A 56132-nucleotide genomic window follows, 5' to 3' on the forward strand; every position below is an offset into this window, starting at 1 on the left:
ATGAGCGGCGAGGATCGTTACCGCATGCGGGATGTCCAGCGGATGTTGGGTGTTTCGAGAACCGTCATCACCAGGCTCGTCTCGGGCGGCCTCGTCCAGCCGACGCGCGGCCACGGAAGGGAGACGCTGTTTTCATTTCGCGACGTCGTCATGTTGCGCACCGCCCATTCGTTGAGAAAGGCCGGCATTCCGCCGCGGAAGATCGCGCGGGCGCTGGAGAACCTACGCGCGACGTGGTCACCCGACAAAGACCTGACGGCGATCCGAATAACTGCCGTCGGCGCCGACGTTGCCGTACACGACCGCAACGGGCCGTGGGACGCCCATACTGGGCAGTTGCTGCTGAATTTTGAGCCGACACCCGTCTGCGACGGTCCGGGCAATATCAGAGAGATTCAAAAGCGCCGCGCGCCAGGCGAATTCGCGGCCGCGGCAGCAAGGGAAGCCGCGGGTGATTCGGACGGTGCTGAAGCCGGTTACCGGCGCGCAATTGAGTCGGACAACGCCTATCTGGACGCCTACCTGAGCCTTGGCTGCCTCCTGTCGGAGGAGGGCCGATACGACGAGGCTATCGGCGTGTGGCGCAAGGCCCTCCTAGAAGCGCCGGACCACCACCTTCTTCACTTCAATCTCGGCGTCGCTCTGGAAGACTCCGGCAGACTCGAACAGGCGCTCATCGCCTACCGACGCTGCATCGAATTGAAGCAAGACTTTGCGGACGCCCACTTCAACGCGGCGCGCATCCATGAGGTACTGGGCCAGCAGACACATGCAATCCGCCATTACAACGCCTACCGAACTTTGAACCGTGACAGCTGACGCTAGGAAACAGCCAGCCCAGGTCCGGCACCCGTCGGTCGAAGGTCACCAATCTTCGACGGGAAGCCCCTCGGTGAGGCACGAGTACAGAATGGCTCCGGCGCTTCTTCCCTATTGAGTGAAGGCGTGCCCGCAACGCTTATTGAGGCACTTATAGTTATTGAGGACACCTTTGTCGATTTGCTCGCCAAGCTTGTTGCCTACCGCTGCTCCGCCGCTTGCCCCAGCGAGCACTCCGAGGACGGTGCCTGCGATGCCCCCGACTGTGGCTCCAATTACAGCGCCGACTCGCCCCCCAGCGATCGCACCTATCGCCGCACCAGCAGTAGCCCCACCAAATCCGCCGTTTGTCGCTCCGATATATCCCGCTACCCCGCCGGCGGTCCCGCCAACCGCAGTGCCTACCTTGGTTCCGTAATTGCGGGTCTCTACTTGCTCACTGCCGCATTTTGGGCATTTGCGTGCCATACCACCTCCTATCTCTTGTGTCGGTCGCTTTCCTAGAACGGCTAGTCGTCAATTGCGCGGAGTTCGGCTGAAGGCCAGACCGACTTCCGACTGCCTTTTTGGGCCAGTCTTTCAAGACCCTCAATCGCTCGCGTCCTGTGAGGACTTTGGCGTGTTTGGGCTCCATGCTTTCGCATCTCGTAGTACGCTCGAAAATTGAGTCTGTTACGAGAGAGGAAGCGTCGGGCGCTTTTGTCCAGTGTAACCCGCGCGAAGCCTCGGAAGAATCCATGCGGCCATTTCCGGTTCCTCGGGTGGGACGTGACATCCATCAACCGCGAAGTACGGACACTCGAAAAAATGCCCCGTTCAGTGAACGAGGCGGTAAGGATCAGATGTATGTGCGCACAGCATCGACAATCCCGCGAGCGAGCTCGCTCGGGGACTTTACAATCGAGAAAGCGTTGCCGAAGCCCGTACGCGCAAGGATTTGGCGGGTTTCAGCAATACCTCGGACATCCTGCCCGATGAAGATTGTCACGACTTGGATATCCTCGCTTCGTGCGAAGCGATAAGCGGTTTCGACGACGACGCTATCGCGGGCTGCGCCATCACTTACACAGATCAACAGCTTCTTCTCCTGATCTTGCTCCATCAAGCGAGCAAGTGCGACCGTCATGGCTGAACCCGTAAGTGTGTCTTTCCCCGTCAACCGAACGGCCTTCTGACTTTTCCGTACGTCGGCCCAATGATCCTCGAAGTGCTTGACGATCGTATAAGAGCTTGAGTATTCGATAACCTCGAAGGGAACCTCAAAGGACGAAAGGATATTGGCAAGCGCATACGCCACGCCTCCCGCCGCCTGGTTTCGCTTCACGTCGAAGACTTGCAGCGGCGCACCGTTTTGTCGGTCACCGTCTCCGTCGTAGTTGCCATTGCCACTTTGGCCGGCCGAGCCATCAGTTATTTGTTGCTCGCCATCGTCACCAGGCATCGCGCGATTGCCCCCTGATGTGTCATCGCCAACCTGGCTCATCATCACGCGCTCCAACATTCCCATCGAAAACCCCATACTCGGGCTCATGTCGAGAAGAAGCGCAACGGCGGTATTAACGTCTTCGACCTGACGCTTGCGCCGAAAGATCCGGGCGTCGCCGACACGCAATCGATAAGCCTTCGCCGCGTCAATCGCCGTTCCGTTGAAGCCGAGACGAGTACGGCGATCCGCCTTCGCCTCGAGAAGCAGCTCGAGCTCACCACCGACACTGTTGCCGACCCGAGTTGCCAGCTTTCCCCACGACGGTGGTATCGCGCGCTCTCCAGGTCGCTCCTCCGCCACCATGCCTTTTCCGGTATACGCTCGCTCGCGCTTTTGGCGCGAGTCGATATGCCGCGCGACGATGTCGGACAGATCCGTCTCTGGAAGCTCTACCTCCGCCGACTGAGTTGCACGCTTCGCGGCTACCCGCTGTGCGTCGGTCGCTTCTTCGCGTGCACGATATCCATCTGCGCTCGTGCCATCCGTCTCCGTGGTCGAGCCTTCCGCCGGTTGCCCGATGGCTTGTTGTTGACCGCGACTCGGTTCGCTACGCTGTGCCTCGCTGTCCTGCGGATGCCTGCCCCCTGCGCGGGACTGTGCGGGTTTGTCTTGCTCCGAATCCGCCTCCGGCTTCTTTGGCGGCCCTGAATTACCGTCGCCCTGCGCTCCCCTCCGACCTGGCTGCGTATCGGCCCCATCCTTGGGCGATTGCTGTCGTTTCTCGCGCGGCGCCTCAGACGACGCCTCTAGAAGCTGGTACACCGCCTCGGCGAGATCGATAGAACTTTTGGTGCTCGTAAGCGAAGGCGCCGTTAACGCTAACGCCCAGATGTCGTTCCATACCGGGCCAAATGTCGAGGCGCACACCGGCCAGTAGGCCTCAGCGATGGGCCCGAGGTGGTCTCCTTGTTTGGCCAGCAGCCGCGAACGACACAAGGTCAGCAACCCATTACACAGCAACCGTCCAGGATTGCTAGCGTCCGAGAGAGCCGATTCGACGGAGCCGAAAAATCCCCATCTCACCAAGACCTCCACCAGCCGTCCAAGGTTCGCAGGAATACCAGGCCAGTCCCTCCCAGCACGCGTCTCGACCCTGATGTCTTCGAAGATGTTCTCAAGTCGACTTACGATCGCAACCTTCGATCGTCTGATTTTGAAATTGGTGTGACGACCATGGCCTGCTGCTTCGTGGTCAATCGCGCCGTCCATCACCACCGACATGTCATCATCGGCCGCCAGGGTCCACTGGGCCGGATACCACAGCGTGTGGCCATTCGTCCGCGCCGTCGTCGCGTGCGGGTCGACGACCAGCTCGAGGTTGTAGCGGCCCGCGAGAATTCGCGCCACCAACAATTGATTGTGGTAGCGTGCAACACCGTCATTGCGAGACATACGGTCACCTCCCAAAAGAAAAAGTCTGTGACGGGAGATGACACATCGAATGTTGAATGATCAGCCACCGAGCTTGAATGGGTTCTTGGGTGCGGGTGCATTCGACTCCATACGAGGCCCATTCGCCGGCTTCGAGCTCGGGGATTGAGGCGGCCGCTGCGCCCCACCCAACAAAAATGCACCCTTCGGTACAGGCGGTGCCGCAGACGACAGTGTCGCTGCGACCGCCCCCGACCCGTCGGCCCGCGTCGGCGAATTCGCAGTCGATTTCGGGCGTGCCTTCGACGACTTCGGGAGAGCGGCGGACGCAGACGTCTTGCCCTTTGCACCGCGCTTGGTGACCACCGCCGGGGGCAATTGCGCCGGCGTCGGCACTCGAGACGCCCCTGCCCCACTCTTGATGTCGTCGATCATGCGGTCCAAAAGGTCCTGGCCCAGCTGCATCACCTCCTGCTTGGTCATTTCCCCTCTCGCAACTGCTGCGAGGTTGTCTTCGAGCCACGCGGTCAAGTCCGGCTTCGCCAAATGGGGCGGGAGGACCTGGTGGTAGGCCATTGCCTTGGGTGTCGGGACATACTCAAGGGTCTTCCCTCGCGGCACTGTGTCCATGAACTTCTGTCGGACTATCTCCTTCATCGCATCAGAACGCGTTGCGTCGGTTCCCAGGCCGGTTTCCTTCAAGCGCTTTTTGATCTCCGCATCGGTCACGAAGAGATGAATCTTCTCCATCGCTTCGAGCAACGTCGCGCCCGTGAATCGCGCGGGAGGACTGGTCTTGTCTATGTCAAACCAGACATCACCAACGGCAACTGAATCCCCCAGGTTGACGGTAGGCAGCGAAACGTCCGCATCTGTGTCTTCACCTTGGGCTGTTCCCAGCGCCGCGGAATTTGGATAGAGCACGCGCCATCCGATGTCCACTGTTCGCTTGCCATGGGCGACAAAACGTTCGCCTGCCACGTCCAGTGCAATCGTCATAGCGTCGTACACGTAGTCAGGCTCGAATTGCGCAAGCCAACGTCGCACGATCTCTCTGTAGACCAAGCGCTCACGGTCCGGCAGTGACGCTTCGTCCACTCGCGCTGTAGTCGGGATAATCGCAAAGTGCTCTCCCAGCTTTCCGTCGTCGAAGGCACGTGACTTTCGTTTCGTATCGATCACGCCAGGAAAATCGAATCGGCTACCGAAGTTCTGCCGAACAGCCTCCACGATTGCACCGGCCCGCGCCCACTCGGATAGCGGCGCGTACTGGCACGGTCCGGTACGCGGGTAGGTTGTCAGCTTGTACTTGTTGTAGAGCTCCTGAGCTGCGTCCAGTGTTTCATCGGGTGAGAAACCGATTCGGTTCATTACCTTCTGCAACTCACCAAGCGAGAACAGCAGAGGCGGCGGCTTCCGTTCACCCTTGCGCACATCGACCTGTGACACGGTCGCTTCCTGGCCCGTGCACTTCGCGACAATTCTTTCGGCAAACGTCCGATCCACTAACCGGCCTTTTTCGTCGAAGGCCGGGGGAACGGCGTTAGAAGGGCGCTCCCATGGGGCCTCGAAGGTCGAGCCCCCCATTGAAAATCGCGCCCTGATCGGATAGAACTCTACCGGGATGAATCGCTGAATCGCGAGTTCGCGTTCAACCACCAATGCAATGATGACAGACTTGACCCGCCCGACAACCAGCACCCCCTGATGCCCTTTGCTTTGCCAAAGCTTGGTGTAGCCGCGGGTTCCATTCAGGCCAATCATCCAATCGATTTCCTCGCGCGCCTCGGCGGCCTGAGATAGCGGGAACCATACTCGGTTGTCCTTCATGGACTTAAACGCCTCGCGAATCCCTTCTGGCGTTTGTGCATGCAACCACAATCGATCGACCCGACCGGTATAGCCAAATCGGTCGAGAATCTCGTCAACGATCAGTTGCCCTTCTCTTCCCGGATCCCCGACGTGAATCACCCGGCCGGCGTGCTGCAAGAGCTTCTTTAGTATCGCCAACTGCCTCTCGGATGACTGAGTGCTCCCCTTCCTATCCTTGCTGGGAACCTTCTGGAATTTCGGGACGATGAAAGGAAGCGCCTGGATCTCCCATCGCTTGTATCCGGGATCATAGAACTCGGGTTCTGCGAGTGTGACCAAGTGGCCAGACGCCCAGCTGACCTTCATATCGGCGGTCACGACGTGACCGTCCGCTTCTGTATATGACCCTGCGAGCGCCTTCGCTACGTCCAGTGCGAGATTGCGCTTTTCGCCGATGAGAAGAGTTTCTGTCGGTTTCATTTCTGCATTCTGGATGACGTCGAGATAATCGCCCTCAGTTGTACCACGGCGGGCGGGTAGTCAGAAACGCGACCACCGCGGCATCCAAACTCCGCCCGTCCCTAACCCCAAGAGCATATCGGCGCGCCATGACAGCGCACGATTGGAGGCAACATGCTGCGTGAGTTCCGCATTGACATTCGTGCGAACAACGATCCTTCCGTGACTTTCGCCGTCTCCCGGACCGAAAGAAAACAGTCCGACTTGATCGGTAAGGCAACGCTCGGAAACGTTCAGATCGACGTCACCGGCGTCTACGCGCTCGCCCAGCAGTCCCAGCGAAGCTACTTGCGCCTCTGCTTTGTCCAGGTAGACGGCGCGAAGCGAGCGGTGTCCTACGGGAAGCTGTTCCAGAACGATCGAAAGGTCGAGGGATCCCGGCAACCGGACTTCACCGGAGAGATCACTGTCGATCTCGCAACCAAGGACAGTCTACGAATCGCTGGATGGCAGCGGTTTGACAAACCCGGTGACGAAAGTACCGCTTACATCGCGATTTCAGTGGAAGAGAAGCGCGCTCAGTCGCCTGCCTCCGCCTCATCGCCTGCATGACGTTTCAACGTCCGGCTGCCCCAGGATGGCACCCGTCGCGCCACGAATTGGTGCCGGACCGTTCCGGTGCTGCATTCCAGTTTTCCGTGTGCATATCCCTTCGCTATGTCAACGGTCCTAATTCCGGGACCACACTTCCTCAGGAGAAACATCATGGCAATCACGAAAGGCAACGCTGGTGCTCGCTCGGCCTACTTCGAATACAGCTCGACTCCGGGTCTGTTGATCCAGTCGAACGAAGCGAATCGCGCGCTGCTCATCGAAGCCCGTCAGCTGGTGGGCGAAGACAACTGGAAGAAGGGCTTCGACGGCTTCGGCCCGAAGAGCAATGCGACGAAGGTCCGCAAGTTCCTCGCGGAAAACGACGTGCCGACGAAGCTGTCGCTGTCGGGTGAGCTGGTTTCGGTCTACTACTCCGAACGTGATCACCAGACCGGAAAGCACCAGGACGTTCGCTTCAAGATCGTCGACAAGGAAGCGGGCGAATCGTACCTCGTCACGCTGCCGATCGAGAGCACCGCTGGGCAAGCCCTGATTCGCAAGTTCGCGAACGACAGCGTCGTCCCGGGCGTCGTGATCAGTGCGTTCTCGGTCTTCCCGACGGGCCCGCGCAAGGTCGACGACCGCGAGTACTTCGATCACGCCGTGCAACTCAAGGGCGCGACCGAAGAGATCAAGCAGGCCGAAGGTCTGTTCGAAGCGGCGATCGAAGCGGCAAGCGCTCAGGTCGAAGTGCTGAAAAACGCGCGTGTCACCGACAAGGAAATCATCAACAAGGCTCGCCGGGGCACGATGCGCGACTTCTACGTCGACATCCTTCGGACGAAGATCGAGCCGCGCTTCGCGGACGATTCGAAGGAACAGCACGACGATACGCCCACCGGCAAGCCCGTGACGGAACCGGCCGGCGGTGATGACGGTGATCCGTTCTAACCGCTCGTTCGATTTGACAGCTTCGGCTATCTGACCTCACAAACCCTGTGTCAGCCTCGGCTGCCAGGGTTTTTTCTTTTCGGGTATTTCGGGTATCACCGGCCGTTCGTGCAAGGGCGTATCCCGCATGCGAGAGCCAATAGTGGATCTCGTCCAGCCCGACTGCTAACGGTTCGAGCGGTAGGCCTCAGCCCACTCGGCCACCGTACCGCGCAATTCAGCGGCCTCCCGCGTGTAGCCGTTCAACTCCAACCATTGAGCGTGGCCGTTCGCGTTGGCGATCGCGTCGGCGAGCGCCCTCATCACCCGCTCAGCAGGGGGCCGGCTTTCGCCGTGCCGCGCTCGGTGAAGTAGTTCTGCGGTCTTCAATCGCGCAAGTATCAACGAGTTGCGAGTGACGGTCACGATCCGCTCCCAAGGGACAACAATCGAATCGCCCGGCCAAACAACAAAAGGCGACTCGATTGATAGCGCTACTACTGAATGGAAACTCGCGAAACCGCCTTCGTCATTGCCTCTGACAGCACGTCGGCGATCTTTGACGTGAGTCCCGTACCGACCGACGGATTCCCGGGACCATAGCTCCGCGCCTCGAGGTCTGGGGTGACCTGCTGCAATTCCGCTTGCACGGTCTCGATTGTCCCAATTTCGTCAACGAGGCCGATCCGCTTCGCCGAGGCGCCGTCCCACACCTCGCCCGTGTCGTACTTCATGCCGGCAACAAGCTTTGTTCCGCGTTCCGCTTTAAGGTCGTGCAAGAACTGCTGAGCCAGGGTGTTGACGAGCGTCTGTGCCTTCTCGTCCGCCAATTGCGAGCTGGGGACAAAGGGATTCAACATCGCTTTCAGGTCGCCCGATGCGTATACGCGTTGGCGCACGTCGACCTTGGAGAGGGCTCCGGAGAAGTCCCAAGAATCGATCACCGCGCCGATCGATCCGACGAGCGAATACCGGCCGGCCACGATTTTGTCGGCATGCATTGCGATCAGATACGCGGCTGACGCACCAAGCGAATTCACTACGGCGATCACCTGCTTCGGGTGCTCCTTCTTGAGAATCCCCAGCGCCTGATTGATTCGCTCGGCTTCGATCGGGGACCCGCCGGGCGAGTCGATCATGAGGGCGATCGCCTTCACGTGGGTATTTCCGAAGGCCCTTCGCAGGGCCGGCACGACCGAGTCGGCGCGCGCCAGGCCCTCGCCAACATTTCCCGAGAGCGACACGATTGCGAGTTGCGGCCCACTTGAAAAGAGTGGTCCTGTTGGCACCCTGGAACTCAGTGCGAAATGCGCATAGAACGCCCAGATCGACGGAAACAGAAAGATGATCGCGAGCCTGGAAAGCCGGAATGCACGGTCGCGTTGACGATCGCGGAACATGAGGCGTGTCACCTGGAGCTGGATCTGTTCCGGGCTCGCCGTGGCGGGATCCAGCCCTTCGGGGTCTCGTTGCTTTCTGCCGAATCGGAAGGTCATCTTCAGTCGCTCGCGGTGGTGTTGGAAATGGAGAAGAAGCACGCATGCAGTCGGTTGGCGGCCGCATGCCCCTTCCCTGCGGCTGCATCACGTTGTGCCTGCATACGTTCGTAGCTGAAGAGCGAGATATTGGGACGGGGCAGTTTGCGTTTGGCGTACCGGTAGTAGACGATGCCCGCGCGTTCCCGCCGCTTAAGCCAGCCATATTCGGCAAGCTTGCAAAGGGCGACTCGCACTCGGAGGAGATGAACCTCCCCGGCTGGCCACGCGACGTCCGGGTCCGATGCGCGCAATTGCTTTGCGACCGCGTCACCGGACATTTCGCCGGTCGCGACGATGAGCATGATGATTCGGTGAGAGATGGTCTGCTTCCGCGCCATGATTGGACGCCCGCTTATCAGTGTGGGGGCATCTTAGCTTCGACGTCCGATAACGCAGAAACGAATTATTGAGTAATGTCCTTCGTTCGCATGGCCTGTTCCGACAAGGGATCCGCAGGCGTCACCTCAGATCGCCTTGCAAGGCAAAGCGACGAGCCATCAATCCGTGGTGCCGACGGCATTTCTGCGTTCGCGGTAACCAGAGCAATAATTCACCGACCGATTCATTCCCGCGGCAATGGGTCGGGTCATGGCCCCGCGCATGCGCCGCGCCCGTGGCCCTTCCATCCTTCGGCCCTTACCTATCGGAATCGATTTCGTACGCCATGAACCATCGCCGTCGCCACATCCTTCTCGGAATTAGCGCTCTCACTGCGGGGACTCGTCTTGCCAACGCCGGTCTGCTGGACCCGTTTATGAGTGGCGGGCAAAAGGATGCCTATGCCCTCTACCGCGCCGCGGAGAATGGTTCTCAGGAAGCGTTCGACAAGCTGCTTCTCAACTCTCGTCAAGGTGATAACTGGTCATCGATGCAATTTGGCTATCTGTATCACGTCGGCCGGGCACCAGGAACGAGTCCGCGCATTTCGCCCGGTTATCCGCCGGGAGGCAGCATTCCGACGGCCATCAAGGCATACAAAATTGCCAGCGGTCAGATGACCCCAGAGGGCAATATCACCGGCAATGTCTTCTCGGCTTACAACCTCGGCCTCATCTACCTCTGGGGGCAAGACGGCGGGACGCCGAAGGCTCAGGAGGCAGTCCGTTGGTTTAGGGCATGTTCTCGCGACAACTCCGACAGGCCATTCCTTCCATCAGTGATGCATTTGGCTGCGATCTATGAGCAGGGTTTCGGCGGCGTCCCGGAAGATCAGAGAGAAGCAGTGCATTGGTACAGCCGAGCGGCCTCAATGAGCGAGCCCACGGCATTGCTGAAGTGGGGTATCGCGCTGATCGAGGGAAAGGGAGCCGAGCGGAACTACTTCGAGGGAACAATTCACCTGCAGCGCGCCGCGGAGTTGTGGGATCGTGATGCGATGTACTACCTCGCGTCAATGTATGCGAAGGGGAATGATTACCAGGAGCAGAATCTTTTTCAGGCCGCACAGTGGCTCTGGATCGCTGCAACGGGCGCGCCGCGTTATCGACCAGCTGCCGATGCTTTGATCGCGCGTTTTTCCAAGCCCGAGCAGGAACGGATCAAGCAAGTGAGCCGTTTGTGGATCACCGGACATATGCGGATCCCCCCACGCATCGAGTACAACGCGCCCCTGAACGCGGATGTTCCGACGATTGCCCCCTGACCCGAGACCGAGGCAGACGGCTTGTCCACTGTGACGACGGATAACCCTGTGGAAAAGCCACCGAATCCGTCAGCGAATCAAAGGCTTGTCGCGGTTGCTTAAGGCACAGGCAACGCTGCCCGTGTTGTGACCTCGGTGATGCGAGCGGCGCCTCGGCTACTTCTCCGCGGCTCGAGGCCGGGACCGACCACAACAATTTTGAATTGAAATACATCGGAGTCTTTACAAGGTGCGTTAAACGCACCTATCATTGGTCGCATGAGCTCGCGCCGGTTGAGGCGCGCGTGGCGAAAGCTGCGGGGGACCAACCGCATCAGTTCCGCCAATCTGCTCGCCGTACGGCCATCGCGCTTTCACGCATGCGTGAAAACGCGAAGTGCGTCGCGATCGATGTTGGGATCGCCGAGCACGATGGCCGCGACAACACTCGACGACGAAGGCTTCGAAATGAAAGCAATTGAACAGGCATCTCAAAAGGGTCGCGCCACCCCGAGCACGGCGCGGACGCGGCGCGGCAACGTGCTTGGAGCAGCTGAGGGGGTACGTCAAAGTGGTGGTCGGGGCTCGAGCGCCGGCGACGACGTCCGTCGGGTCCCACCTCTTTCGGACGGGACCATGAAGGTTGTCGCCGTGACGAGCCCCAAAGGCGGTGTCGCGAAGACAACCACGGCGATGCACGTGGCCCACTACGCTGCGGATAAGGGCCTGCGTACGCTGCTGATCGACGGCGATGAAGGGGATTTGTCAATCGTGTTTCAGCACGACGATCCTGCGCGGTACCTGACCACCCGGGACATGTTCCTCGGAAATCCGGAGGGGCTACCTTTGCGCTCGGTCCGCCCCAACCTTTCGCTCGTCGAGGCTGGCGAGGATCTCGCGGATCTTCACGACCTGCCGGGCGACCTGCTTGCCGCGATGGAGGAGGAGTTCCACAAACTGGACTCCGAGGTCTCGGTGCCGCGCCTGCGTCAACTGTTCTCGCAGATTCAGGAGCGATTCGTCTTACCGTTCGAGAGCACGCTGCAATCGGTCGCGTCGCAGTTTGATCTCTGCGTGATCGACACGCCCCCTTATCTCGCGAGGCGGTCACTGGCAATTCTGTGCGCGTCGGACGGCGTGGTGACCCCCACCAATATCAGCGCATTCACGTTCAGCAGAATCGAGAAGCTGGAGAAGGCGCTTGATTTCATCGCGCGCGACTTCAACCCGCGACTCAAGCATCTGGGCTTCATCATGGCGAAGATCAACAGCCATTCGCGCAACGAAGTCGAAGGCGTCGATGTGATGCGATCGGCATACGGCAACCGTGTCTTCCCCGGGATGATCCTGGATCGTGCCTGTGTTTCGACCTCCCTCGCCCTGGGAAAGCCGGTGTGGCACAGCAGCAAGGCCGGGGCTCAGCGTGCAGCTGCTGCGGAGATGCGGGACGCGTGCCGCACGACGCTGTTGCGGCTTGGGTTCGACATTCCGGCTTAACGGAGCGAAAAGATGAAAAGCGTATTCACCACCGGAATCAAGAAGCTGTCCCAGGTCAGCCAGAGCATTCAGGACGCGAAGGCTGGGGTACACGCGGTCCTCATTGAGACGGGACGCATTCGTTGCGCACCACAGATCCGGTCTTCCGCGAACCCAGGGTTCCAGCCGGAGCGAATCAACGAACTCGCGAAGAGCATTGAAGATCACGAGCAGCAGCAGGCGTGTATCGTGCGGCCGGATCCGGAGCGAATCGCCGAGTATTTGATGGTAGCGGGTGAGCGTCGATACCGCGCTTGCGAGCTGCTCGGCCGAGCTGTACTCGTCGTAATCCGCGACCTGACGGACGAGGAGGCGCGTGCAATCCAGATCGCGGAGAACTTCGAACGCGAAGATCTGAGCGCTGCGGAGACCGCAGCTGCACTAAGAGAGGACTATGATCGGCTCGGCACCTACGAAAAGGTTGCGAATCTTTGGGGCAAGGCAACGAACTGGGTCTATGAGCGGATCACGTTTCACGACGCGATCAACACCGAGGGCGTTGCTCGAGAGGCAATCGCCGCCGGCGTGACTGCCGATGTGTCGACGGTCGTCGACCTCCACAAATTGGAGAAACAGGATCCCGCGGCAGCCGCGGCGCTTGTTGAGACCGCGAAGGCGAGTCCTGGGATGAACTTGCGCTCCGCGGCACGCAAAACCTTGCGCGAGGTGAAGTCAGCGAAGCGGGATGCTGGAAGCGGCTCGTCGCGCTCCGCTCAAGCGACTCCGCAAAGCACGGGGGGTGAGTCAGTGGCCGAGGCCAGCGCTCACTCTGGCGAACCGAGCGCTGGTAGTAACGCGCACGACGGCCCCGTGGCCGACGAGCTCACGTCGCACGGGAAGTCCGCTGAGCACGCCGTGCACCGACTCAATGTCGGCGCCACCGAACCTGTCGGTTCGGCGATGATGCCCGACGCGCCGTGGGTACCAGCGCCGGCCGCGTCCGAATCAGCCACCGGTTGCCACGACCGTAGAGGGGTCATCGAGATCTACGTGCCCGATAACCCGGCCGACGCCAACTTGCGTGAGTTCGCAGGCGAGTTGGTCTGTCGTGTCGTGCGTCAGCCCGACGCTGCAGGATCAACGGGGGACACTAGGTGGGAACTCGCCGGAGATCAGTCCGAGACTCTGGTCTCGCGCCTGGCGACGCTCGGCTTCAAAGCACTGGTAGGCGATTGATGAACGAGATGTGCTGGGTTGGGGTATGTAGTGCGCGTTGTGTTTTACATCTGCCCTGGGCCCAACACGTATGACCTGCTCGTCGCGACGCACTGCGAATTGAACGGGCGCGGCGAAACGCAGGTTTGCTCCGTGTTCGATCACACGCATCGCTTCAAGTACCGCGCGTCGCGCGGCGCCTGCGCCCCCGCCTACCCGAAAAGAAAAACCCCATGCTCTGAGCGTCCAGTAGCGATGGGGTGTGAGATCAGGCGAGACAAACAGCGCCTCAACGCTTGAGCAGGTGGGGATGGTTCTCCTGCAGCCAGTCTTCGACGTCTTGAGCGACGCGCTTTGCCCACGTGAGTGCTTCGGAAGCCTGCTGTTCGGTCGCTTCACCGCCGTCGTACTTCTGATTGCGGTTGAGCCGAACCTCCTGCAACTCGAGATGATCCCTGTTGGCATACCCCAACGTTGCGGCCAGTGCCTCAATCGCGATGCGATGATGGCCATCACTCGAGTCCACTCGATGGCCTTGTGCATTGAGTACCGCAGCGGCTGCGAAGAACATCGCGTCATAGGCCGAATTGAGCCGCGTCAGCGCTGTGTTACCCACCCTCTCCGCATCCTCCAATTGCGACACCATGTTTCTCAACCACCCGTGGATACGGGCTTTCGCGACAGGTGCGGGCTTAAGCTGCCCGGTGGCCGCTAACTCGGCTACTGTTTTTGAGCTCATCGTAATCTCCGAATAACATGACCACTGGGTTGTTGAAAACTTCGTTGATATAAGGGTCGTCACTTTCGACGAGTTCGTTGAAACGGCTGACAGTCATATCCTGAATGTCGAGTTCCTTACCGAACTCATCGATCGCACCGCGCAGCTCCGCCTTCATGCGCCCGGTGATCCCGTCGCCGATGAGCATGAGATCGATGTCACTGTCGGGCCGGGCCGTACCACGCGCCGTCGACCCGAAGATCAAGGCGTACTTCAGATCTTCAGCATGAGCTTGGACGACCTTCTGGATTGCGGGAACTGCGCCAGCAAGCTTCTGGAAAAGCCCGCGCAACTCCAGGAAATAGGGTGCATCCTGATTCGCGCTGTAGAAGGGCGAACTCCCCCGCTGCACCTTCTTCAGAATCCCGGCCGCGGTGAGCTCGGAGAGCTCACGGGCAAGATTTCCACGATGAACGTGAAGCTCGCGCGCCAGGCCGCTCGCGTGATACTCGGAGCCGGGCGACAGAAACAATCGCGCCAGCAGTTTCCGGCGCAGCGTTGCCGGAAAAAGCGCAGTGAGCGCTAGGTTGTCGTCGATTCCCATGGTGGGCTCCATCTCAGGGTGTAGTCGAATTAACTGTACCATATTTGAGTCACCTTGATCCGAAAACTAGACTGCTTGATCCGAATTTTAGTCAGGCAGGACGTTAGGTAACGTATCGCCTAAGTTCAGTGTGTTCGGAGATGTCGATGTCCGACCGGAAGGGAATATCCAGCGCGCCGGCCATTCCCTGTTGCGGGGAGACGCGCCAGGAGGGGCCGCGTGCAGGGCATATGGCCCGTACGCAGGCAGGTGGTGACGACGGCTGAGACGGCCCTGCGGATCAAGTGACGACCAGGGCAGGCGTTGATGGTGCCGGAACACGCCGGACGTGGCCGGCGCTGCGGCGTGGGTTTAGCTAGAACTGCGTGTGCGAGCTGCTTTTCTCAACTCGCCGGCGACAAACGCGGCGAACGTCGACGCGACTGTTGCCTGAACCATGATATTGGCCGGAGTCACGTCCGTGGGCTTCAGCCCCTGACGCTCAATCGTCCGAAGACCGATGGTGCTCGTCGAAACGAATTTACGCACGAGTTCCTCGCGGATCTTCGGATCGGCACCGGCAAAATACTCCCGGGCAATGCGGCTCTCTTCGCTCAGGCGGCGGTCCGCGGCAGCATCGGCGGCCGCAACGCTTTCTGCGACGGCCTTTTGCGCCGCCGATCTGGTCGAACTTTGCGTCGTGGCTGCTTCATTTAGTCGAGCCTGGATCAACTCTACCTGTTGATCGGCCTCCGACATTCGGTAGTTGTCGGCGAGCGCCTTCATCAGATACGCAGAAGCGCGCCTGATTTTGTCGCCCGATCGAATTCGCCATCGCGTGTAATCGATTGCCTGTTGGATACGCTCGTCCGTCCAAACCTCTCGGTTCTGGGCAATGGCCCCGAAGTCTTTTTCAGACAAGGCAAACTCGTTCTGCAGCGTGTGGAACAGCGCGACCGAATTGAGCATATCCGCCTTCGACGCGCCAGCGGTCTCCTTCTGCTTGAGCCGAAATCGAATCTGATCGCGTTTGCGCGATCCCGGCGTGCCCGCCCGCGTCTCATACGAAAGCTCAATGTCCGAGAGATCGTTGATCTGCTTGACCGCGGGGTCGAGGTAATCACGCTTGAAGTACTTGAACTCCGCGTGGTTCGCCCAGGACTTTCCAGGCAGGTTTCGAACCAGGTCCAGCGGGAGCCATTCGGTGAGCGGGGTCGACACTGACGGTATCAGGTGATCGTAGATGGCCCGAGCATAGATGAGGCTGAATTTGGAGGTGATCAGCAAGCTCGTCCAGTACGAGTTCTCAGGATCTTTGATCAGGCGTTGGAGTTCAACTGGAACCCTAAACAGGATGCGTCCGTTTCGCACGCTGACGCGGCCGATCAGTTCCAGCCAATCTCCATCCTCGTCGAGAACAGCCTCGGTGCCTCCACCCGCGTCGAAGTCGCGCTCGTCCCCATCGTCGGCGTCTGCTTGAGCGCTATCGAGCATCCGGCCCTTCGGATCGACCGACACCACCGGTGCGCGCGTCACCTCGAGCATTGACGACTTGACACTGCGAATGACACTCGAAAAGTGTTTCTTGTTCTTGCTGTCGTACCGCATCAACCACTTGAAGAAGCTGAGCGACACATCGTAGGCTTCCTGCACCTCTGGTTCCTGAGCCACGATGAAGTACGCAGCGTCCACAAAGCGACGCGCCGATAGGCCCAAGCCGATGATCCGGGCGAAGACCTTATTCTTTTGGTAACCGATGTCCTTGTCGGAGAGGACGGCATCGATCTGGGTCCGTTCCGGCGCCACACCGACAAAAAGATCAAGCGCGTATTGAAGCGGGGTTACCCTTCGATCGACGCTGATATCCATACCTCGCCCTTGAGAAAAAAATAAGGCCATACCCGATTTGTATTTCGCCAGACTTTAGCACACGAAGGTGAGAAGTCAATGTTTCACGTCTCACCCCGTGGCTCAGCCGAGACGATGGGTACACGATCTCTCACCCGAGGTACACAAGATCTCACCTTTTGGGGAGATCTACGCCGTCGAAAGCACGTCGGTAGCGAGTTTGGCGGATTATCCACAGGTAAGTGCCCAATATGTCTCACCTTTCCGCGCCAACCCTCACCTTCAGCAGAGCCGAATCTCCCATCCGGCAACAATAAAGCTCACCTTTGAGGGACAAAACGTCTCACCTTTGGGACAGCAGCTCTCACCTTTCTGGCTTAAGTTATTGATTTTTAAGAGTCAGCCTGTCCTTCGTTGGTTGGTTAGTTCGTTTTTTTGTAAACGACAACGCACTTACACCGCGACGGCGCAGCCAGGTCGGACGTCGCGACGGTGCTTATGGTTGGGCGCCGCCACTTCCCCCCGGGGCAGCTAGTGTTGCGCCGCGATAGCGGCAGGAATAGGGATGTTTAGGTGAGAGATTTTGTACCCTATTCTTCTGGCAACGCCTCCGCCAGGCAGCCCCGGTACAAAAACTCTCACCTTTGAGACGGAAAAGCCCTGGCGCAGAAAGCTAAACGTAATATTAATCGGGTGGCGCTACAATCCCGTAGGCCTACGCTCATCAAGCGTTCACCGGTGAACAAGATTTCGAGTACAGAATCTCTCACCTTCTGTCCATCTTTGATCTCAGGAATATCGCGCGCGAGTAATGAGGTGAGAGATTTTGTACGCATCCCTTTTTTGTCATCTACTGTGCCGGGCGTGAACCAAGGTCGAAAAAACAACAGGTTAGCAGCGGGAGTTCATGTGACGACCCAAAACACGAGTCCATTTCTGCGTTTTCCTGTATTCTTCGTTTAGTCAATTTTTTCGTGGAAAACTCAGAAATGGCCAGCGTCAGCCAACCCAAGCCAATAGATCGAACCGTCACCCTCCAGAGAATCAGCGATTTTGCAGATGTGCTCACAGATTACGCGGATGAGCTGCGTGATCAGATTCTCGCACCGCGGCCACGGAAGGCGGCGCCGCTTTTTACAACCGGGGAGGTCGCGGAACTCTGTAGTCTGAGCCGCCAGCAGGTGCAATATCTCGCTACGAAGGGCGATGGCATCTTGCCTGCTGGCGAAACAAGTGGGACGGGGCGCAGTCGTAGTCGCCTTTTCACGCTCGCCGAAGCTCGGACCTGGGTGCAGAAGGTCGGCAACATCTTCCAGACACCTCTTGTCGCTGGTCCGAGCGATTTCGAGGGGAAGGTTATTGTTACGGCGCAGCTGAAGGGAGGATCGGCGAAGACGACGACAACGATGTGTCTCGCACAAGGGTTGTCGTTGCGGGGACGGAAGGTGCTTGTGGTCGACTTGGATCCGCAGGCATCACTCTCGGAGCTATGTGGTCTGTATTCGGAAAAGGAAGTCTCTCCCGGCGATACTGTCCTGCCGTTCGTCTACGATCAAAACTTGGAAGGTGGGCTGGCGTCGAAGGTGCAGTCGACTTATTGGGATGGCCTGGACCTTATTCCTGCGCATACCGAACTCGTTGAGGCTGACTACCATTTGCCGGCGATGCAAATGAAAGTCCCGGGGTTCAAGTTTTGGCAGGTCTTGAGGCAAGGGCTCGCACCGCTGCGAAAGCACTACGATTACATCATCCTGGACACCTCGCCATCGTTGTCGTACCTGAATCTCAACGCGCTATTGGCTGCGGATGCGATGGTCATGCCGATGGTACCTGAGAACCTCGATTTCTTCAGCTCCCTTTCGTTCTGGCGGATCTTCTCGGACATTGCGAAGTCGTTCTTGAAATACGAGGCTGACAAGGCGTACGACTTTATCTCGCTGCTACTCACCCGGGTGAACTACGGAACGACGTCGTCAGCCCCTGTGGTGCGGACCTGGGCGCAAGGTGCATATCGGGAGTGGCTTGACCCGTTCGAAATCCCGGCTAGCTCGGTGATGAGTTCCGGGGCACTCGCCTTTACCACGGTGTTCGATATCAACAGCACGCACGCTCAAAGCAAGTCACTCCAGCGCGTGAAGCAACCGCTAATGGATTATTGCAAGTGGGTTGACGAGATGTTCATCAATCAATGGAAGGCTGCACAATGACCAACAACATTCGCGATCAACTGCTCGCAAAGACGGCTGGGATCCGGTCGACCGCGGATCGGACACCGGATCCGGCGCGGCGGGCTAGCCGCACTGAGACTGCCCCTGGGATGGCAGGGGCGCTGGCGGCGGCTCAGCTTCGGGTGCAGGAGCTCGAGGCCGAAGGAAAGTCGTCGGAGATTCCGGTCGCAGAGATTTCTCCGAATCCGTGGCAGCCCCGACGGGTCTTCAACGAGGCGAAGCTTTCGGAATTGGGAGAGTCGATTCGCGAGGTAGGGTTGATTCAGCCGATCGTCGTTCGACGTGCTGAGTCCGGCTATCAGATCGTGGCTGGCGAGCGGCGTTGGCGCGTGCACAAGATGATCGGCAAGGAGACCATTAAGGCGGTCGTGATCGAGTGCTCGGACCAGGACATGATCGTGCTTGCGCTGGTCGAGAACGTCGATCGAGAAGATCTGGCGGACTACGAGATCGCGCTTTCGATCCGGCGGGCCGAGGCCGAGTTTCCCAACCGCACACGGTTGGCCGAAGCGTTGGGTTTCTCGCGGTCGGGCCTCTATAAATTCCTCGCGTTCGACAAGCTACCCGAATTCATTCGGCGCGACCTGGATCTCCAGCCGCGTGCGCTCGCCAGCAACGCCGCAGAGCAGATCGTCGCGGCGCTTAAAAAGCATGGGGAGAAGGGAGAGAAAGCAGCGCGCGAGCTTTGGCCATCCGTGTTAAGCGGCAGCCTGGATCAGGGGAAGTTCGCGTCCGCGGTTATCGCAATGGCGACGCGAAACGAGACCAGCTCATCGGCTCGAGAACGGCGAATCGAGAAGTTTTTTTCGGGAAAGGCACAAGCCGGCAGCATCACGAAGGACGTCAACAGTTTGACGGTAAAAATCAAATCGGGTGTCCTTTCCGAGGCGCAGGAGACGCGAATCCGGATGCTGATCAACGAGCTCTTCAGCGCGACTCCCGATTAACCGAAACAAGCTCAAGTGGCCCGCATCAGCGGGCTTTTTTTTCGCCTGATCGCTAGGAGGGGCGGCGCTTCCCTGGCGAGTGTCCCTAGTAGGAACACTCGCCAGGGGGCTCGCGATGGCAGATACCCGCTGTTCGGGGCGTCGTAGCGGCGCTGCCTCGATTTCTGGTGCGGGTCGCATGGTGAGGGGCAGCGGTTACCGGCCGAGTGTCCCTAGTAGGGGCACTCATAAGCGGTCTGGTTTGGCACCTACGGCCCCGGTATGTGTCCATACTAGGGACACTCCGGGTGGCTGGCCCACTGGCAGGCGATGCACCGTGATCGCCGCATTCTGGGCTACCCCGCCCACGATAATGCCGCCTCGAGACGGTGTCGGCTCGCGCCACCCTCCTACGCCTGAATGCCGCGTGACTAACGAATGACTGACCTAGAGTGGCTGCCGCATTGGGGGCAGCAGTCTTCATCGATAGCCCTTGCAGGGGCCTGAATTGGCTAGACCCGGAGCCGACGATAGTATGGAGACAGGGCCCCCCTCTCTGGAAATCTCGTCTGCGTTGCGCGCGGTGGTCACGGAGCCTATGTCGGGCTCTCCGTCAGGACTGCCGTAGACGGGGTAGCGGCTCCTACCCGCTGTTCCCATCGGGGAGTTGGTGTGGTGACCGCTGGCCACCGGAGCCGGCGCCTCCAGCGCAGCATCTCGGCGCTCGATAGGAGGGCTGCACGACACCGCGGGCGCCTAACCCATCGCCTCTGGTCGATACCGAGATGTAGGGCAATCCGACTGCGACTGCAGGGCCCGACTCGGGTCGCCGGCGACCGGGCGAATCCCGGCGCTGATCCGCGATTCCCGGGAGCAAGACGGGCCACCGAACCTCGGTGTATGTCTACTGACCGTGTGACGATCCTATTCGGCATGGGCGGGCAGCCGCGCATGCCCGGTGCGCGAGGGCGCGATTCAACTCTCCACTTGCGCGACCCAAAGTGATGTGACGCGGGCAAGATCAACCGGCCGCGCGTCACTAATAGGGATTCCTCCTGTCGACGGCTACCACGTTCGACTACAGAGTTCGGCCGGCGATACGGCCGGCCGTACACGCCCTCAATTGCTCCCGCTGGGTCATGACGTGTTGGCGACGCGGATAATCGGTCGAGCGGCTTGCCTCCACCTCCGCCGGGCCATGGCGCATGTCTGACGCGCGCCAGGCCGGCGCCTGGTATAGGCGAAGTTGGCAGCCCTTCCGAAAAGAACCGGGCCAGGAGTGATTCAGGAAGGACGAGTTGCCGAGCATAGAATTTTGGAGGGTCCCGCATGCGGGAAATCCAAGGCGGTGACTAGGCCGAGCGCGTTAGTTGACGTTCGACCGAGCGTTGGGGTCACCCCCAGCGCGTGAACCCGAGGCCACGGTTGCAGGGGAAAGCGACTGCACGGCTCGACCTGGGGGGGCGGGATGTCCCGGCGTGCAGCCACGACGGGTTCCCTTGGCGCCCCGCAACCGATTGTGTAACCCATCGGTAGCTATCCACGAGTAGGACCCGCACCGGGACGTATTGTGTAGTGGATAGATTTCCGGCTAGCGCAGGTGCGGGTTGTGCGTGACCTATCTGCGTGACTACTAAATGGGCGGCTCTTTCGTCAGTAGCTTCGGCTCGCCTACCCGACCAGCGATTTGCGGTACCGGTGCCCCCCCGGTTGACTAGTTCGCGACGTTTGCGGCGAACGCGGCTCGCCAAAGTTGGATCGCTCGACAGGCAGCCGGATGCAGGTGGCTGAGCGGTACCCTCTCGCCGCGTTCCGTGATCAGTGCCGCATAGACCTCGGCCAGGGCGTTCACCGAGGGCGAAAGCGCGCACTCATCTCCCGTCGAAGGCTCCCTCTCTCTCCAATAATTGATCGCGTTCTCGAGGTCCAAAAGCGATACGGTCTGCATGCTCGATCTCCAAATGTGATGGCGAATCTACCAACATGACGATACCGCCCAGTCGACCGAATCCAGAAACTCCCGGCGCCTCAAGCCGAGAATTGCTATCATAGTAACCCTACGATTTATGATACAAATCATATCGTTTGGTAGGAAATCACGCCGGAACGGCCCCATGGATGTCGGTCCCACCGAGTGGGCCACCCCGAGCGTGGAAAATCCAAGATGTTTCACGCCTGGAAGCGCCTAATGCCTTGCCAGTTAAGGAACCCCGGGCGTGGTGCTAGTCACGAAATTGTTCCACGGAGTTGATCATGACCGCTGTTGCAGATCGAAGCGTGCGCCCGGAATCCACCCGTCCCGACGGAGGGGCGACGGTGCAATTGGCCTTCCAGATATGCGAAGAAATGGCGGCGAGCCGCGTGATTCCGCGGGTCACCGAGGTTCATCGGCTGGTGCGAGAGCGGTTGCCCGGTAAGAATCCATCGCTCACGACCATCCAGCGGGCAGTAAGGGCGTGGGAAGACAAGACCTTTCAAATACTGCTCGAGTCGGCGTGGCGCACAGATGCTATGGCACCTGCCGATGCGACACTGGCCGTTGAAATGTTGAACCGCCTGTTTGTACATGCCAAGGATGTGGCCGCGCGGCACCTTGATCAGGAGCGCGCAGAACTAGCCCAGCAACTCGCGCAAATGGAACGGACGGTCGAGGAATCGCGGGTGGCGTTGGTCAGTGCACAATCTGCGCGCGATCTAGCACTTGCAGAAATGGAGGCCGCCCGTAAGCGCGAGGCAGAGCAGGTTGAGACGATCGCGATGTTGCGGGCCAAGGTCGCGGCGGCCGAGGCGGCAGTTCGGCAGAGCCGGGAGGAGCTAGCAAGGGCAACCGACGCGCACAGCAAGGAAGTTGAAACTTTGAGGAACGCCTCGGCTTCGCTGGACAGCGCGCGCAAGGCTGCGATGTTGCAACAGGACGGAGCGATCACGGCACGAATGCGGGCCGAAGAATCGGAAAAGCGAACCCGTGACGAAATGCGAGTGTTACAGGGAATGGTTGACTCGCTTCGTGGGCGGCTCGCTCAGGCGAGCGAAGAGGCAGCGCGCCAGCGTGGACGAGCCGAGGCGTATGAACAGCAGATGAACCAGCAGAGACCACAGGGCTAGGTGGCGCAGCGGATGACGGGGGGAGGTCGATCCGCCGATGCCGACAGCTGAACCATTTCTGAAATCGACGGTGCCACGATACGCTTGAGAGACTGGTGCCTGGGAGCTAGAGCATGGAACTGGAGCTTGGACGCGTGCTGTACAACACGACGAGTGTGCTGGAGTCGCCAGCGGACACTCGCGCGGTGTTGGTCGCGCTGAGTAGTGAGACCGAGGCATGTCGTGTGCTGCTCGCGACGGGCGAGGTGTTTATCGGAAGTGTCGCCGACATCGAATGCTGCTTCGCACCGAGTGACGAGAAGGTCGAGTTGCCACCGCTTGAGGGCAAGCCGGAGGACTTTGACCTCGTGGTCATCCAGGCATTCCAGCGGGGCGATTTTGACGAAATCCTGTTGCTGAACCAAATCGCGGACGGGAACGACTTGCGCCGGGGGCATACGGCGTGAGGAAGCGCGAACTCGCACAACAACTCGCGCAGAAGCACGGGTTGCCTGTCAACAGGGTCGAGGCCGTGCTCAACGACCTTCGAGATCACATCCTTGAGACCCTCCGGGACGAAAACGTGTTCAGTTGGCGCGGCCTCGGGAACCTTCGGGCCGTACCGTACAAAAATCCCGTATTCAACAGCCCGAGGGTTGGCGGAAAGATCGTGAAGCATGGAGCTCGACGCGCATCGTTTCAACTTGCCGTAGGCGCGCGGGCGTTCATCGAAAGGTCGGTTCAGGAGAAAAAGAAGAATGCCGCAGACCCTAGTCATCCTGCCGACGGTCAATGACCGACCGGACGACATTCGTTACGTAATCGCTGACGAGACACTTGTCGACGCCGAGCTCAAAATTCACGCCGTCCTGAACCGCTTGTCGGCGGAGGATCCCCAATACACATGGGAGACACTCGCTATACACCTCGAAGCGGCGGGGTTCGCGATCCCTCGAGTGACAATCGCGGCGCGTACCTGGAATGAGAAGGGTGGTAAAGGCGGCATCAAGTTCTTCGTGCGGTTCCCGGCGGACGCGGCGCACGAGTTCGCAGGAATGGCCGGCACGGCGTCGGACGAGATCGACGGATTCGTTCGTATCGTGCTTGAGGATCGACGCATTCTCACGGGCCATGACCGGCCATATGCCCGCGGGCAGGAGGGGCTCGAACAGGTGCCGCTCGGCCAGGTGGATGTGCCGCGCGAACAGTTCGCGTCGGAGGCTGAATACACCAGAGCAATCAACGCATTGCGCGGAGCCGATTTTGAATGCGCGGCTTGAGGACACCTTTCGCGCAGGTGCCGGAGTGCCGACCGATCAACACGCGGTAGTCGGTAATCAGGCGGCGAACGACGACGCAGTAATGAACGGCTGGGTTGCCCGCTTCCAAAAGCGGCCCCACACCGCTCGCATCTATCGCCGCGAGATCTCGCGTTTGCGGCTGTTTATGGCACGCGAAGGTGTAACGCTACGCGCATTCACGGTCGAGCATCGCCAGCGATATGTCGAGTTTTTGCTGCGGCCGCCTGAGGATCTGATCGGGCCGCGTCGTCCTCGGAGCTCGCCAACCTGGAAACCGTTCACCGGCTGCATGAACGGCGGCTCGTTGAAGCATGCAATCTCCGTCATTGCGATTTTCTTCAAGTACGCGAAGGAACGCGGCTACATCGAGTCGGACCCGATGCTGGGGGGGATCGACCTACCGGAGGTGGATGCGCCGCCAGCGCGCGCCGACCGCTATTTCGATGATCGGCAGCTGCAGATCCTGACCGACGCGATCCGACGCGTTGGCGAAGGCATACGGTGGAACCGCGGCGCAGCGAGGTGGAAGTTCGAGCGAAATCGCTGGATATTCCACCTGCTCTTGCACACCGATCTGAAACGAGCACAAGCGTGTGGCGCGCGCATGAGCGACCTCCAGTTGCAGTACATCGATGGGGGAGATCAATGGATGCTCAGTGTTCCTAATCGATCGGGCAGCCCGGTGCTGCTTCCGGTCGGCGAAGGGGCGATCGAGGCGCTGGTGCGATTCCGCCGCTTCATGCAATTACCTGAGTTGCCTGAGAGGGGGGAGACTCTGCCCCTCGTGCCACTCGAGTCCGGGCCGGACGCACGACCTTTGTCCGAGACGGGGATGTACCAGGCGCTTCGGACGCTGCTCGATCGCGCTTTGGAATTCGTACCGGCGTCCGAAACCCACTTGCGCGAGCGTGTGAGACAGGCAACTCCAAACTGGATGCGGCATTCCTTTGCTACCACGAAAGCGGCGATCAATAGGCCGGCACCGAGCGTACCGGCAGGTGCCGACGCACGAGAGGTCCGTGAGGATTTCACGCATGCGGGAGCGGTGGACCCGGAGTAGCGAGCGCGCGTTGAGGCTGTTGCGCAACAATGCGAGTGGGCCCGCGCACCGTCAGCTCGTGCGCAATTTCCGCATAAGCGGATGCAGGCCGTAGTATCAGAGGACTCTTTCTCCAGCACCGGAGGCTATCCGATGAACGGTCTCGTTCTCTTCTCCTACCACCACTCGATAGTGGATATCGTCCTCGATACCTTGGTTCGAGGCGCGGTCTATCGCGTCCTGGGAGCGGCGACGCGCGGCCACAGCCTGCAGGCGACGATTCTGATCGCGGTGTGTGTGATCGGCGGCGTAGTGATCACCCGGAAAATCCTGCGCCGGCCTTGAGCGTGCAGGGGCCGCGTGCAGTACCGCACTTCCCTCTACACAAAGAAAAAGCCCCGGCATCGAGGCAAGGGGCTATAGCGATCAGCTAGGGGTTTCGGACGGCGCCGAATGGCTGGCCCCTGCGCGAGGAGCGATCGTCTGAGGCGTTGACTCAGAGGTAGCTTCTGATGGGGGCGCGTCACCGAAAGCGAGTCGGCGCGTGTTGGCAAGCTGACGTCGACACATCTCACAGAACACAAACCAGCACATCCCTCGGTGAGAGATCACCTTCCCGTCGAGGATCAGCACGCGGCGTCGGCCCGAGTAGCCGATCCTGCGCGCGTAGTGAGTCTTGTCGGTGAGATGGTTTGCGGCGATAGGCTGGTCGATTTGTTGCTGCGTGACCGATGGCGGCGCCCAACGGCGCTCTGCGCTCGGTGGGGCCACTGTATTGGAGCGAGGCATCGCGTGTTTCTCCCATATATGGCTACCATCCGTCGGTGTGCGGGCGACCACAGGACAGGTCGGATCCACGCCGACGGAAAGAAAAAGCCTCGATCGAACTGCGATTGAGGCTTTGTAAGGTCAGAGGAGGCGCCGAGAAATCAGCGTCGTGCGAATCGTTGCATCAGCGCATGGAGGCGACCGCGCGACATTCCGAGGGATCGGCGCTTCATCGGAAGATCGACGTTGTCGACAGGGATCGAGCGAGCGCGCGGGGGCTGGTGCAGCTGCGGTTCGCCCAGGCGCGACGGGTGTCGAAAGGTGCTGTCATTTCCCGCAGGAAGCGAACTGGCAACTTGCGCTAACGATGACGCCAGATCCTCGCGCAGCAGTCGATCCGACGAAGCAAGGATCACGACCACCTTGACCGCGAAGACCAGCGCGCATATTGCACACAGAACTCCGATGAGCAGCACTGCATCGTCGGACGGTGACGCGGTATCCAGCGCGACGCCCATTCCCAAGGCTGCCAAACCACCAAACGACTCCATGCCGGTCATGGGATGCAGCATCATGAACCACGGCATGAAAATGGTCGCGGCAATCAACAGGCCGCAGAAAAACCCGAGGTGATGAATCTCCCGGAAGAATTCAATCAGTTGAAGCAGGTCCATTGCGATCTCCTAAAGGTGCCCTCCTGAGAGAGCGGTTGACATAGCCAGAGGAGATGCAAGCCGGAACTTGAAGAGACTCGTTCGAAAAAGGGGGGTGTAATCGCTAGTGCGATGACGTCCTGGTGGTAGGCCGAGGCGGTGTCCGGAGAGGAAAAAATAAAAAAAGCCCCGATGCGCATTGGCATGCAGGGCTGAGCTGAGATCAGGGAACTCGGTGTTTCGTTGCGAGAGCAGCGTCCGCCGTTGCGCGAGCCGACGCGGCTCCACAACCGAGTCAATCAATCTGACGTCATATGCTAGTTTTCAGTTTCCCGGGAGCGACTCTTCCAACTTGGCAACTCGACGTTCGAGAAGGACGACGTATTCGGCCAACTTGACGTTGCCCGGAACGCCGAGCTCGCTAGCCTTCGTCAACATTCGCTCGGTATGCTGCTCCCGCCATCGCTGCTGTTGCGCGAGTCGGAAAGCCTTGAGTTCGTCAACATGATCCGCGAAGCCATCCGTCGACTCGAGGTCCCAGTGCGGATCCTCGAGCCATTCTCGCTTGAGTACGCTGATTTCCTGTTCGGTCGCCATGACGTCTCCTCTCAAAATAAGTTGGGGAACCCATTAGGCCTTCAGACGGGTCGGGACGATTCGCAATTGGATCATGCTGAGGTGGCGTTCGGCCTCCTCTTCCGACCGAAAATAGTCGCTGTCGCGTGAGCCAGGTTCCTCGAACCCGTCGGGCCCGGTGTAGGTGGTTCCTACGTAGAAACCGGCGGCGGAGCTCAAAACCATAAGGTCGCTGTAGCCTGCTTTTTCACCTTCTGCGATTGCCGTGGCGGCCATAACTTGCGGCGATTTCATGAGAATCTCCTCGAGGACGATGGGATGACGGCACGGTGGAGCCGATGCCGAATGCATTGCCCTGGGAAATGCCTGCGGCGCGCCGGAAGCCGTTGCTGGAGGGCGTGTCATACGGTGTCCCACCACCCAAAGAACGCGCCTTCAGAGTTGGCGCCCTGCGCGATCTCTCCACTCGCGAGGGCAGTGTCATCTCCCGAACTGCGAAGTCGAAGGCGCGGTGACGCTTCGCCAGACACCTGATTGCGTTGCTCCGTGATCCGCCGCAGCGCAAGATCCGCGCCGGCGGTCTCTGCGAGCGACAACCTGGGCGGTACCACGCGGCTGTGGCGAGAAAGCAGGGCCGAGAGGTTCGTGGACGGCGGAATCAATGGCGCGAGTTCCGTGAACACCGCGGCATAGTCGACATCGCTACTCGGGTCGGCCATATGAGCTCGGACACCTGTCATAGCTGTCGGGGAGTTCTCCGAAGAGATGAAGGATGCTGCGGCGAGCTCTGCTTCGCGCAGGAGAGAGTCGGCGCGCCGCGCGGCCCGGGAAGCCAATAGCCAGGCGGAACATGCGAGGTCCACAGGCGCCCCCTTCGGAACAAAGTCGAGCAGCACGGCCAGGCGAAAGAGGCGGGCCCGCGCAACGAGCTTGGTCTGGTGGGCCGTGTCCGGCTGGATCCACAGCGGGGCCGGATACTCGATGGCGCCGGCGGGACCGACGTAGTAACTCCAATAGACCGCCCGGCGGACGTCCGGACCGCAGCAAAACAGGATCCATTGGGCTTCTGCCGCATAGGCCTCGGGCACCACGCCTGATAACGCTTGCTGGTGTTGTTGCGGCGTGGCTTTGCGAATTAGAGCCACGGTTGCCCCGTCGAGAGTCAGACCATCGACATCTGCGGCAGCCCACGGATAGACGTCCGACTGATACGCGGTCGACGTATAGGCGGAGCGAGTCTGCTGGGCGAGGGCGGCGTTCGCCGGTGCGAACCACGGCTCGTCGATCGGACCGAAGGACGTGGCGACGAGCGAGGCGCGTCCGGTTGCGCCGAGCCAAAGGTCCTCGGCGGTGAGCCCTGGTCGAAGGTTCGCGAGTGCGGCAGCGGTAGAGGGAAAAATTCGAGGGCCGCCGTCTGAAAGGTCGGACCCGGTGATCCATTCCTGCCACTCGCTGGTTGCACGGTCGAGTTGTCGTTCCGCCATTGATGGTGTCCTCACTTAGGAGTTGTTCAGCAAGTGGCGCACCATGCTGGCGTTGCGCCCGGTGTATTGCTGCGGAGGGTCTGGTTGCGGGGGATCGGGGGCGGCCTCCATGTCGGGCGAGCGGCTGTCCACTGGCAGCGGGACAGGGGCCGGTGGAAGCCCCAGCGGAGGTGGTGGTGATGCCGGCGCCTGGGGCGAGAGGACCGGTGCGGACAGCGCAGCCGCAGAACCGTGCGAAATTGCCACAGGGGCGACGTGCGAGGACGTGCCGTGAAGGCCCACAGGAGTCGCAGACGCTGCTGCAAGGAGAGCTTGCCGCCGAAAGTGCTGACAGTACTCAATACTGGCCGCTACGTCACCGGTCTTGGTGATGTACTCAAAGAGCAAGTTCTTGATTAGGCGCGACACATTCAGGTCGGTCGTGTGCAGGAAAACGAGGACTTGAGGATCACTCCCGAAGGTGACTTCGAGGTCCACGCGTCTTTTGTCTTGCCATGTGGGATTTCGTGCCCGTCCCATAACCACCTCACTGGGCGTTGCGTGCGAGATAGAGACCAAAGCGCGTAAAGCCCTCAGCGACCGAGAACTGCGGATTATCGGGCTTGATCGCGTTCGGAAAGGCTTTCTGGAATCGGTCGAAGATCAGGTCGGCACCGCCACCCGCCAAGATGATGCCATTCATCTTCCCGATGTTCCGGCCGAACCGATTCCGCGTTTCATCAATCAGCGAGTCGGCGAACGGTACGACGATCGCGTCGACGTCCGCCCCAACATTGATGTCGTTGCCGTAGTGCTTCACCGTGCGCAAACGAATTGCTTGCTCGAGCGTGCGAAGATCTTTGGGCAACGATTTCGCCTCGAGCAATTGCGAAACCTTCTGATAAACCTTGTGCACGCCGTCGGCGGACCCGAACGCGCTTTGGATCATGTCACCCTCGTCGAACATCAGGTAGTCGGCGGAGAAATGTCCGAGATCGAGGATGCCCCATAGCTCGTTATCAATGTCCCGCGTCTGCTGAATGTTGCCATCCTGCATGAAGATCAGATTCGAGAGCACGCCGTGGGGCTGCGACTGGATGCGAACCTGGACCTGGGTAGAGGTGTTACCAAGGTACCGGGTGATGAGCGAGGCTGCGCGCGCCGAAAACTCCGCCTTGTGGGTGTCGTAGTTCTCGGCGGGGAGGCCGAGAACCACGAAGAGGCGTGACGGCCGCTCAGGAAAATTCGAAAGCATCGTCTGGAGGCCGCCGAGCAGCAGTGCATCGTGCATCGGATCAAACACCCAGTCCGAGTTGAGGCCGAAAAAATCCTTGGCGCCGGACTGCTTGCGCGCAGTTTGGCCGAAGAAGAATCGTTGGCCAGCGACCTCAACAGTCTCGCGCAGTGCCCGTTCGCGGGTGGCGGCGTCGCTGATCTCGACGGCTGGTGCAACGCACGTCGGGAAGAAGGCCCTCGTACGTTCGGTGGGCGAATCGACGCGGACGGCGAGACATTTGTTCGTGCTGTGACCGATGTCAAGTGCAACGACGAGATCCATGTGTGCTCCTAAGCGTTGGATTGTGTAACACAACAGGTACCGGGAAAACGCCGGGTCGGCGTCACCGTTACACAAAGGATACGGGTGCGCGTTGCATATCGGAAATGAAAGCGGTGTGTTGTGGGACACAAATGCTTGTGTTGCAGAAATTAGCGATCCTCACGGGGAAAAAAGAAATCAGAAAGCGAAGCATATTGCGGCTAAAAAACCGCTATTCTGGGCGTTAAGGACCCCGCCGACGTGAATGTGTATCGCATTGCATTGCGATACGGGAGGGGTTGTGCAACTCAGGAACCGCTTCGCCGCGGGCGCCGACCTCCGGTCGGCGCCCGCGGCTCGCGGCGTCGGTCCTAACGCGGCTAACACGGTATCGGAAACGGCGTTACAAACATCGGCGGCGGCGGGCAAGCGCGCATCGTTCAGCGCTCAGGCACGGAACCAGGTCGGCGGTTTGCGAAGGGGCGTGGCCCTGCGCGGACGCGCGGGGCGCGAGCGCATCGCAGGGCAAGCGCAGCAGGCGAGCAGGCCGCCCGCCCGGGCCGGTCCCACGTTGCGGGACCGGCCCGGGCTCCCCGCGAGGAGCAGCCTGTATCAGCTGGGCGGCATCGGGAGAAAGGAGCGCCCTCCATCAGATGAAGAGGCGCCGCGGGAAAAGGATTCGACTAAGGACGATGCTGCCCAGCAATTGCGCGGGCGACCGTATTCAACAAGCGCGAGGGATATGTCATGGATGACCGTGACGAGGTGAAGACACGCATCGCGAAAGCGATGAACGCTCCCAAGGAATTACCAGAGCGCGAACTAGCGCTTGAGACAGAGGCGATACAGTGGGTGGGGAGGAAGATCAGCGCGATCGAAGCGATTGATCACGCCATTCGGATGGTGAACCTGCAAATACATAGAGCAATTCCCAGTCGCGCAGGTAAGATTTCTGTGCGATTTAACTATGTCCGAAAGTCGAAATCCCGCGGCCAATCGGCCAAGCGTCCGGTCATGGTTAAGTGGGTGACGAATAGGCAAGACTCGACGAGTGGACGCCAGGAAGGGGGATACCTCCCGCGGGAACTGCGGGATCAACGGGATCTAGTCAAACAAATTCCTCGACCGACGAATACCCGTGATAAACGAATCGTGAATCACAACAGTGTGGAGCGTCTGTTGAAGTTGGTCGAGTCACTGATGGCGCAGCGTCGGGAACTGGTGGATGGTCTCGTCAGGACGATTCGCGGCGACGCGCGAGAAGTTAAAGAGGTGAATGCGCTGTTGACGCGAGTCGAGAAGAAGTTGCCGAGTATTGCGCAAAGTATTGAGTTCGACTGGACGGATCCCGTGGGTGCAATGGACAAGATCGGCCGGCTTCGCGCTCGTCGCGCGGCGCAAGCACGCTATCCCGGAATGCGCCTGGACCCGTCGGAGGACGACCAACCGACCCCGCGGTAACGCACCTGGATGAGGGATGTGCGCGTGTTGGAGGGGGGTGGCGCTGTGCTATAGTTTCGCCCACGATCACCGAGCGCCTCCGGAGGCGCTCATCCCAAATCGCCGAGCTGTTGCTTCCGACGGCGATGCGTCACCCCAGGATGCGCCCCGCGCGGGGTATCGGGCGCTAGCCGGCCGACCCCGCAATAGGGCTAGCGCGCGAGGACGACGGCAAGCGTCCTCGCGCGTATGGGGATTTTTCCCCTCGATCGTCAGCTCTGACGGTCGACAAGGCGGTTCCGGAACGGCCGCATCCCTCGCCATGGTCTTCTAAAGCCGGGTATCTGCGCTCCCGGGGATCTGCATCCGCGTTCCAAGCGCAACCGTGCCGACCAGCGGCCGATCGATGGTCGCTTCTTCGCCAAGACACCTCCCAGAACCGACGACGGAGCGCGCTCTATCGTGTCACCGAGCTGAAACCGTTTTTGCAGTGAGCTCGGGAAGACGAATGCATGGAAAGCATGCCTGTCACTTAATAGAGTGTCGACGAACCTGGCGCGACAGTAGCCGACCCTCCGGCCGCTGCAGTGGATCCGCGTGATAAAAATGGCAAATCCGACATCGAGAATGGCATGGCAATTCAATACAAATGGTTTTCCGATTACGCCGGTGATAAAACGTTGAAGATAAATATGATTTGTTCTATGCTTCACGCACACTGAATTGAAGTCTGTGTCAGCTCGTTTGCCGCGGGCCCACAGAAGAACTTGAGCGTGCCTTCGGAGGCGCGCTGCGAGGACCATCATGATCACCACACGACCCATCGGGCCGCGGGGACTGTCGTCGAATGACAGTCACCGATGCGTCCCGTCCGCGTTTGGTCGGCTTGACGCCGGGCGAGCGCAATCTCGATTCCATCTCTTTGTCCCGACGAGTCGCCATCGGCTGGCGGCTGGACAACCTCACTGTAGGTTCGCGGGCGGCGCCTGATTCCACGGGGCGGCTCGGGCTAACACACGTCGGTCGTACGAGGTGACGTCTTTCTGACGTCGGGTCCTCGCACGCCTGCCGCATGTCGCCTGGCCGATTCTGGATGTTGTAACCACGTTTCTTCGTCCACCAATCAGTAGTCCGAAATCCGTCTTGCCGCGGGTCGGACCGCTTTGCCACGCATGAGGGAAGCCATGCCACGCCCGAAAACCGTCCAGCGAGATGTGCTCGCCGTTTTCACGATGAGCCCGTTCGTCGCACAACATACCGTCACGCTTCGCGCCGCGTTGCCCCATCTTCAGTCGACACAGATCGCCCACGCGGTCGCTGCCCTTCAGAAGAGTGGCGATATCAGGCCGGATGGCCCTCGGCGTGCGGCAACCGTCGTCGACCTCGAGACAGGCGTAGAGAGGGTCGTCATCGTTCAGTATTACTTGTTGGTCATCAACTCGTCGGCGCTGTCGGAGAACGCGCGGATTGCTTTAGGAATCTCGAAAAGCGGTATCGAGAAGATGCCCTTCCGCCTGACCGCAGCAGCCCACGAGCACATTGAGCTGCAAAACGCGCTTGTCGGGCGCACGAAGGGGCAAAGCATCAAGCAGAAGATGCGCGAGCTCTATGGTGAGGTGGGCATGGGCGTCGATGGCGTGCAGCTCGCCCTGAGCAACTGAGCTCGACTTCCACGGTTGTATTCGGAACACGCGCGCGGACGGCTCATCCCGAGTCGCGGCGTGTTGTTTGCGCGCATTTCCCGCATGCGTGCAAGGCGCCGTCGCACCTGAGCGGTGGGGGCTGACAATTAATACGAGGTCGCGCGGTGAAAAGAGAATCTATCGCTAAATCGCGGTCAGGGGCCGCAGATGAACGGGTAGTGGCGGCGCCTGTCCATTGGGTACCGCATGCTGTCGGCCGCAATTGGCGATGGCCGTTCGCAATCGAGGCGGGCAGGTCGCATGGATTGACGTCAGATGGGGCTATAGCTAGCGGGACATGGTTCAACGACCAGCCTGATCCCGACCACTGCTGCCAATGTACCTGCAACGTCGATTGTTCATCGGCACCGTTCCGAGTGAGGGATGAGCACGGCCAGGCCGACCGGCGTAAAGGTGGCGAACTGGATATCGGGCGCCTCGAACGTCGATCCCACTCGGCGACAGCTTGGCACATTCCCGCGACTGGGGTGGTCGATGCGTAACCGAATTTTGCAGATTACGCGGAGTTCGATTCCTTATGTCAAGGAGATAATGCCGCTCGCAAAAACGGTTGCGGGCTGCATATTAATGCAGCAACTCGACTACTGGTTCGAGCGCTATCCAAATGGCTTCTATAAATATCTCGAGCCTGCGCACGGGCAAGCTGCATATAAAGAGGGAGAAAGCTGGCACGAAGAACTCGGATTTAGTGCGGCCGAATTCAGAACGGCGTTTGATAATATCGGCGTCCGTTATAAGTCTCGGACGGAGCACCGCGACGCATCAGGCGACAAATTCCAGGGGAAGTTCTATATCAGTGTAGTCGACCGTGTCGCTCGATTGACTTATTACTATCGAAATCACGACTTGATAGACTCCGCGCTTGATGCGTTGATTGGCTATGAGTCTCGGCGCGCGATAGATGTTGCCGATACTGCTGATCCGATGGTAGCGGGTCCGCGTGGCGCCGCACCGCACGTAGGCAAAGCCAGTGGGGGCGCGGCGGTGCCAGGACCTGACGAAGCTCCATCTCTGAGAGATGAAGGATCTCAATCTCTGGGAAATCAAGATTCTCAATTTCCCAGAAATGAAGACCCTTCACTTCTGGGAAATGAAGGTTCTCAATCTCTCAGAAGTGAAGAGTCTGCAGCTGTAGAGATCCAGAATCTGAATCTCTCAGAAATGAAGAATCTCGATCTCGAGTATACAGAGACTACGTTTACAAATACTACTCAAAGACTACAACTACCACAGGCCCCTGTGGATAACTCGACGCGTGTTGGTCAGGACAAGCTGGCTGGTAGTAGTAGTTCGAATAAAAATCAGCAAAAAGCAAAATCAACTTCAAACCCGAACGCTGAATCGCCGAATGGCGGTCCAACGCTTTTTGACGCCCCGCTGATTTATCCCCCGGTGCTGAATGGAGATGAGCGCAAGGGCTTGGACAAGTGGCTGTCGAAGTGCCCGTACGACAAGCGGCAAGCGGTCCTTGATGAATGCGCGGGCGCGATCGCCAAAGGCTCGATCCGCATGGGGGTGCCCGCGTTTGCCCGATCGCTGGTGCGAGCAGTCACGGACGATTCATTCACACCGAGCCTTGGAATCGAGATCGCCGAGGCCCGGCGGACGCGCGTTCAGGAGAAAACGACTCGGGTCGCGGAGATGGCGCGACTGCCGGACGGAATGCGCGATCCCTCGAGCTATACGGATGCTGAACTGGCCAGGTTCCCGATCGGCATTCGAACCAGGATGCTCGCTTTGCGCGAGGCCAGTGGTGGTGGGTCAGCGGGGGCGCTTGTTGGGGAGGATTCGGGATAACAGATTTCACTCGAGCGGGACAGTTGCTAGGTGCGTTAAACGCACCTATACTGAATCCCACTGCGGCGACTGGTGTCACGAAGATGCGGACCGATCGTTGCAATGAGGCTCTCAGCGTCGTGCAGGTAGTGGCCCTCGGATAGCACGGCGGACTTTGGTGGGCGGCTCGTACAGCGCCCCGCTTTTTACCCGAACAGAGATCACGACATGACGATCGACGCCCTCAGGCTACAGAGGAAGCTCCGCCTCTTGTCGGCGAGCGAACTCAAGGAGTTCGCGAGTTGGGGGCCGCTTCGCAAGAGCCAATGCTCAGGTGAACTTGAAAATGCGCTGGCGGAGGAGCTTGGAAGCCTTGGCTATCGATTCGATCAACCGGAGAAGCAGAATGAAGCGTGACCCGTTGACCCGCGAATACAACGTATTTGGATTCTGTTGCGGCCTGGGTGGTGGTGCGAAGGGTTTTACGAAAGCAGTCTCGCATGTGGGCAATCTCACCGCAAAGTGGCGCTGCATTGGCGGCGTCGACAACGATCCCGCCGCTGCGCGAGACTTCAAGGCGCTGGTCGGAACGCCGTGCACGGTGATGGACCTATTCACGCGCGGGCAGTACACCGCGTACCACGAAAAGGAACCGCCGCCTAGCTGGCGCGAGGCGACACCCGATGACGTCCGGCGCTCGGCCGGTTACGAGCACCCGCATTGCGTGTTCATTTCATCGCCCTGCAAGGGGGCGTCAGGGCTGTTGCCGGAAAGCAAGGCACAGACGCCGAAGTACCAAGCGCTCAACGAGCTGACGCTGCGCTGCGTCTGGCTCATGTGCGAGGCATGGAAGGACGATCCGGTGGAGCTGATAGTCTTTGAAAACGTGCCCCGGATTGCCCAGCGCGGGGGGCATTTGATCGAACAGATCAAGCAGTTGCTCGCGTTCTACGGCTATGCAGTAAACGAGACAACGCACGACTGCGGTCGGATCGCAAAGCGCGGGATGGCTCAGAGCCGTAAGCGATATCTCATGGTCGCGCGCCACGTAGCAAAAGTGCCGGCGTCTCTGTACGAGCCCGAGCAGAAAAGGCTGCAAGGCGTCGGAACGCTACTCGGGAGGATGCCGCTCCCGGGCGATCCCGCGGCCGGCCCGATGCACCGCATTCCGCAGTTGCAATGGAAAACATGGGTACGGCTCGCATTCGTTGAAGCCGGCAGCGACTGGCGCAGCCTGAACAAGCTGGCCGTCGAGAATGGCCACCTGCGTGACTACCTGATCGTGCCCGACATGCACAACGGCGTGCTTGGAGTGAACCAGTGGGAAAAGCCATGCGGTGTAGTCGCAGGTGCGAGCCGACCGGGCAACGGCAGTTTCTCGATTGCTGATCCGCGCGGCCCCGCCGACGCGGCGCAGTACCAGCAGTATGGCGTCCTGAACTGGGGCGAACCTTCGGGCGTGGTCACTGGCGCGACGTCGCCAGGGCAGGGTACCTTCAGCGTGGCGGACCCACGCACGGGTGTGAAGCACAACAACTGCTTCCGAATCGTTCCATTCGATCGCCCGGCGGGCGTCATTACCGGCGGTACGGGGCCGAGCGCGGGAGCGCAGGCTGTTGCGGATCCGCGCGCACTAACCGGCTTCGAAGGTGCCGGTAAGTATCGTGTCACCGGATTTAATAAACCCGCGGGCACGGTCATCGCGCGCAGCGACAGCGGCCAGGGTGCATACGCGGTCGCCGACCCACGTCCAGGTATGAGCCGCGAGACCGGCGACGCCTATCTTACCGGAGGTCACTACGGGGTCGTCGACTGGACCCGACCTAGCGGCGCAGTATCCGCGGCCGCGGGCCACGATAACGGGCGGTGGTCAGTTGCTGATCCGCGGCTACCCGCCCCGAGCGCGAAGGTTACAGCAGTGATCCGCGCGCTCGACGGCACGTGGCACCGGCCATTTACAACGCTCGACATGGCGGTGCTGCAGTCGCTCGTTGAACCGGAGGAATACCTCGAGCTCGATGGGCTATCCGACCAGGCGTGGCGCGAGCGTATCGGTAACGCAGTGCCACCCGAAGCTGCGGAAGCGATCGGCGAATGCATGGGCACGACTCTGCTGCTCGCTGAATCAGGAGAGACGTTCCAACTGTCGTCAACGCCAGTCTGGGTCCGACCGATCGCCATCGCGCTAACGGTCGCGCCGCAGACCTTCTGAATTACCGAGGACCACGCAATGACCACCGACAACAGCCGCGCTGATGCACTGAGGGCCGATCAGCGGCAAGCATTGCGCGAAGCCCTGTCAGAATACTTCGGCAAGCTCGATTCCGACGAAGGAATCCGCGCGCCGGAGGGGTGCATCCTTCGCGCATTCGACTACTACGAATCGAGCACCATTGACGACCTGATCGACCGCGCTATCGTTCCAGCCCTTCTCTCATCATCCGTCGAGCAGCTCGCAGCAGTGCCGATTGATGGCGTGCCCTCGCCGGTGTGGTGGATCAATCACGGCTCGCATGGCCAGATCACGACGCGACCTGACGTAGCGAACCGTGTACGGGACGCCGGTGCTTCTGTCAAGGAGTACAAAGCGATCCCTGCCCATGCACCGGCTGTCGCAGATCTACCGCGCTTCCCGACCGTGCTGCGCAAGATGTGGAGCGGCGGCGAAGTCCAGCAATGGATGGACGACAACATCAAGCCGCCCGTACAGCAGCGCCACCACGATTTTCATCGCGCACTCGAACGCGCACCCTCACCGGCGGACGAGCGGGCGACAACCGGCTTGGGCTGGCGTGTACGCGAGCATCGCGCGCTGGACGGCACGCTACTGGACTGCTTCGTGGAAGCTCCGGCCGAAGGCGACATGCCGTATGGGTTGCAGGTGCTCGGCGACGACTACACCGGATACGGTGACATCGCGCGCAAGCACGAGCACTGCAAGATGATCGTCGCGTGGGCGAACCGCGCCTCCTCTGCCAACGAGACGACGGACGAGGGGGCTGCGTTCGTGCGTCATCAAGGCTACGAGCGACCCGAAATCGATGGGGCATCTCAGGAAGCATGGGACTACCACCGCAAGACATGGACCGCCGCGATCGCATTTGCCAACGAGACGTGGGCGCAAGGGGCGAAGCCGATAGCGTGGATGGTCGAGGCTGATGGATTCCCGCTCATGTTCCGCACGACACGCTCCGACGTCGATTACTGGATGCAGCGCGGCGCGAAAATCACGGCCCTCTCCCGCTCGCTCGCTATTTCCCCGTCTGCCGAAGAACAAGCTCACCCCGCTGAAGGCCAAGGCTCTCAAGCTGATTCCGGCGGCGACAGTGCGGGCAAATGAAGTAGATGCCGAACGAGTCGATATTGGGCTCGCCCGACTTTTGCGGCACTTCCCGATGGCACTTGATGCATACCCAATTCACAACGGCCCCGCGTGGTCGGAAGGACAGGAAATGAACGATAGGACAAGCCCGGCGGAAAGCAAGGTCGGGGCGGAAGGGTTCTCCTACGCGAGCAAGCAGGCGACCGCGTGTGCGGGTTGTGGCATGCACAAGCACACGCCGCTCCGTATCGACTGGATGGGCGGATACGTCTGCCTGACCTGCATTGATCGCGAACTCGAATCCCGCTCGCCCGCTATGGCGGCGGAACCGACGGCTTGGTTCGAGGCTGAAGAAAGCGCTCGGAATCTGCCGCTCAGGAGCCTCCTCACGAGCGTGGTGCATTCGACGCGCTGGCACATGCAAACGCACTGCCCTGAAACCGACAATCCGGTATGGCCGATCTTTACCGGACCGATCTTGCCTCCGGCACACACCGTTCAGAAGTGGTCGAAAGAGCCACCCACCGAACAGGGCCTTTACTGGCATTGGACGGGCGACCTCGACTCTGGCCCGATTCCGCTGAATGTGCTGTGGTCTGGATCGACGAAAAAGTGCTTCGTCTCGATCGGTCAGTACGGCATCGCGCAGGCCGTCGACTGCGACAAGTACGGCGGCTACTGGCAACCAGCAATCGAGCCGGAAATGGACGACGAAATCGGATATCACGGGAGCGACGCATGACCACCGAAAACAGCCGAGGTGATGCGCTGACGGACGCGCGCGAAGCCTATTCGATCGAAGGGACCGTGCGTTTCATGCGCAGCGAAGAGGAAAAGCAGGTTTGTGTTTGCTGTCCGCCCGGCGGCGGTCACATCTTTTCCCGCCGTGTCGAATGGGATGACTGGGAAACGAGACACCCCGCACATTTCGGTAACGGCCCGGACGTCTTGATCAACTCCAAGGTGACTGACGGCAACCGAAACGAAGGAAAGCGGGTGCGTCTCACCGTCGAAGTGCTGGACGAAGCCCTCGCTGCATCCCCTGTCGAGCAGTCCGCAGCAGCGCCGATCAGCGAGCCTATCTCGCCGGAAGCGCGGGCATTCTATGCTCGCCATGAGGCGCGCATGGGGCGAGTGGGTCCGCAACAGGCGCGCGCAACGCTTGATACCGCACCCTCGCCGGCGGACGAGCGGGCGGCGTTCGAGATCGCCGGCGCGACGGCAGCGCTTCAGGAATGCGTTGACGCGGCCGAGGCTTGGCGCATGATCTCCGACGCCGAAGATGCGAACGACGTTGATCCTGTCGAACGCACGATGGCGGCAAGCCGTCGAGTAGCGGCGTTTGAAGCGGCTCGCAAGTTACTCGAAGCCCGCACCGCATTGGCCAACGAGACGGGGGCGGAAGGAGCGAGCTGGATTCCGGTGGCTCACCGCCTTCCGGCCCGAGGCGAAGGCGTGCTGGTAGCGGTGCAGGTCGACCATGCCAACGACTGGCGCATGAAGGTGGGCGGCCTATCCGACGAAGGAACGTGGACGGTGTTTGGTGCCTCTTGGATGCCTTCCCACTGGATGCCGCTACCGGCGGCACCCGGTGCTACGCGGTCACCGGCTATGTCGGCGGAAGCGGTTGCGTTCGAAGTCACCGAGCAAGTGGCGGCGGAAGCGGTGGCGACGCTCCAGCACGGCAAACAACGCACGGCGCTCGCCCATGCCCGCGTGACATCCTTCCTGTACGCCTACAAGCAACAGCGCTGGCTTGACCCCGAGGAGGTTATCTACCTGCTCGATGGAGACAAGGAGCTGCGTGTCGATGACCTCGAAGTGCTGACCAGTACCGCCGCACCGCAGCCCGCGCAGGTAGACGCTCTGGAGGCGATGAAAGCGTTCGATGATCCCCCGCGCAGTGGCGTTGGCGAATTTTGCACACCCGGCGATCGCGCGCCGGTCTGGTTGCTCAAGTTCGACGACGCGGAAGCCTCGACCAACGTCTACGAGTCGGAAGACGCCGCACGCGCTGCATTCGCCCGCTCGGAAAATCGTGGCTGGAACTGCTGGCTGTTCTCGCCAACACCGCGCGCCGCTCTCTCTGATCGGGAGGGGCTGACGGACGAGCTGCGCGCCGAAATCGGCCGCCTCAACGCAATCATCAATACACCCCAAGATGACGACTTCCTGCGCGCGGTCAGTATCGAAGCCGAGCACCAGCGGCAGCGCTGGGGCAGCGAACATGATGCCGGAAAGTCGCCTGCTGATTGGTTCTGGCTTGTCGGATACCTTGCTGGCAAGGCACTCCATGCAGCAGCTATGTGCGACGCCGAAAAGGCCGAGCATCACGTCATCACGACGGCCGCCGCGTGCGCGAACTGGAACAAGGCGATGCGCGGCGAAACCAACATGCGACCGGGAACCGATGGCGAGGCCCTTCTCCAAGGAGCCAACCGTGACTGATTTCAAACGCATCCTTTTCATGATCGAGGGCGGCCGCGCGCTCGAACTGGTCAAGCAACACATCGCCGAGCGCCAGCGCGTGCACGCCGCGAACCGCGCGCTCCTGCAGGATCTCGGCGTCGACGAATACTGGTCGAGTCGCGACGACGGCACGGTGAGCCGCGTGCGATTCCGCAGCACGCCACACCCGGAATTCACGAAGGCCGACAAGAACGGTAGTCGCCCGAAGAAAGGCACCGAGTGGGCGAGGCGCTTCGCCGCGCAGAAGGGACATGTGAATTCGTCCGGCGTCATCGCCGACGCGTTCGGCATCCCGTTGTCGGTCTCTTACGGTAATGCTGGCGGTTCGAAGGGCTGGCGCGCAATCGGATACCCGTTGTCGGAATGCGGGTTCCTGTGGCTCAGCACGGACGGCCCGTATGCGATGTGGATCCCCGACGTCGAGGCAGAGGTGCGCGCGGACCGCGAGCGCGGCTACGAAGTCGGCGAGCGAGAGGCGGCGTTTCGCGCAGAGTTCGAAGGGTGCCGCCTCATCGAGCGCGAGGAATGGGAAATCCTCGTCGCGCAGCACAAGCTGGCACAGAAGAAAAGCGCCACCCAAGGAGCCAACCATGCCGAATGACAACGTGCTGACGGAACCGCGCGACGCGATCGCACGCTCGAAGCGCATCCTCGCGCTGGTCGATGAGTATCACGAGAACGCGACGAGCGACACGCGCACCGCACTTCGCGTCGCGCTGATGGACGAGTTTCAGCCGCCCACGCCAGACGACGCGCGGAACGAAGATGCCTACATCGCGAAACGACTGTCAGAGGCGCTGGCGGACGTCTATACGACGCTCGTCGGTGACGACACGGCGGATGCAGACGAAAACCTGAACGCGATCGAGCGCGTCGAGCGGGCCGCTCAGGTGATCCGCCTCGAAGTGGAACTTTACCGGGCGCAGGCAGACGCTCGGGTCGGGCTGACGGACGAGCAGCGGATCATCGATATGGCCGCGAAGCACGGCATTGGCCCGACCAGTGGTCTTGGCTTCGCTCGCGACCTTATCGATGGAGACAAGCGATGAGGCGCGCTAGAAGGAAAAGCATGATGAAGAAATTCACGTTCTACATCGGCCAGACCGTAGAGATCGCGTGCCGAAGGGAATGCGGCGTGGTAGACGGACGTCGGGAATTTGAGGGTGAGGAGGATGCGTACGCCGTACGCGTCAACAGGCCGGATCAAGGACTGCCGACCACTGTCTGGTGGCGCGAAAGCTGGCTGCGGCCTCATCGTTCTGGCGCACGTAGGGCGACGGGCAGATTCGTGGCGGCCCGTGCCCTTCTCCAAGGAGCGAGCCAATCATGACCTACGAAGAACTTCTGGCAGCCGTGAAGCGCTATTGGGCCGATCAGTCTCGATCGGCTCAGGAAACGAAGGACGATCTCGGTGCGCTGATCGACGAGATCGAAATGCTGCGCGACGCACTTTGAAGGGGCCAACCATGCCGAGTGACAACGTGCTGACGGACATCGTGCGCCGCGACATCGAGCACGCGCTTCGCTGGATACAGCCAGCAAATCCAGCGCATCGAATCCTCACGGCCGTTCTCGACCTGCATCCGGGCCAAACGGAGCCGCGCCAGAAGTGCCACGGTTGTCCAATCAATCCGACCTGCCCGTCGACCACGTGCGGCGTACCGCAGCCGGAGCCGCGCGCCGAGGTGACGGGAGAGGTTATCCCATGGGGACGAGTTCTCGATCTTGGGGGCAAGCATGGCATGCAATGGGCCGGCAAAACTGGATGGAGATTCGAAAGCGATGACGCGTTATACGCCTTTGCGAATGACGTGGCGCGTTACGCCATCGCCGCCCGCCCCGGAGCCTCGTCATGAACAAATACGAAAAACTAGGTGCCCTGATCGTTGTAGAAATCAACGATTCGCGACGCTCATTCGCGCATCTACCGCTCGAAAGCGTTCAGTCATCAGCGGGTGCTTCGATATGAGTGGACAGGTCGATATGTTCAATAACCCAATCGAGGGTGCGCTGCATATCGCGGTTGAGAGCTCCGGAAATCAACAGGAAGTCAATGAATCGCGCACGGCACCTTTGATTGACCGTTGGACCAGAGAGACGCAGAGGCTTTACCTCACAAACATGGCGCGTCGGATCAATCAGCTGCGCGCGAACGGCCACACGCACCGCGCGAATGCAGACGAACACAACGCGCGGTACGTCTTGCTGAAGCTAAACGGACTGGGAGGCGAGTGGTGACACAGTTCGACATGTTCGCCGATCCCGCACCTACCCCTGCGAGCGAACCGGATCCAGCGCGACCGAAGCAGTACCCACCGGTCGAGCCATACGCGCCGCGGCCAGAAGAGGCGGCCGATATCGAACGCTGGATTGTGCAAACCCACCGACGCAACCTGCTCGCTATGGTGCGTGCCTTGGACAGTGTCCGAGTTACACGTGAGCTGTTCGACGGACTGGCGCGCAGCTACCTTGTTCGGCTCGGCGGAATGGGGGCGAAATGGTAAGCGATATTCATGGCCCGACGGAACAATCGGTCGACCCAGAGATACTACGAGGCGCAGCGGTGGGGATACGGATGCTCGGCCTTGAGGTTGCCGCAAACCACCTTGACGAGGCGGCTGGCGAGATCGAGGGGCACACCGAGGCATACAGGACACTCGTTGATGAGAAGCGAGCGTTGCAGGCGAAGCTGGCTCGCGCGGAGACCAACCTGCGCGGCGCGCATGAACTGATCCGGCGATGGCGCGAGTTGCTCGTTGCGCTGCAGGATGCGCAGACGCGAGGGGGGCCCGCAGAAGAGTGGGGAGGGCGAATCGCACGGGCACTTCGGGGGGAAGAGCCGTGAAGCGCCTACCGAAACAGACCTGCTTCTATTGCGACGTGCCGGCCACACTGCTATGCGACTTCAAGTTCGGATGGCAGGTAGGCGGGTACAGTCGTGACAAGGAAGGCACACAGTATGCCGTCGCGAAGATCGCGCCAGCGTACACGTGCGACATTCCACTTTGTCGGTTGCATGCCGAGAGCCGGGGCTGGTTGCATATCAAGGCGCGGGGCAACCTCGGTGGCTTCGACACTTACGACTATTGCCTCGAGCACGCGGGGCAGGTCGACGTTGGCGCCGGCGTGATTGATGAGCCGGAGGCGGAGCGATTGCGAAGGGCAGTCCGTGCACTCGCAGAGCGACGAAAAATGCGGGCGCGCGGTGTGTTGAGCACGCCCACGCAACTCCCTGACCAGGGCGAACTCTTCTAATGCACGAGGGCCGCGCCATAGCGAGACAACGCGATGAAAAGACCCATTGAACAAGCGAGGCAGAGAAGAAGGATGCGGAAGAGCTGGTGGAGGACGTCGCGCCCGTCGGCATGCCTGGCGTTGCGATAGATGACGATCGCACGACCATCCGGCGGGCATCGCATATGATCATTTTCACCACCGCGGTCTAAGAGCGGGATGGGTACGCCGTTAAAGGGACGCCACAATGAAGAGGATCGCCACTGCGTTGGCTCGCGTTGGACTCGGGTTTTACTTGGGTCTGCTGTTGACCTTCATCGGGTATCGGGGCCTCAAAGAGGTCGATGGTCTGCCACATTTCGACGCCTTCGAGCCGCTGATCCCATATGACATCCTCTTCCCGGTCGTGATTGGCGTGGGTGTGGTATTGGTCCTTCGCGGCTTGCTTCGCGGGATGGGGTAAGTCATGCCGGCATATAGCTACGAGGACGCGTGCGAATGGATCCTCACGCGCGCGGAAGCAAAAGCTGAGATCGATCGGCACGACTGCGACTGTGGCGACGGTTTCGCAGCGTTCCTGGCGCAAGTCGGAGATCGGGAAGAATACCTCGGGCAGGAAGTTCTGGACTGGCTCGGGTATTGACGTTACGTCAGGGAAATCGCTGGCAGTCAGAGCGGGAAAGACTCGCTTATGTAATTCGCAATGCAAATGAAAAGTGAGTTGTTGCGGAGAATGATGTCGACGATACGGAGATTGGCCCACCGCTGAGGAGAGATCGTTTCGAACGGACGCGAAGAATTCCGATTTTGTATTTCCGAGATTGCGCGAGGGATGGGAACATCAGCTGTGCAACTTCCCCTCGCCACACTCCACCCCGAGGGGGAGCCGTGAGAGGTATCTCACGGTAACCCGAACGGCCGGGTTGGCAATTGCGTGACCGCAGCAAGGAGACCGAGATGGGATGGAAAGCCTTGAAGGAGAAATTTGGCATTCGACACCATGTTCACGTTACGAGTGACGGGATCTGCATTGGCTCCGGATACGTGCCTAATCTTGTGACTATCGAGCCGTGTACCGGCAAAGTTCAGGAAAACAGGACGTTCCCCAATTTCCTGAGGGAAAACTACCCTAGCTTGTTGGATGCCGCTCCAGAAGAACTCGTAACGCTGATTGGAGCGGGAGACTTGTTCGCTGCGGCGATTCCCGTCTATACGTACGAAGGCGGTGACATCATCGAGAAGCAATGCGAGGAGCCTGGATGGCCGAACGTAACTCATGACGGCGCCATGATGTATGAGAACACATTCTCAATTGACAAGGTCACGGTCGTCGCGTGGGCCAAACGAAACGCTAACCTCGCCACCGAACATACTCGCGACCAAATTGCCGTAGTCGAAAGGGAACTTGCCACACTTCGGGAACGTCTGGCGAGCTACGAGGCGGACCAAGTGAAGTTGGAGGGGGCGTATCCGACTATTGAGCAAGCTCGATAACGGGGGGCATGCGAGATCCATATGCTTTCCCGAATATCCACTAGGTCTAGCATGCTTTTACCGGCAGTCGAAACCTCCGGCGATGCAAGCCTGCGTTGTTGCTCCTGTTTTGGGGTGACCTCATCTTTTCTGTAGGGAATTCTATCCATGGAAGAGAACACCTCAAGATCTGAGTCTGGCATCAGCGTGGCGCACGACGTCATCCGGCTGTTACTGCGCTGTCAGTTCGACCTTTCGACGGAGAAGCACCTTCAGGTGGATGTGGAGAGCGCATTTCGGGAGAACGGGATTTCCTTCGAGCGCGAAGCCCGTCTTACCGCAAGTGACATTCCGGATTTCCTGGTTGCCGGGAGCGTGGTGGTGGAGTGTAAGCTTCGCGGCAAATCGCGAAAGATCGACGTATATCGGCAGCTGGAGCGCTATGCATCGCACCCGGACGTCAAGGCGATCGTGCTCGCGTCGAACAGCGTGATGGGATTGCCCCCTGAGATCAACGGGAAGCCGGTCTATGCGGCGTCTCTTAGCCGAGGGTGGATCTGATGCGGACGTTCGGCGAACTCGCTCTGATCAACGACGGGGCCGCCTGGGAGATATCCCGGCTGGAGCCGCATGTTGCGATTCGCTTCAAGCAACTTTTCCCGCGCGTACCGAAGCAATCGCCTGGGCCATTCACGCTTCCCCGAGACCTGATGGTCGCCGCGGATCTCGACTGGTTTCTCGCACGATATCCGTTAAGGATGTCCGACGCCGATCGGGCGGCGCTCGCCAGCGGCAAGCTGCTCTTCGACGTGCAGCAGGCCGAGATCGAGCGCATTCTTCTACCGGGCTACGTGCCACCCCCCATCATCGGCTTGCGCGACGGAGAGGAGATTCGGCAGTATCAACAGCAGGCAATCGAACTGCTGCGCCGCCGCCGCTCGCTGCTACTTGGAGACGAGGGCGGTCTCGGCAAGACCTACACCGCGGCGGGCTTCCTGTGCGCGGAGCCGGGCGCGCTTCCCGCCGCGGTGGTGTGCGATTCACATATGCAAACCCAGTGGCGCGACAAGATCCAGGCATTTACCTACCTGAGGGTCCACGTCATCGAGACGGCGAAGCCCATACTCAAGGACGGCAAGCCGTACGAGTTGCCGCAGGCCGACGTCTACATCTTTCGAATCAGCCAGATCGCGGGATGGTCCGATATCTTTGCCACCGACTTTTTCAAGGCGGCGATCATCGACGAACCGCAAAGCTTGCGAACCGGTACCTCAACGGCGAAGGGCGCAGCCGCGAAGGTACTTTATGAGCACACGATCTACCACCTCGGGCTGACCGCGACGCCGATATACAACTATGGAGCTGAGATGTGGAACGTCATGCAGTTCATTGACGACACGGTGCTCGGCTCGTACGAGGACTTCGTGCGCGAGTGGGTCGATCGGGACGGTCGGATCACTGACCCGAAAGCACTCGGCACGCACCTGCGCGAGCAACATGTCCTGCTGCGGCGATTGAAATCCGATGTCGGGCTTGAACTACCGAAGGTCTCGCGGATCGTGGAGTACGTCGACTACGACGCGAAGGCCGTTCAATCGATCGAAGACCTGGCGCGCAAGCTCGCGATCCGCGCTACGACAGGCACGTTTGTCGAGCGTGGGCAAGCGGTCCGTGAACTCGACATGATGGTGCGGCAAGCGACAGGCCTGTCCAAGGCAAAATCGGTCGCTCAATTCGTGCGCTTGATGGTTGAGGCTGGTGAGCCCGTCTTGTTGTTGGGTTGGCACCGCGCCGTCTACGACATATGGCTCGAGGAACTGAAGGATTTGCGGCCCGCGATGTACACCGGCAGCGAGTCTTCGGGCCGCAAGAACACGGAAAAGGAACGGTTCATGTCGGGTGATACCGACGCACTGATCATGTCGTTGCGATCGGGCGCCGGAATAGACGATCTGCAGCATCGTTGTTCTGTTGCAGTGTTCGGAGAGCTCGACTGGTCGCCCGGCATTCACCAGCAGGTCATTTGGCGGCTCGACCGCGAAGGGCAACAGGATCCCGTTACGGCATTCTTCCTAGTATCTGAAGAGGGAAGCGATCCGCCGATCATGGATGTGCTTGGCATCAAGGCGAGCGAGGCACGAAATATTGTGGACCCCTACCTTGGGACGCAGCAGATCGACGACGGATCTGCGAATCTTCAGCGGCTTGTCAAACGTTACCTGGAGAGGGCCGGGAAGAAACAAATCGCGGCAACAAGTCACCCGTTGCCGGAAGCGACAGGGCAGATACAGGAGAGCCTGTTTGACGTCAAATAGCCCCGTTGCGGCGCTACACGGGGCGCGCTTGCAACCGCTCAGGTGTCGCGCATTGGATTCGAGTACCTACCGGGAGGAGTTGTGAGTCTAGACAGCAAGATCGAATGGTGCGATCACACATGGACCCTCGTGGTGGGCTGCGACCCGGTCAGTCCCGCGTGCGCAAATTGCTACGTACCGCCGTTGGCAGTTCGGCTGGAAGCGATGGGGCAGGACAAATACCGCGGCGTCGCAGTGCGTATCGGGGGCAAGGCAAAATTCACTGGGCAAGTCAACTTTAGCGAGGCCGACCTCGTGAAGCCTCTGATCGTGCGAAAGCCCGGGCGCTGGTTCGTGAGCAGCATGGGTGATATCGCGCACGAAAAGCTGTCGGACGAGCAGATTGCCGAGATGTTCGGCGTGATGGCGGTAGCAGGCGCCATGGGTCAGTTCAATCGCAGGAAGGAGGGAGACTCAACAACCGGGTCATCGCTCCTTGCCGACGGAGACGATCGGTCCGGCGTATCGGGCAACATGCGCAGCGGTCCGCACACATTCATGGTGCTCACGAAGCGGACCGCTCGTATTGCGTCCCTCCTTCATGACTGCCACTTTCGCGAGCTCGTCGCCGCCGCTGCCTATCGCTGGGGAAAGAATCGCGTACCGGCGAGGCTCCTTGCGGATGGGATTTTTCCGCCGGACGGCCCCCGCGGTGGGCGTTCGAGGTACTGGCCGCACCCCAACGTTTTCATCGGCTGCACTGCAGAGAATCAGGAACAAGCTGACTTACGTCGACCGGATATGCAACGGGTAGCAGCAGCTGGCTGGGGCACCTTCGTCAGCTACGAGCCGGCGCTCGGTCCGGTGGACTGGGCTGGGTGGGAGTTCTTGAAGCAACTCATTAGCGGCGGCGAAAGTGGCCCGAAGGCGCGGCCGCATCATCCAGATTGGCACCGAGCGGCGCGAGATTTCGCGGAGCCTCGCGGTATTGCTTACTTCTTCAAACAACACGGGGAATGGGCGCCGGGCTCTGGTGATTTTGGTGCGGGCCGATTCAAGACCGTTGCGATTGCACGAGACGGGAGGGTCGTCCACGGGGGCCACGACGCATCGGCATATCCGCGCGGAGCTTCAAGTGGTGACGGCTGGGCGATGATGCATCGCGCGGGTAAGAAGGCCGCGGGGCGTCTCCTCGATGGAAAGAGGCATGAGGAATTCCCGGTGTCAGAAGTTTGAGGAATGCGTGCTCCGTGACAACGAGCTCGATGAGTAGAACATGGCCGAACGTGGCGTCACGCGAAGGGCTGGCGCTGCCCCGCTTGCTCAGCGCGACCCGCATTCCACGAATAGGAAGGCTGAAACTGGAGAAGGCGCTATGGCTGCATACACTTTAGCCGTCGATGACTGTTTGCGGCTTCTCGCCCGCGTGGACACGGGGGAAATCGAGTCGGAGATGTTCTACGTCAACGGTGCGCCGGAATGGTTCGTCGTGTTTGATCGGGCCAGGATTGAGGTGATCGAGATTGCAGGCAAGGCGCCCGGGGTCGCTCTTGAGAGAGATAGCGGTCGTGTCCTGGTCAGGCGCGGCTATGCATCGAGCCGCCGGCTCGTCATCGCGGCGGCCGAATACTTAACCTACTACTGGATTACGGATGCTGGGCGAACTGCGGCCGCGCAGCTACTGACCATGCATTCGGGTGAACAGGAAAAGCCATGAGGAATATCAGCTTCATGTTGACGCAGCATCAGATCCGGGGGCGCACGAAGACGGTCACGCGCCGTGTTGGCTGGGAGAAGCTAAAGGCCGGCGAACTACTGCGCGGTGTAGAGAAAGGCATGGGGCTGAAGGCTGGCGAGAAAGTTGTACCGCTCGCGACGATTCGGGTTTTAAGCGCTAGGCGTGAGCCCTTGTCGGCGATGACAGCCGACATCAATTATGGCCTCGAGGAGTGTGTAAAAGAAGGATTCGGGGAGCATCCGACGTTGAGGTGGCCGGGCGAATTCGTTGAATTCTTCATCGGGTCGCATCGAGGCTGCTCCCTCGATACGATAGTGACCCGGATCGAATTCGAATACCTGGATTGAGCAGAATAACGAATCTTGGTATATGCGGCGCAGCGTTGTACTTTGAGGTAGACCAAGATGGCTGAACATCTGATCCAAACACCACGCGAATTGCATCCAGAATTGGAAGCGGCAGCAATTCGCTATGCCGCTATGAGTCCCTCCGATTTCGTGGACGGTACGCTCCGAATCACGGTGACCAAGCTGCGCAAGCTTGGCATGGTGTCAACCGAGACATGGGCGCGGGTTCCGGCTGGGGGATCCGTACGAGTTAGACGCGAGCAGTCTGGAGTGCTCGTTGCCAAGGTCATGTTGCCTTGGCAACGCTCAACGGACGGCAGAGGCTTGGGCCTGTGGCGAGATTAACTTGTGTTCCGTTGTTTGTCGGCCCGTTGTGTTGCGGCGAGCCTGGCTGCGAGCCTTGATTTGCCATCAAACAGACGCCAGAAAACGCACCAGCTCTAAACAGACTAGCTGAACTTCCGCATTGAGGAATGATGGTCGACTTAACCTGTCGATTCAAGTGAGGCGACATTGGACAAATTCTCAAAGGAGACGCCAGTGACGGCACCGATCTCCCCGAAACTGACCGCCGCGCAGGCCCGAGTGATGCTCTGGCTGTCGCAGGGGTGGGTAGCCGAGCCCGGCGCTGGCTCGACGATCATTGTGAACGGCAGGCGGATCTGCAACGTGGACACGATGACAGCGCTATATCGCGCGGGGTTTGCGGCACGGGACGAGCAGGGCCGCTGGCACGCAACGGCCGCCGGTCTCGCCCTGCGGGATCGCATCGGCGCCCACGCGTAAGCAATTTTCGCGACGAAGCGGTGGAGGCAGCCAGCGTCGTGCCTCGGAAGAGTGACCTTGTGCCGCAATCCAGAGCCGCCTTCCAGTAAATGCACCTTTGGATGAGTATGGGTTACCCTCATTAAGTAACCCTACCGCGTGCAAAGAATACCGACAGCCGCAGCGAAGGCCAAGGGTATTGAGCCCGGCTGGATGAGCCGAGGGGAACGGATCATAAGACAGCAATGCTTGACGTGGTGCTAGCGCGGAGGAAGTGACTGTGGTGTCCAAGCCGAAGAAGGGAAATCCCATGGCCTATCAGGTTGATACGCCGCTCACGCGTAACCGAGTCGTTACGTTCCTCAACGAGATCGGAATCGTGTCGAGGTATGAGGTTGGCGCAACCGGCTTTGTTGAGGGCTGCAGAATTGATAGAGGGACCCTTGCTATTGATCCGAAGTGCCGGGTGTCGAGCTTGTTGCATGAAGCTGGCCATCTCGCCATTACGCCAAGTTGTTTCCGTGCATTGATGGATGGGAACCTGTACACCGGTCAGCGACATATGCTGGAGATCGTACAAAAGACCGCTGCACATCCCGATGACCCGCTTTACCGGGCTGCCATCCAATGCTCAGACCCAGAGGCAACGGCGTGGGCCTGGTCCGCGGGTGTCGCGCTGGGTTTGCCGGATGTCGAAATTGTCCGGGATGACGAGTACGAGGGCGAGGGCGCTGCGATACGTTTGTCGCTCCAGTGCCGGATGTATGTGGGCGTCCACGGCCTGGCGCACGCAGGATTCTGCGCAATTCGACCGCGTGTTGGAGTCGAGGCATGGCCAAAGCTGAACTTCTGGACTCAGGAGTTCGAGATGCCCGCGCTGATTGGGGCGTGCTGACCTCCGATCCTTAACGATTCCGAGCGATGCCATCCCGGGGTTTGCCGTGGGCGACAAAACCATCTCGCCGGTGCCCGCACCGCGTTCGGTGACCCAGAAGCGGCGTTGACGTGCCGCTCTCCCGCGATTGCAGGTGGGGCCGCAATTTTCGTTTCTGCGATCGGATGGACGGTTGGCACAATTGCCTGAATTTGGACAAGGACCGTCGAATATTGGGAGGCTTCACATGTTGCGTCAGACCGCTGCGCGATGGATTGAGGAACACACCTCTCGTGAGTGCTCGGAGTTGGGAGCGTCGGTTGCCGGAATCTTGCATGCAGCTGCCGGGCATTTGAAGGATGCGCCAATCAAGCCTTCGAGAGTCAATTGGGAATCGACCGACGAGGTGATGGTGACGTGGTCCGCGGCGCTTGCGAACTGGGATCGTCCAGATCTGTCCGTCCTGCATTTGCTTTGCCGGCGCTTGGGACTTGCGCTTGAAGTCGCAGGCGTGGCGCCGGGCCGCATGACCCTCGCGTTTGTCGGGGAAGAGTACGAAGACCATCAGGTACCGACGGCCAGCTGTCTGGCCCGCGCCGCGCCGATAGCGAACTCGCTTCTCAGCTCGGCAGGCCAGTGCTCCGCGCTCGGGCACACGACGGCTCGCGTGCTTGACGAGGTGTTGGGTGGTCAAGGCGATGCAGTAGTCAAGCCGGAGCGCGTGGATTGGTCGGCCGAAGAACGTGTGTTGGTGACGTGGTACGGGCGTATGAGCGCCCGTGATAACGGGGCGCTTGATTGCCTTATCCGAGCGACGCATCGGGACATGATCCGCGTTGAGTTGGAAGGGATCGCGCCGGGCAAAATGCGTGTCTCGTTCAGCCAGCGATTCCAGCGCACAGGACAGTCGGGCTCTCGCCTGCCGGAAATCCGCGAAATGGAGGCGATCGTCGAGGAGCGTGTGAAATCAGCCGGCGGTCTTTTCGATGGCGAGCATCATGCTTGCCTCTCGGATAGCTAACGGCCGATGGAGGTCGCTTCGCGCCCCATTCCCCGGAAATCGAACTGGAAATGACATGGTCGCAATCCCATCACCGGATACACGTGTCTCCGTGGACCTCTATCTCCAAATGCGGGAGTGGCTTCTCAAACACGATGCCGATGCGCCGAAGATATGGACGTGGTCGCAGAACGTCGTGGCACCGGAGAGTGCCGAGCAACTGGCTGGAGAAATCGTCTGGATCGTTCTGTGCGCCGGCCGCTCCGCGCAGGCGGCAAGGACCTTGGCCGCCCGGATCTGGGAGGCGATCTCGAATGGCGGGTCTGCTTGCGACGCATTCGGCTTTCGTTCTAAGGCTTCCGCGATCGACCGCATCTGGGGCGATCGCGACGCAAACTTCGCGCGGTTCGAAGAGGTGAGAGCGACAGGAAGCAGCGAAGCCTTGCTCGAATGGTGTGGCTCACTCGACTGGGTGGGTAACATCACGAAGTATCAACTCGCGAAGAATCTTGGGGCGGCCGTGGTAAAGCCCGATCGATGGCTGGTTCGTCTGGCCGGCCTCGCCGATGAGTCGCGAGTGTCAGCGAAGGTCCGCTTCGACGCCTGTATGGCACTCTGCTACCCGCTCGCCGAAGCTGCAGGCGAGCGAGTGGCGAGTGTCGACAGTCTTCTGTGGCTGGCGTGCAATAAGGGGGTGTTGGTCGTCGACAACCGCGGTGGTCCGGTGTCATTGAACCTTGAGGTGGGGCGGAGGCGATCGATCTATATGGACGCCCCAACGAGAGCGTAAAGCCTCGGCATCTGCAGCACTGCGTCGTCCGGAGCGAGTTTCGTTTGCTCGTATAATTCCGCCATTGAACAAGTAAGGGGACGGGCTGGGATGGCCACCGAGAAAGCAGCATCACGGAAAGCGGCGAACAAGGCCATGTCGACGGATCGTGGCACGGGCACAACTGTGGCTGCTTCCAGCGACGAGACCTCGGGGCGCGAAGCAAAGCGCAGCAAGCGAGTCCGGACAACGAAAGGTATCCTGTCCGACGAAGCGACCGGCATGACTGCGACAAAAAAGCCAGGTGCCCGGAGAATAGCCAGCGACGAGGAGAGTGAATCCACCGGGAACGCCTGCATTTACCCAAAGCGAGATCTCCGGCGGATGCTCGCAGTACTCGGCGCGCTTGACTCGCCTGACATTACCCACACACTTGTCCAAATTTCGGCAGCGGTCGGCCTTGACAAGCACACGGTGACCCGAATGATCAAGCAAGCCCAGGAGCAGGCTGGCGTCACGATAGAGAAGGTTGGCGCGACCTATTTCATTCGCGATTGGGGTCTCGCAATCCGTCCTGAAGGAGCTCGTGCGACGCTTGAGGCGATCTTTCTGTCTCGAAGAGAAGCATAGGCGGGCTAACGCGCTATCCGACGGCGATCCGACAAGAAAAAAGCCCTCCGAGGAGGGCTGATGGATCGGGAGCGGGCGGCACTTGGCCCGGAACTAGCGGGCCAAGCGCACGCGCGTAACGATAAACGAGGCCCCTGTGTCAGAGAGGCTCCGTGCCCCAGTTGTTTGCCTACAGTGAGCGAAATGCCTCGCCTTCGACGTAGCAAGAGGTGTCCGCGTCATCGTCTTCGACCTGCACGGCGGGCGAGCAGATGGCGTAGTCAAGCAGACACGACTCGGGATTGAAGCTGCGCTGTCGATCGCGCAGGAGTTCGTTCACGGCGTCGGCGCCCTTACATGCTGGGCAGTCCAGTACGAGCATCACATTCACGACGATCATCATTTCCTCCCGGAATTACGGCCGGCTCGGTGGACGTCATGCCGCTTCCGCGACGGCATCGAATGGTGCCGGCGTGAAAGGAGTGGCTCTGGCGACGGCGGCATCCCTGATGGGCATGATGATCGCGAACGCGGTTCCGTCGTTTCCGCACATGGTTGCTGCAGAATCGCCGTTGGGGCAAAGTTCGGGGTGCATGCTGGGCAGCTGGTGCCAGGTGCGCAGGGCAGCCTCTGCGGTTGCGAGATGAGCGTGTTCGAACTGCGCCGGCGCTCTTTCGCCATTTCGGTAAACGTCCCGTCTCCAATCCGGGAAGCGGCCATCCACCGGAGCGAATAGCACGTCGCCCAATGTGTACCGGCCGTCGAGGATGGGAGCGAGTACAACGGTTTCCGGCCGTGCGCCCTTGATTGCAGACTTCACGGTGTCGCCGGGAATGATCATGGAGAGCGGACCGCATTTTTCCGGCCCGGTCCAACGTACGTCCTTGGCCGGGACGACACCGCAAAACATGGAGTGTCCATTCGTCGACACGATATGCATATCCCCGGACGCCGTGAACTCGAGATGGACGCCATTCAGGTAATAGCGGACGTCCTTCGTCGGGGCCAGAAGCAGTGCGGCCTTGAGGTGGTTCTTTTTGAGTTCAATCACTTCGATTCTCCTGGTGGCTGCCCGAAAGTGACGGGCATGGTTTCCAGCCGATGCGGCGCACGCGTCCCTCCTCGAGGAAGTGAGTAGCGGCGCTGGTCGGCCGTGCGGCAAGCAAGCCGCAGTGGGCATAGCGCTGGGGAATGCACCGACACGGGTGGAACGGAGAACCGGGAGGGGGAAAGAAAAAAGCCCTCGAGGAGGGCTTGTAGGTCTAAAGCGGACGCTTAGGTCGTCGCGGCTTGGACATCAGCTAGGTGCGCGCTCGTTCGGGCCCAGAGATCGGAAAACGATACCTCCGGAATCCGGGCAGCCTTCTCGATGTAATCGGGATCGGGTAGACCTCCGCACCACGGCACCATCCCGCCTTCGTCACGCGAAAATATCAAGCAGGTCACACACCCGTTTTTCCCGCTAAAGAAGAGGACCGTGTGGTAGAAGCAGGAACACGCGATCAGCGAAATACCTTCCCAAACGAGAGTCGACGTCCCCATGAACGGTTCCCCGTCGAACGCCGGGCCAGCTGCGTGCTCCTTCAGCATGCGATGCGCCAACTGGACGGCCGGCGTGATCCACATGCGATCAAATGCGTCGCGATCAGTAGCCATTGCAATTCTCCGTTTTTCCCATGAGATTTATCGTGCCTGCGTTGCGCTATTTTCTTCGCGCAGCCCCTTCCACCGTTGCCACATCTGATTCGTCGGATTGGCTTTCTGTTGCCATTGGCCGTCGAGGAAGTCGAGCCGTCCTGCATAGACCGCATCGGCTATGTCGCCACATGCGTTCATACCTGGACACTCGGTCGTGAGGCAACTCTCGCCGAGCCCGCAAACCTTGCACACGGAGAGTCCTCCGTCCACGATGGACCGGTAAAACGGGGTATCTTCCTTGCCGACGAGATCCTTTCCCGTATAGAAGGTGTGATTCATAGTCGAGCTCCTTTGAGAGAAGCGATTGCGGCGTCCGGGGTTAACCGTAGCCGACGACCGCCGGATCAAGAAATAGTGCGCACGAAGCGTCGCACAAGAACATTGCGGTCGGAAATACAACGTGGGACGTGGAATGGCGCCCCACCCGTCAGGACGCGAAAGTCGATCTACGCGCGAGGGGGTTAAAAGAATCGACATGGCGCCGCGCGACCATGTGGCTGATCGTCGACTCTCGAAGCCCTGCAGATGCACCTGACCAGGATTCGCTTCGAATGCAGGAACTTCCGATTTCTGCTT

The 56132-nt window shown here is 60.1% G+C and carries 59 protein-coding genes; 41 read left to right on the forward strand and 18 right to left on the reverse strand.

Annotation, left to right across the window (positions count from 1 at the left end; all coding sequences use genetic code 11):
• Positions 1 to 819, forward strand: coding sequence for a MerR family transcriptional regulator (locus tag MBR110_RS29630; protein WP_181709896.1), 819 nt, complete (start codon positions 1 to 3; stop codon positions 817 to 819).
• A gap of 838 nt (positions 820 to 1657) precedes the next feature.
• On the opposite strand, the gene MBR110_RS29635 is transcribed toward MBR110_RS29630, so the two are convergent.
• Positions 1658 to 3697, reverse strand: a complete 2040-nt coding sequence (locus MBR110_RS29635; protein ID WP_181709897.1) for a VWA domain-containing protein — start codon at positions 3695 to 3697, stop codon at positions 1658 to 1660.
• Positions 3698 to 3757: 60 nt separating this feature from the next.
• Complete coding sequence (locus MBR110_RS29640) at positions 3758 to 5968, reverse strand: DNA topoisomerase (RefSeq protein ID WP_181709898.1); 2211 nt, start codon at positions 5966 to 5968, stop codon at positions 3758 to 3760.
• A 153-nt stretch (positions 5969 to 6121) separates the two neighbouring features.
• Here MBR110_RS29640 and MBR110_RS29645 point away from each other — a divergent pair, with 153 nt between their 5' ends.
• Together MBR110_RS29645 and MBR110_RS29650 are read left to right on the forward strand one after the other, a co-directional pair.
• Positions 6122 to 6559 (forward strand): hypothetical protein, encoded by a 438-nt coding sequence (locus tag MBR110_RS29645; RefSeq protein ID WP_181709899.1) that lies wholly within the window; start codon positions 6122 to 6124, stop codon positions 6557 to 6559.
• Between the two features lie 66 nt (positions 6560 to 6625).
• Positions 6626 to 7492 (forward strand): hypothetical protein, encoded by an 867-nt coding sequence (locus tag MBR110_RS29650; protein WP_258570030.1) that lies wholly within the window; start codon positions 6626 to 6628, stop codon positions 7490 to 7492.
• A 165-nt stretch (positions 7493 to 7657) separates the two neighbouring features.
• Here the strand turns inward: MBR110_RS29650 and MBR110_RS29655 are convergent, their stop codons facing one another.
• The 3 genes from MBR110_RS29655 to MBR110_RS29665 form a co-directional block, all read right to left on the reverse strand.
• Positions 7658 to 7897 (reverse strand): hypothetical protein, encoded by a 240-nt coding sequence (locus MBR110_RS29655; RefSeq protein WP_181709900.1) that lies wholly within the window; start codon positions 7895 to 7897, stop codon positions 7658 to 7660.
• A gap of 71 nt (positions 7898 to 7968) precedes the next feature.
• Positions 7969 to 8967, reverse strand: a complete 999-nt coding sequence (locus MBR110_RS29660; RefSeq protein ID WP_181709901.1) for a S49 family peptidase — start codon at positions 8965 to 8967, stop codon at positions 7969 to 7971.
• A 2-nt stretch (positions 8968 to 8969) separates the two neighbouring features.
• Positions 8970 to 9311 carry a hypothetical protein gene (locus tag MBR110_RS29665; RefSeq protein ID WP_181709902.1) on the reverse strand — a complete coding sequence of 114 codons (342 nt, stop codon included), beginning with the start codon at positions 9309 to 9311 and terminating at the stop codon, positions 8970 to 8972.
• A gap of 362 nt (positions 9312 to 9673) precedes the next feature.
• Between MBR110_RS29665 and MBR110_RS29670 the strand changes: the two genes are divergently transcribed.
• The 3 genes from MBR110_RS29670 to MBR110_RS29680 all read left to right on the forward strand — a co-directional run bounded on the left by MBR110_RS29670 (position 9674) and on the right by MBR110_RS29680 (position 13342).
• A complete protein-coding gene (locus MBR110_RS29670) occupies positions 9674 to 10651 on the forward strand; it encodes a tetratricopeptide repeat protein (protein WP_181709903.1) in 978 nt (325 codons plus the stop codon).
• A gap of 615 nt (positions 10652 to 11266) precedes the next feature.
• Positions 11267 to 12127: a ParA family protein gene (locus tag MBR110_RS29675; RefSeq protein WP_181710044.1), complete on the forward strand. Its 861-nt coding sequence runs from the start codon at positions 11267 to 11269 to the stop codon at positions 12125 to 12127.
• A 12-nt stretch (positions 12128 to 12139) separates the two neighbouring features.
• Positions 12140 to 13342 (forward strand): ParB/RepB/Spo0J family partition protein, encoded by a 1203-nt coding sequence (locus MBR110_RS29680; RefSeq protein WP_181709904.1) that lies wholly within the window; start codon positions 12140 to 12142, stop codon positions 13340 to 13342.
• 268 nt (positions 13343 to 13610) lie between these two features.
• On the opposite strand, the gene MBR110_RS29685 is transcribed toward MBR110_RS29680, so the two are convergent.
• From MBR110_RS29685 to MBR110_RS29695, 3 genes are all read right to left on the reverse strand, one after another.
• Positions 13611 to 14060 carry a hypothetical protein gene (locus MBR110_RS29685; RefSeq protein WP_181709905.1) on the reverse strand — a complete coding sequence of 150 codons (450 nt, stop codon included), beginning with the start codon at positions 14058 to 14060 and terminating at the stop codon, positions 13611 to 13613.
• The gene (locus MBR110_RS29690; protein ID WP_181709906.1) at positions 14014 to 14643 is read right to left on the reverse strand and encodes a nucleotidyltransferase domain-containing protein; all 630 of its coding nucleotides are present in this window, start codon (positions 14641 to 14643) and stop codon (positions 14014 to 14016) included. The genes MBR110_RS29685 and MBR110_RS29690 overlap by 47 nt, the downstream gene beginning before the upstream one ends.
• A gap of 351 nt (positions 14644 to 14994) precedes the next feature.
• Positions 14995 to 16491 (reverse strand): replication initiation protein, encoded by a 1497-nt coding sequence (locus tag MBR110_RS29695; protein WP_181709907.1) that lies wholly within the window; start codon positions 16489 to 16491, stop codon positions 14995 to 14997.
• Positions 16492 to 17459: 968 nt separating this feature from the next.
• Between MBR110_RS29695 and MBR110_RS29700 the strand changes: the two genes are divergently transcribed.
• Together MBR110_RS29700 and MBR110_RS29705 are read left to right on the forward strand one after the other, a co-directional pair.
• The gene (locus MBR110_RS29700; RefSeq protein ID WP_181709908.1) at positions 17460 to 18677 is read left to right on the forward strand and encodes an AAA family ATPase; all 1218 of its coding nucleotides are present in this window, start codon (positions 17460 to 17462) and stop codon (positions 18675 to 18677) included.
• On the forward strand, positions 18674 to 19645 hold the full coding sequence (locus MBR110_RS29705) for a ParB/RepB/Spo0J family partition protein (protein ID WP_258570031.1): 972 nt from the start codon (positions 18674 to 18676) through the stop codon (positions 19643 to 19645). Before MBR110_RS29700 ends, MBR110_RS29705 begins: the two co-directional genes overlap by 4 nt.
• A 1693-nt stretch (positions 19646 to 21338) precedes the next feature.
• Here MBR110_RS29705 and MBR110_RS29710 read toward each other — a convergent pair.
• Positions 21339 to 21572, reverse strand: a complete 234-nt coding sequence (locus MBR110_RS29710) for a DUF3717 domain-containing protein (protein ID WP_181709910.1) — start codon at positions 21570 to 21572, stop codon at positions 21339 to 21341.
• Between the two features lie 305 nt (positions 21573 to 21877).
• On the opposite strand from MBR110_RS29710, the gene MBR110_RS29715 reads away from it, so the two are divergent.
• From MBR110_RS29715 to MBR110_RS29740, 6 genes are all read left to right on the forward strand, one after another.
• Positions 21878 to 22729: a hypothetical protein gene (locus MBR110_RS29715; protein ID WP_181709911.1), complete on the forward strand. Its 852-nt coding sequence runs from the start codon at positions 21878 to 21880 to the stop codon at positions 22727 to 22729.
• Positions 22730 to 22842: 113 nt separating this feature from the next.
• The gene (locus MBR110_RS29720) at positions 22843 to 23175 is read left to right on the forward strand and encodes a hypothetical protein (protein WP_181709912.1); all 333 of its coding nucleotides are present in this window, start codon (positions 22843 to 22845) and stop codon (positions 23173 to 23175) included.
• Positions 23172 to 23504, forward strand: a complete 333-nt coding sequence (locus MBR110_RS32670) for an HU family DNA-binding protein (RefSeq protein WP_181709913.1) — start codon at positions 23172 to 23174, stop codon at positions 23502 to 23504. Before MBR110_RS29720 ends, MBR110_RS32670 begins: the two co-directional genes overlap by 4 nt.
• Entirely contained in the window at positions 23467 to 23988 is a 522-nt protein-coding gene (locus tag MBR110_RS29730; RefSeq protein WP_181709914.1) for a hypothetical protein, read from the forward strand. The genes MBR110_RS32670 and MBR110_RS29730 overlap by 38 nt, the downstream gene beginning before the upstream one ends.
• Positions 23989 to 24013: 25 nt before the next feature.
• The gene (locus tag MBR110_RS29735; RefSeq protein WP_181709915.1) at positions 24014 to 25069 is read left to right on the forward strand and encodes a tyrosine-type recombinase/integrase; all 1056 of its coding nucleotides are present in this window, start codon (positions 24014 to 24016) and stop codon (positions 25067 to 25069) included.
• A gap of 132 nt (positions 25070 to 25201) precedes the next feature.
• The gene (locus tag MBR110_RS29740; RefSeq protein WP_181709916.1) at positions 25202 to 25393 is read left to right on the forward strand and encodes a hypothetical protein; all 192 of its coding nucleotides are present in this window, start codon (positions 25202 to 25204) and stop codon (positions 25391 to 25393) included.
• 584 nt (positions 25394 to 25977) lie between these two features.
• On the opposite strand, the gene MBR110_RS29745 is transcribed toward MBR110_RS29740, so the two are convergent.
• From MBR110_RS29745 to MBR110_RS29765, 5 genes are all read right to left on the reverse strand, one after another.
• Entirely contained in the window at positions 25978 to 26490 is a 513-nt protein-coding gene (locus MBR110_RS29745) for a hypothetical protein (RefSeq protein ID WP_181709917.1), read from the reverse strand.
• 303 nt (positions 26491 to 26793) lie between these two features.
• Complete coding sequence (locus MBR110_RS29750; protein WP_181709918.1) at positions 26794 to 27066, reverse strand: hypothetical protein; 273 nt, start codon at positions 27064 to 27066, stop codon at positions 26794 to 26796.
• Positions 27067 to 27099: 33 nt separating this feature from the next.
• A complete protein-coding gene (locus MBR110_RS29755) occupies positions 27100 to 27339 on the reverse strand; it encodes a hypothetical protein (RefSeq protein ID WP_258570032.1) in 240 nt (79 codons plus the stop codon).
• A 107-nt stretch (positions 27340 to 27446) separates the two neighbouring features.
• Positions 27447 to 28529, reverse strand: a complete 1083-nt coding sequence (locus MBR110_RS29760; RefSeq protein ID WP_181709919.1) for a hypothetical protein — start codon at positions 28527 to 28529, stop codon at positions 27447 to 27449.
• Between the two features lie 526 nt (positions 28530 to 29055).
• Positions 29056 to 30066, reverse strand: a complete 1011-nt coding sequence (locus MBR110_RS29765) for a ParM/StbA family protein (protein WP_181709920.1) — start codon at positions 30064 to 30066, stop codon at positions 29056 to 29058.
• 726 nt (positions 30067 to 30792) lie between these two features.
• Here MBR110_RS29765 and MBR110_RS29770 point away from each other — a divergent pair.
• The 27 genes from MBR110_RS29770 to MBR110_RS32425 all read left to right on the forward strand — a co-directional run bounded on the left by MBR110_RS29770 (position 30793) and on the right by MBR110_RS32425 (position 53879).
• Entirely contained in the window at positions 30793 to 31506 is a 714-nt protein-coding gene (locus MBR110_RS29770; RefSeq protein WP_181709921.1) for a hypothetical protein, read from the forward strand.
• A gap of 1163 nt (positions 31507 to 32669) precedes the next feature.
• Positions 32670 to 33146: a hypothetical protein gene (locus MBR110_RS29775; protein ID WP_181709922.1), complete on the forward strand. Its 477-nt coding sequence runs from the start codon at positions 32670 to 32672 to the stop codon at positions 33144 to 33146.
• A gap of 405 nt (positions 33147 to 33551) precedes the next feature.
• Positions 33552 to 34985 carry a hypothetical protein gene (locus MBR110_RS29780; RefSeq protein WP_181709923.1) on the forward strand — a complete coding sequence of 478 codons (1434 nt, stop codon included), beginning with the start codon at positions 33552 to 33554 and terminating at the stop codon, positions 34983 to 34985.
• A gap of 207 nt (positions 34986 to 35192) precedes the next feature.
• The gene (locus MBR110_RS29785) at positions 35193 to 35381 is read left to right on the forward strand and encodes a hypothetical protein (protein ID WP_181709924.1); all 189 of its coding nucleotides are present in this window, start codon (positions 35193 to 35195) and stop codon (positions 35379 to 35381) included.
• A complete protein-coding gene (locus tag MBR110_RS29790; protein WP_181709925.1) occupies positions 35371 to 37176 on the forward strand; it encodes a DNA cytosine methyltransferase in 1806 nt (601 codons plus the stop codon). The genes MBR110_RS29785 and MBR110_RS29790 overlap by 11 nt, the downstream gene beginning before the upstream one ends.
• Before the next feature lie 18 nt (positions 37177 to 37194).
• Complete coding sequence (locus tag MBR110_RS29795) at positions 37195 to 38304, forward strand: hypothetical protein (RefSeq protein ID WP_181710059.1); 1110 nt, start codon at positions 37195 to 37197, stop codon at positions 38302 to 38304.
• Positions 38305 to 38416: 112 nt separating this feature from the next.
• Positions 38417 to 39028 (forward strand): hypothetical protein, encoded by a 612-nt coding sequence (locus tag MBR110_RS29800; RefSeq protein WP_181710060.1) that lies wholly within the window; start codon positions 38417 to 38419, stop codon positions 39026 to 39028.
• A complete protein-coding gene (locus tag MBR110_RS32415; RefSeq protein WP_258570033.1) occupies positions 39025 to 40734 on the forward strand; it encodes a DUF551 domain-containing protein in 1710 nt (569 codons plus the stop codon). Before MBR110_RS29800 ends, MBR110_RS32415 begins: the two co-directional genes overlap by 4 nt.
• Positions 40697 to 41356 carry a hypothetical protein gene (locus tag MBR110_RS29815; RefSeq protein ID WP_181709926.1) on the forward strand — a complete coding sequence of 220 codons (660 nt, stop codon included), beginning with the start codon at positions 40697 to 40699 and terminating at the stop codon, positions 41354 to 41356. Before MBR110_RS32415 ends, MBR110_RS29815 begins: the two co-directional genes overlap by 38 nt.
• Positions 41346 to 41804, forward strand: coding sequence for a hypothetical protein (locus tag MBR110_RS32555; protein ID WP_309486128.1), 459 nt, complete (start codon positions 41346 to 41348; stop codon positions 41802 to 41804). Before MBR110_RS29815 ends, MBR110_RS32555 begins: the two co-directional genes overlap by 11 nt.
• Positions 41805 to 42081: 277 nt before the next feature.
• Positions 42082 to 42210, forward strand: a complete 129-nt coding sequence (locus MBR110_RS32420; RefSeq protein WP_258570034.1) for a hypothetical protein — start codon at positions 42082 to 42084, stop codon at positions 42208 to 42210.
• An 11-nt stretch (positions 42211 to 42221) separates the two neighbouring features.
• On the forward strand, positions 42222 to 42611 hold the full coding sequence (locus tag MBR110_RS29825) for a hypothetical protein (RefSeq protein WP_181709927.1): 390 nt from the start codon (positions 42222 to 42224) through the stop codon (positions 42609 to 42611).
• A 109-nt stretch (positions 42612 to 42720) separates the two neighbouring features.
• Positions 42721 to 42993, forward strand: coding sequence for a hypothetical protein (locus tag MBR110_RS29830; protein WP_181709928.1), 273 nt, complete (start codon positions 42721 to 42723; stop codon positions 42991 to 42993).
• A 259-nt stretch (positions 42994 to 43252) separates the two neighbouring features.
• A complete protein-coding gene (locus tag MBR110_RS29835) occupies positions 43253 to 43600 on the forward strand; it encodes a hypothetical protein (RefSeq protein WP_181709929.1) in 348 nt (115 codons plus the stop codon).
• Entirely contained in the window at positions 43597 to 44010 is a 414-nt protein-coding gene (locus MBR110_RS29840; RefSeq protein WP_181709930.1) for a hypothetical protein, read from the forward strand. The genes MBR110_RS29835 and MBR110_RS29840 overlap by 4 nt, the downstream gene beginning before the upstream one ends.
• 226 nt (positions 44011 to 44236) lie before the next feature.
• Complete coding sequence (locus tag MBR110_RS29845) at positions 44237 to 44452, forward strand: hypothetical protein (RefSeq protein WP_181709931.1); 216 nt, start codon at positions 44237 to 44239, stop codon at positions 44450 to 44452.
• 494 nt (positions 44453 to 44946) lie between these two features.
• A complete protein-coding gene (locus MBR110_RS29850) occupies positions 44947 to 45483 on the forward strand; it encodes a hypothetical protein (protein WP_181709932.1) in 537 nt (178 codons plus the stop codon).
• Positions 45484 to 45630: 147 nt separating this feature from the next.
• On the forward strand, positions 45631 to 46023 hold the full coding sequence (locus MBR110_RS29855) for a hypothetical protein (protein WP_181709933.1): 393 nt from the start codon (positions 45631 to 45633) through the stop codon (positions 46021 to 46023).
• On the forward strand, positions 46023 to 47777 hold the full coding sequence (locus MBR110_RS29860) for an SNF2-related protein (protein WP_181709934.1): 1755 nt from the start codon (positions 46023 to 46025) through the stop codon (positions 47775 to 47777). The genes MBR110_RS29855 and MBR110_RS29860 overlap by 1 nt, the downstream gene beginning before the upstream one ends.
• Positions 47778 to 47858: 81 nt before the next feature.
• Positions 47859 to 48992 carry a phage Gp37/Gp68 family protein gene (locus tag MBR110_RS29865; protein ID WP_258570035.1) on the forward strand — a complete coding sequence of 378 codons (1134 nt, stop codon included), beginning with the start codon at positions 47859 to 47861 and terminating at the stop codon, positions 48990 to 48992.
• 139 nt (positions 48993 to 49131) lie between these two features.
• Positions 49132 to 49473 (forward strand): hypothetical protein, encoded by a 342-nt coding sequence (locus tag MBR110_RS29870; RefSeq protein ID WP_181709935.1) that lies wholly within the window; start codon positions 49132 to 49134, stop codon positions 49471 to 49473.
• Entirely contained in the window at positions 49470 to 49841 is a 372-nt protein-coding gene (locus tag MBR110_RS29875; RefSeq protein ID WP_181709936.1) for a hypothetical protein, read from the forward strand. The genes MBR110_RS29870 and MBR110_RS29875 overlap by 4 nt, the downstream gene beginning before the upstream one ends.
• Positions 49842 to 50381: 540 nt before the next feature.
• Positions 50382 to 50627, forward strand: coding sequence for a hypothetical protein (locus tag MBR110_RS29880; RefSeq protein WP_258570036.1), 246 nt, complete (start codon positions 50382 to 50384; stop codon positions 50625 to 50627).
• A gap of 289 nt (positions 50628 to 50916) precedes the next feature.
• A complete protein-coding gene (locus tag MBR110_RS29885; protein WP_181709937.1) occupies positions 50917 to 51501 on the forward strand; it encodes a hypothetical protein in 585 nt (194 codons plus the stop codon).
• 226 nt (positions 51502 to 51727) lie between these two features.
• On the forward strand, positions 51728 to 52501 hold the full coding sequence (locus MBR110_RS29890; protein WP_181709938.1) for a hypothetical protein: 774 nt from the start codon (positions 51728 to 51730) through the stop codon (positions 52499 to 52501).
• 91 nt (positions 52502 to 52592) lie between these two features.
• Positions 52593 to 53270: a hypothetical protein gene (locus tag MBR110_RS29895; protein WP_181709939.1), complete on the forward strand. Its 678-nt coding sequence runs from the start codon at positions 52593 to 52595 to the stop codon at positions 53268 to 53270.
• 90 nt (positions 53271 to 53360) lie between these two features.
• The gene (locus MBR110_RS32425; RefSeq protein WP_258570037.1) at positions 53361 to 53879 is read left to right on the forward strand and encodes a hypothetical protein; all 519 of its coding nucleotides are present in this window, start codon (positions 53361 to 53363) and stop codon (positions 53877 to 53879) included.
• A 169-nt stretch (positions 53880 to 54048) separates the two neighbouring features.
• Here the strand turns inward: MBR110_RS32425 and MBR110_RS29905 are convergent, their stop codons facing one another.
• The 4 genes from MBR110_RS29905 to MBR110_RS29920 form a co-directional block, all read right to left on the reverse strand.
• Positions 54049 to 54261: a hypothetical protein gene (locus tag MBR110_RS29905; protein WP_181709940.1), complete on the reverse strand. Its 213-nt coding sequence runs from the start codon at positions 54259 to 54261 to the stop codon at positions 54049 to 54051.
• A 33-nt stretch (positions 54262 to 54294) separates the two neighbouring features.
• Entirely contained in the window at positions 54295 to 54909 is a 615-nt protein-coding gene (locus tag MBR110_RS29910) for a hypothetical protein (RefSeq protein WP_181709941.1), read from the reverse strand.
• 224 nt (positions 54910 to 55133) lie between these two features.
• Entirely contained in the window at positions 55134 to 55514 is a 381-nt protein-coding gene (locus tag MBR110_RS29915; protein WP_181709942.1) for a hypothetical protein, read from the reverse strand.
• 27 nt (positions 55515 to 55541) lie between these two features.
• Positions 55542 to 55835, reverse strand: coding sequence for a hypothetical protein (locus MBR110_RS29920; protein WP_181709943.1), 294 nt, complete (start codon positions 55833 to 55835; stop codon positions 55542 to 55544).
• Positions 55836 to 56132: the final 297 nt, after the last annotated feature.

Origin of the sequence: Burkholderia sp. MBR-1, from assembly GCF_013822785.1 — a bacterium.
In the GTDB taxonomy this organism is placed as follows: Bacteria; Pseudomonadota; Gammaproteobacteria; order Burkholderiales; family Burkholderiaceae; genus Burkholderia; species Burkholderia vietnamiensis.

Bases quoted from the DNA above. Each gene is read 5' to 3' on its own strand.
- MBR110_RS32420 (WP_258570034.1), top strand. From the start codon at position 42,082: ATGACCTACGAAGAACTTCTGGCAGCCGTGAAGCGCTATTGGGCCGAT.
- MBR110_RS29715 (WP_181709911.1), top strand. From the start codon at position 21,878: ATGACCGCTGTTGCAGATCGAAGCGTGCGCCCGGAATCCACCCGTCCC.
- MBR110_RS29915 (WP_181709942.1), bottom strand. From the start codon at position 55,514: ATGGCTACTGATCGCGACGCATTTGATCGCATGTGGATCACGCCGGCC.
- MBR110_RS32425 (WP_258570037.1), top strand. From the start codon at position 53,361: ATGGCCACCGAGAAAGCAGCATCACGGAAAGCGGCGAACAAGGCCATG.
- MBR110_RS29705 (WP_258570031.1), top strand. From the start codon at position 18,674: ATGACCAACAACATTCGCGATCAACTGCTCGCAAAGACGGCTGGGATC.
- MBR110_RS29905 (WP_181709940.1), bottom strand. From the start codon at position 54,261: ATGATGATCGTCGTGAATGTGATGCTCGTACTGGACTGCCCAGCATGT.
- MBR110_RS29755 (WP_258570032.1), bottom strand. From the start codon at position 27,339: ATGAAATCGCCGCAAGTTATGGCCGCCACGGCAATCGCAGAAGGTGAA.
- MBR110_RS29720 (WP_181709912.1), top strand. From the start codon at position 22,843: ATGGAACTGGAGCTTGGACGCGTGCTGTACAACACGACGAGTGTGCTG.
- MBR110_RS29645 (WP_181709899.1), top strand. From the start codon at position 6,122: ATGCTGCGTGAGTTCCGCATTGACATTCGTGCGAACAACGATCCTTCC.
- MBR110_RS29690 (WP_181709906.1), bottom strand. From the start codon at position 14,643: ATGGGAATCGACGACAACCTAGCGCTCACTGCGCTTTTTCCGGCAACG.
- MBR110_RS29730 (WP_181709914.1), top strand. From the start codon at position 23,467: ATGCCGCAGACCCTAGTCATCCTGCCGACGGTCAATGACCGACCGGAC.
- MBR110_RS29750 (WP_181709918.1), bottom strand. From the start codon at position 27,066: ATGGCGACCGAACAGGAAATCAGCGTACTCAAGCGAGAATGGCTCGAG.
- MBR110_RS29685 (WP_181709905.1), bottom strand. From the start codon at position 14,060: ATGAGCTCAAAAACAGTAGCCGAGTTAGCGGCCACCGGGCAGCTTAAG.
- MBR110_RS29830 (WP_181709928.1), top strand. From the start codon at position 42,721: ATGAGTGGACAGGTCGATATGTTCAATAACCCAATCGAGGGTGCGCTG.
- MBR110_RS29670 (WP_181709903.1), top strand. From the start codon at position 9,674: ATGAACCATCGCCGTCGCCACATCCTTCTCGGAATTAGCGCTCTCACT.
- MBR110_RS29800 (WP_181710060.1), top strand. From the start codon at position 38,417: ATGAACGATAGGACAAGCCCGGCGGAAAGCAAGGTCGGGGCGGAAGGG.
- MBR110_RS29740 (WP_181709916.1), top strand. From the start codon at position 25,202: ATGAACGGTCTCGTTCTCTTCTCCTACCACCACTCGATAGTGGATATC.
- MBR110_RS29795 (WP_181710059.1), top strand. From the start codon at position 37,195: ATGACCACCGACAACAGCCGCGCTGATGCACTGAGGGCCGATCAGCGG.
- MBR110_RS29920 (WP_181709943.1), bottom strand. From the start codon at position 55,835: ATGAATCACACCTTCTATACGGGAAAGGATCTCGTCGGCAAGGAAGAT.
- MBR110_RS29775 (WP_181709922.1), top strand. From the start codon at position 32,670: ATGCCACGCCCGAAAACCGTCCAGCGAGATGTGCTCGCCGTTTTCACG.
- MBR110_RS32555 (WP_309486128.1), top strand. From the start codon at position 41,346: ATGCCGAATGACAACGTGCTGACGGAACCGCGCGACGCGATCGCACGC.
- MBR110_RS29765 (WP_181709920.1), bottom strand. From the start codon at position 30,066: ATGGATCTCGTCGTTGCACTTGACATCGGTCACAGCACGAACAAATGT.
- MBR110_RS29850 (WP_181709932.1), top strand. From the start codon at position 44,947: ATGGGATGGAAAGCCTTGAAGGAGAAATTTGGCATTCGACACCATGTT.
- MBR110_RS29790 (WP_181709925.1), top strand. From the start codon at position 35,371: ATGAAGCGTGACCCGTTGACCCGCGAATACAACGTATTTGGATTCTGT.
- MBR110_RS29695 (WP_181709907.1), bottom strand. From the start codon at position 16,491: ATGGATATCAGCGTCGATCGAAGGGTAACCCCGCTTCAATACGCGCTT.
- MBR110_RS29870 (WP_181709935.1), top strand. From the start codon at position 49,132: ATGGCTGCATACACTTTAGCCGTCGATGACTGTTTGCGGCTTCTCGCC.
- MBR110_RS29815 (WP_181709926.1), top strand. From the start codon at position 40,697: ATGGCGAGGCCCTTCTCCAAGGAGCCAACCGTGACTGATTTCAAACGC.
- MBR110_RS29785 (WP_181709924.1), top strand. From the start codon at position 35,193: ATGACGATCGACGCCCTCAGGCTACAGAGGAAGCTCCGCCTCTTGTCG.
- MBR110_RS29745 (WP_181709917.1), bottom strand. From the start codon at position 26,490: ATGGACCTGCTTCAACTGATTGAATTCTTCCGGGAGATTCATCACCTC.
- MBR110_RS29890 (WP_181709938.1), top strand. From the start codon at position 51,728: ATGTTGCGTCAGACCGCTGCGCGATGGATTGAGGAACACACCTCTCGT.
- MBR110_RS29760 (WP_181709919.1), bottom strand. From the start codon at position 28,529: ATGGCGGAACGACAACTCGACCGTGCAACCAGCGAGTGGCAGGAATGG.
- MBR110_RS29640 (WP_181709898.1), bottom strand. From the start codon at position 5,968: ATGAAACCGACAGAAACTCTTCTCATCGGCGAAAAGCGCAATCTCGCA.
- MBR110_RS29845 (WP_181709931.1), top strand. From the start codon at position 44,237: ATGAAGAGGATCGCCACTGCGTTGGCTCGCGTTGGACTCGGGTTTTAC.
- MBR110_RS29875 (WP_181709936.1), top strand. From the start codon at position 49,470: ATGAGGAATATCAGCTTCATGTTGACGCAGCATCAGATCCGGGGGCGC.
- MBR110_RS29635 (WP_181709897.1), bottom strand. From the start codon at position 3,697: ATGTCTCGCAATGACGGTGTTGCACGCTACCACAATCAATTGTTGGTG.
- MBR110_RS29665 (WP_181709902.1), bottom strand. From the start codon at position 9,311: ATGCTCATCGTCGCGACCGGCGAAATGTCCGGTGACGCGGTCGCAAAG.
- MBR110_RS29630 (WP_181709896.1), top strand. From the start codon at position 1: ATGAGCGGCGAGGATCGTTACCGCATGCGGGATGTCCAGCGGATGTTG.
- MBR110_RS29855 (WP_181709933.1), top strand. From the start codon at position 45,631: ATGGAAGAGAACACCTCAAGATCTGAGTCTGGCATCAGCGTGGCGCAC.
- MBR110_RS29885 (WP_181709937.1), top strand. From the start codon at position 50,917: ATGGCCTATCAGGTTGATACGCCGCTCACGCGTAACCGAGTCGTTACG.
- MBR110_RS29680 (WP_181709904.1), top strand. From the start codon at position 12,140: ATGAAAAGCGTATTCACCACCGGAATCAAGAAGCTGTCCCAGGTCAGC.
- MBR110_RS29710 (WP_181709910.1), bottom strand. From the start codon at position 21,572: ATGCAGACCGTATCGCTTTTGGACCTCGAGAACGCGATCAATTATTGG.
- MBR110_RS29700 (WP_181709908.1), top strand. From the start codon at position 17,460: ATGGCCAGCGTCAGCCAACCCAAGCCAATAGATCGAACCGTCACCCTC.
- MBR110_RS29780 (WP_181709923.1), top strand. From the start codon at position 33,552: ATGAGCACGGCCAGGCCGACCGGCGTAAAGGTGGCGAACTGGATATCG.
- MBR110_RS29835 (WP_181709929.1), top strand. From the start codon at position 43,253: ATGGTAAGCGATATTCATGGCCCGACGGAACAATCGGTCGACCCAGAG.
- MBR110_RS29825 (WP_181709927.1), top strand. From the start codon at position 42,222: ATGCCGAGTGACAACGTGCTGACGGACATCGTGCGCCGCGACATCGAG.
- MBR110_RS29770 (WP_181709921.1), top strand. From the start codon at position 30,793: ATGGATGACCGTGACGAGGTGAAGACACGCATCGCGAAAGCGATGAAC.
- MBR110_RS29660 (WP_181709901.1), bottom strand. From the start codon at position 8,967: ATGACCTTCCGATTCGGCAGAAAGCAACGAGACCCCGAAGGGCTGGAT.
- MBR110_RS29675 (WP_181710044.1), top strand. From the start codon at position 11,267: ATGAAGGTTGTCGCCGTGACGAGCCCCAAAGGCGGTGTCGCGAAGACA.
- MBR110_RS32415 (WP_258570033.1), top strand. From the start codon at position 39,025: ATGACCACCGAAAACAGCCGAGGTGATGCGCTGACGGACGCGCGCGAA.
- MBR110_RS29860 (WP_181709934.1), top strand. From the start codon at position 46,023: ATGCGGACGTTCGGCGAACTCGCTCTGATCAACGACGGGGCCGCCTGG.